This is a genomic window from Alicyclobacillus suci, from assembly GCF_017329615.1.
Lineage (GTDB): Bacteria > Bacillota > Bacilli > Alicyclobacillales > Alicyclobacillaceae > Alicyclobacillus > Alicyclobacillus suci.
Genome location: NZ_JAFMTW010000031.1, coordinates 1 through 40,503, shown reverse-complemented (window position 1 = coordinate 40,503; position 40,503 = coordinate 1). Strand labels below are relative to the sequence as shown.

The following is a 40,503-nucleotide window of genomic DNA, read 5'->3' as shown; positions in this document are numbered from 1 at the left end:
AATCATCTGATAGAGTTTGTAAGCCGCCTTGTTCTCCTGCACCCATGTCCGGTTGTATAGCAGAGGGATTTCGTACTCACGTTCCATGTCAGTCATCAGAAGCGCCAAAGCACGATCACGATCGACACCCTTTTTGCCCTGTATAATGCTTACGTACCGACTCAAATAGTCTCCAAGCATCATCTATCACCGCCCACAGGCACCTTTATCGTCATCCCCGGCTGTATATCCGCACCTATGCCGTTCTCACGCTCTATCCACGCTTCCACGGCCTCTGTGTTGTCTCGTGAATCAAAGCGGCTTGCTATGCTCCATAGGCTGTCTCCTGACTGGACTATGTAGCTTTGTGTCTTGGTGTCGGCAGGGACGTTGCCACGGATCAATCCGAACCAGGCTGCTATTATGAAGAATACAAAAGATCCAGCGAGTAGGGCCGCTGAAAGCAGCCCCTTTACAAATGGCGATTTAGAACGGTAGTTCCTCGCCATCGAGCAAGTTTTTCTGCTCGCTCTCAACCGGCTCTGAGGCATCGCCATCCGTTTCAACCTCCCTCGCTTCCACTTCTACTGACTGTTGATGGTCGACATTGAGGTAATCAGTAAGCTTGTCCATGTCGTCGAATGTCCACTTCGTCGGGTCTTGCTTGCCCACAACGGCCAATCCAATCTCCCGCAGTGCATCACCATCAATCCCATAATCGTGAGCTAGAGAGGACAGGGCATTAATGCGTTCCATCCATTGCTTTTTGAACTTACGTTTTGCGTCCGCAGCAACTTTCTCTTTCTGGGGTTCTACTTCTCGCGCATCAATATCAATAAATTCGGACTGCAATTCTTCGTGAGTTACTAGTCCGCTAATCCCGAACTGGCGCTTGAGGGCAAACGCTTCAGCAACCTTCTGGATCATCGCGGACGGGTACTTGTTCCACACTTGAGACCCTGCATTGTACTCATTGAAATCCACAAAGCAGATCACCGGACGACGCGTTTTGTGATAGCAAATGGCCCAAGCCCCGACGATTTTCCCGCGTTTGGTACCGAATTTGTGCTTCACTGTGTCGTTTATCGCGTCAATCTCGAAATCGTCACCCTCACGCACCACGAAGCTCTTAAGACCATCAAAGTTTTCATCACGTTGTGCAACCTTCAAATACCCGTCACGCGATGTCATGATGATTGCCGGCGCGTTCGGATCGTCCACATACTGACCGTTCCTATCTTTTTTCTGCCTCTTGTAACACCAAATTTCCTTTAGAAACGGATCCAGTTGATACCGAGCACAGAGAGTTAAGAACATCTCTAATTCAGCGTCTGTGACACCCTTTGCCACCGTCCGCTTAATGGTGTCAATCTGTTCTCGTGAGTATTGCTGCAGACTGCCCCCTTGCACTACCTGCAGATGCTTTTCAGCCGTAGACATTACTCAGCCACCTCCACAGAAAAAGTGGTGCCGCCGACCTTGACCGCGACGCCCGGCACCAACTCACCATTAGCATCGACTACCGCAAGTTGCCCGTTCACTTCGATGACGGATAGGGTCTTCTTGTACTCGCCCCACTCGACGGTCTCGATGACTTTCACATAAGCGTCATCCGTTGCCTTGACGTGCTCTAGTAGCGCCGTCTCATCGAACTTCGAAGGTTGGTGCTTAGTGGTACGCGATTTGAGCGTTCCGTATGGGAGTTTGATGCTCTTGTTACCTTTCGGGTCGGCCTCGTATTGTTGCATGTGCCACTCGGTCAGTAGCCCTTGGAAGAACTCGACGTGTTTGTTGACCTGTTCTAGCTCTTTGTCCCTCCAAGAGGTGATGCGCTCAATCTCCGCTTGGGCCAGTTCGTTGACCTCATTGGCCTGAGTTTGCAAAGCCCGGAGTTTCCGAAGGCACCAGTTCGCCGACATCTTGTCTGTCACACGAAAGCGTTCCTGGGCTTCTTGCTGGGTCAACTCATCTAATTCGACATCCCACAATGGATTAGTTGCCATGGTTTATCTCCTCCGATTCCTTGTAGTCCGCGCAATCTGCGTGGTAATAACGGCCATCCAACATGTCTTGTATATGTGGCTCATCGCTTGTGACTCCGTTACAGCACACGCGACAGATGCCCAACCGTTCTGGTTCTTGTGACAACTCGGCGCACCCCCTGTCTATCGAGGGCCGCTTGGCACTCTTCGAGTTCCGCGATAACCGACGGTACATCCAATGCGATGAACTCCTGCAGCCGCTGTAGCCGAAACGCGATATTCGTGTTAGGGTGCTGCAACTCGTCATATGCGTCCTGCAACCGATGCAGACAGTCTGTGATACGCCCGTGTACGTCGCTCATGCTGTCACCTGCCCATAGCCAGCCTGACGCTCATGCGCGGTCACAATCTCCTCCACACACCACTTGCAGATGATGTATGGACCATCATTCTCGGGCTTGTCCCACTCGTTGCACCGAGGACAGTGAACAAATCCGTCATCCCGGCAATCCGTGCACACCTTAATCTCGCCGCCCGTTGTATCGTCCCAGTGCACTGTATGGATACCGGGTTGGTCTCCACATAATTCGCAATTACGCATCTACCGCACCTCCATCACGTTGTGGTATGCTCGTTTTATCGTTGTTTTCTTTGTGGCTCTCGTTGGCGCGGGATCCTTTTTGATGTTTCTGTACTGCTTCCCATTCAGGCTTTGCTCGTTCTAAGGCTTCTTTTATCCGATCCACGGCTTTCACCACCGCATCTATATGGCTCTGTACCTACAACCCCGGTTTATTTTTGAAACTTGCATGCCGTATGCAAAATTCGCATACCATATGCACCCGTTCCGGTTAAGCTAACAGCAGATGGTTGTTGTCGCTTCGGTCGAGCAACTTTTGGATGCCATCAAGCATGGTCTGAAGTACTTTTCGGCCTCCGCAGGCATCTATGTAGCGCAACTCCATCGCATAATCGATGTACATATCCTCATGCTCAATCCGCGAAATCGTGCTTTGGTCAGCTCCGAAGCGTTCTGCGACTTCTAGCTGGCTCTTACCCGCAAAGATTCTGGCGAGTTTGAGCAACACACCCCGTTTCACAATGCATCACCCCCTCTCAAACGCCGCAACGGATAACTCCATCCGGGCTTGTCTACCTCTCTGACGGGCCGCGGCATCACATCATCCCCGAAAGGACGATTCGCATGATTACCTCGCCCAAAGCTGATGCAATATTAGAGCTGCTCGAAACAATCCTGACGGACCTCAGTAACGAGTTACTTGAGCGGTACGACTCGGTGGACATCAGACTCAGCATCAACGCCACGTTCGATTGATATTTCCGCTTTTTTCCTCCGCGCTGCCCGATAAGCAATCTGCCGAACGTACTCGTTAAAGTGGTCAATCACTTCCTGTGAAGGCTGATTCTTCAGGATCACCTCGATTTTGTTCGCCATCGCCATCGCCTCCACTGGCAACATATGTGTTAACGGGTTGACCGCTTTCCTAAGCCTGTTTCTGGCGTGGCTTTAATTCCTTAATCGTGTCATTAGCTGCCCGTTCGAGAAGGACTCTAACCATCTCAGACCAACTATCCCCAAAGAACTGCGCCTGTTTAATCGATGTGAGTTTGTCTTCGAGTTCAGCCGGTATCGTGACCATAAAACGACGCATTTCCGTTGCCATGAACTTCCTCCTTTCTGATACACTAATCATAGTGTATCACCTACTCACCAGTCAATACGTTTCACTGAATAATCAACAGTGGTACACTGGTACAAAGAACCTTTGAGGTGTTTAAAGTGCCTACCGAAAAACCACGGGTTATCATCACTCTGCCGGGCGACTTATTTGACCGCATCGAAGATTTCCGGTACGAAAATCGATATCCAAACCGCTCAGAAGCGGTACTCGCGCTTATCGAGGAAGGCCTAAAGGTTCTTCATCGAAAGGAGAGCGTTGATGGAAAGCAAAACAAAGGCGTTGATTGAAGCAATGGAACAAATTGCTGAAGCTTTGTCGCAAGAACTTTTGAAGCAATATGATGAAGTTGACGTCAAGATTTCCATCGATGCTCGTTGAGCGACTTTGATTGACTTGCGAGTGCGCCTTGCCCGCGTGCTCGCCTGTCATCAAAACAACGCCTGTGCCATACGCTTTGCTTCATCGATACACCACTGTCGGGTCTCCCTACTCTTATGAGCGCTATCGTCATCCCACATGTGGCATCGGTCGCAGAGTCCGAGACAGTTGCTGATGTCGTTGGTACAGGCCGACCCTTCGCTGCGGAAGTGGCAATGGTGGAAGTGCATCAATCGGCGACGCTTGCACCGCTCGCACAAGCCACCTGAGCGTTCCCAAACAGCCTGTTTGACCTCTTTCGGAAACTCCTTGTCACGCGCTCGTGCACTACGTCGTTTCTTCATCGGTTTCTTGACATTCTCTGATTTGCAAGGCTTTGGTACTGGATGAAACTCAGTTGCAAGGTTCATTGCGTGACCACTTCCGTTGATGCCAGTTCGTTTTTGAATAGGTTTATGAAGTAAATCTGGCCTCTTCCAGTAACCTTTGGTGTCTTACTAACGGTTACCCGATTGTCGGAATGGATAATGGGCGTTTCCTTTACTTCAAACAGCCCCAGATCCATCGAGCGTTGTGTCGGCATGTTCCGGTCCGTCCCGAAACGCTTGATGAGGTAACCCTTATTCCGGAGTTGTTCGAACAACCGCTTTTCACCGATTTCAATACCGTTCTGTCGGAGTAAGACAGCCAGCTCGCGAACCAAAATGCTTGTCTGACTCACGCTAACCGCCTCAGCGAATAGAACTTTAGGCTTGTCCGCCTCGATTTGTTGTCCTAGCGACGCGTTCTCGGACTGAAGCCGTTCGTTTTCTTCGACCTGAGCCACCAGTGCAATCAACGCTTCCTTGTAGTTCTGGGGCAATTGATGTACTGCGACTTGCGCGCGCTCCATCTCTTCAAATTTGGTCACATAAGCAGCGGTAAACAGAACTCCCTTTTCGCCGGTCATCTTGTTTGCGACCATGTCGCAGCCTTTGCGAGTCAAGTAATAGTGCCGGTATTCTCTTCCTGTTCCTGCTGTGTAGGTGCTTTCGATGAAGAATTCATCAGCCCTCAAATTTGAGGAATGACTCAAGATAGCGACATATCCATCGATATCTCTGACAAGATTGTCGTGACGACGTTCGGTCATCCGCGCGACTTCGCGACTATCAACCACAAATCGTCCATTTCGTTGCACCACATTAAATTGGTTCATTCTCTCCACCTCGTTCCTTGACAATTTGATAAGTGCTACTGTTCAAAGGATTCACTCTCCTGAATGTGGAAGTTGTTTGGTGCCACCCTCAACCCACGGAAGGAGGTGAAACACATTGTCACTAAAAGTTGTTGCTTACGATTTGCACCTAGGAACAAAAGAAGTTTACGAAGAACTAATCACGACCATTGAACTCGCAACAGACAATGCAATCGAAATTCAAAAATCAGTCTGGGTCGTTTCCTCCGACGACGATTGTGAAACCTTGCGCGATATTCTGAAATTGAAAATTGACGATAACGACAAACTTTTCGTCGCTCCGCTCCCTAAGGGATCAGCTTGGACTGGTATAAAAGGTTTGAAAAAGTTCATCGACGATAATCGTTAATCTTCCGAATCACAATATTGGTCGCGAATCATGTCTTTACTGCCATCAGGAGAGCGAAAAGGTACACATCGTGCCTTTTCTTTCTCTTCATAACGAGCTGCAAGGACGTACTCGTTCGAAAACTCGCCATGCTCATAAGCGTTCAAGAACATTTCAGCGACCTGCCTCAGTGATTCCTTAGTCACGTGCAATTTAATGCCGTTCGTGACATTTCCAAAGTGCAACGCATCAACATGAATCGTCGGCCCATGATCGTTTGAAACTCGGAAAATTACGCCACCGTTACCTATGTGCAAGTAAATTTGCTCGTCCATATCGCACCTCTTCTCCACTTACGCTGTCTCAAAATCTGGTGTAGAATTACGACGTAAAACGTCATAAACACTGAGACCTAGAATTTCTGATAGTTTCATAGCTCGCTCTGGTCTCAAGGTGTTCTCTCCGTGTTCATATCGCTGGTACGACCGGAGTGTAATCCCCAGCAAGTCAGCCACTTGCTGTTGGGTTAAATTCCTTGCGTTTCGCGCGTCTTGGACGTGCGTTCTGGCTTGTTTCACATCACCACCACCTTGATTTGACATGACGTTTAATGTCATATCTCAATTCGATACTATATGACGTTTGATGTCACGTCAAGCTGTTAAGGAGAAAAAGTTTTGGCTAATTTCTCAGAACGCTTGAGTGAACTTATTCAATCTAGCGGTGCTCAAAAAAAAGAAATTGCTGAATATCTCGACGTTACATATCGTCAGTTCCGCCGTTACGAAACTGGCGACGGTAAACCAGACTTCGATGGACTTATCAAACTCGCAGACTTCTTCGATGTCTCGCTAGACTACCTCGTAGGCCGGAGCGACAACCCTGAAAGGAGGTGAGCTACAATGTTTACCGATGTTAAATGGATTCCTAAGAATCCGATTCGTTCTGACGTGAGTCCGCGAGTTGACGCCACTTCTTACGGAAGTGATGTCTTGTTAACAGAAGACGGCACCCTTTCCTTCGATGATGGTGATTTAGCAACTGTTAGCGGTGTCGAATCCTTCAAGCAAAGTTTTCGGACTCTCATCCTGCCCGAAGGAAATGAGCGTTTTGATTACGCCGTCATTTCTCGGATTTTCAAACCGTTAGACGAAAATGATTTTTTGGCCGAATCCGAACGATTGGCTAACCAAATCGCGCAGCACAGCGTTTACGACGCAGTTACCGGAAAACAAATTGGGCTTGGGCATACTGTCGAGCAGGTTCACAGCATTGAACGAAAAAACGAAAACGGTAAAAACTTTTTGTACATCGAAGTCACTGCAACAGGTGTTGAGCAACCGTTATTGGTTAAACTCCCCTTCTTGCCCTACTAGCCCTTTGGCTACAGCCTGCAACAAGATATAAGTGGTGGATGTTGGAGACTTATCATAGGAATCTGGTAATGCCTCCAACATCCTTTCCAGCAGTTTATTGGCCGCTTGTTCCACCCTTCTCACCTCCTTGGTTATCTGCTGCAACTCGGAAACGGCTAATTGGCTCACCATTCGTCCCCTCCCTCAATTTACTGAGTCTCAGTTCTAACTGATTTAACCTGCCTACGCGGCATCAAACAATCCAAAACAACGGAATCCGTTAGTTTGTTGTCAAAAAAAACACCAGGGTCAACGTCCAAAACATCCGCTATAACTTGCAGTCTTTCGGTGTCCAAACGAACATCACCACTTGTTATGTGAATATAGCCCATTACAGACATCCCTAGCTTTTTCGCAAGAAATGTCTTTGTGACACCCTTTGCTTTGCGGATTCTCTCGACATTCTCTTTAACCGTTCCCATACCATCACCGCCTTTCATTTCTAACGTTTTCCGTTAGTAAGACTATATCAACGAAAAACGTTAGTGTCAATCATGAATTCTCAATTCCCGTTGGTTTATATCGAATTTCGTTAATTGAGGTTAGAATTCGGGACAGGGGAGCGTGCTTAATTGTGGAACAATCTCGCCAAGACATGGTTGTCGCCAATCGAATTCGCGCCACTAGAAAGAGGCGCAATTTAACTCAAAAGGAACTTGGAGATATGGTTAATGTGTCTCCTCAAGTTGTATCAAATTGGGAACGTGCTTATACTCGGCCAAGCGCAGAAGATTTTATAAATTTAGCTACAGCACTTAATGAAGACGTGTCATGGTTGATGGCTCAAGATTATGTAGAAAGAAAAGAATCGCGGCGCCCAAGAGGTATCGATGCTCTTATCCCGCAAAATTTAATTACTTTTCCCAAGAACATGATTCCTATTCCTGTTCTTGGTTCGATACGTGCAGGGGATCCAATTGAAATGGTTAGTGAATCAAGTACGGAATATGAACTGGTTGATCGTGATCTGATACATAACCGCGACTCTTTTATCCTTCGTGTTCAAGGCGACAGCATGATCGGTGATCATATCTATGATGGTGATCGGGTAGTTGTTATCGCTACTCCTGATTTTAGCCCTTCTGATATTTGCGTAGTCGCCATCAACGGTCATGAAGCGACGTTGAAACGAGTGAAATGTCAAGGTGAAGTTTGTATCTTGTCTCCCAGCAACCCAGAGATGGAGCCAATGGTCTATCCAGCTGATGAAATTCATGTCCTTGGCGTTGTGGTAGAAGTGAGGCGCAGATTAAAGCGGTAATTTCATTAAGCAGAACTGATGCGCCACATATTTTCTTGATGAAAAGTGCAGATATGGCGATTCACCATATCCAAGAATTACAGGAGTGAAAACGAATGCGGGCTGCAATCTATACACGTGTGAGTTCGGACATGCAGGTCGCCGACGGGTTCTCTCTGGACGCTCAGTTATCGCGTCTGCGTTCCTATTGTGACTCTCAAGGATGGTCTGTGGCAGCCATATACACGGACGAAGGCATATCGGCCAAGGATATGCAAAGGCCGTCTTTAAATCGCCTTATAGAGGATATTAAACACGGTAAAATTGACGTGGTTGTCGTATATCGGCTTGACCGCCTGACACGAAGCGTACGAGACCTAGATGAACTGCTCACGTTCTTCGAGCAACACAACGTAGGTTTTAAGTCAGCAACTGAGATGTACGACACAACATCCGCGACGGGCCGTCTCTTTCTACGGCTCGTGGCTTCACTCGCGCAATGGGAGCGCGAGAACCTTGCAGAGCGAACTCGAATGGGACAGGTTGAGATGACCAATCAGGGTAAATGGTCAGGCGGCCATGCTGCATTCGGATATGATTACAAAGAGGGTAAATTGATCGTCAACGAAGCACAAGCTCTAGTCGTTCGCGAAATTTTTAACCGCTACGTCCGAGGAGAAGGTACGAAGGCCATTCTAAGCTGGTTGAATGACCCAGACCATTCTCAACTTGCTCCGAATCGGCGTTGGACGCAATCTGCGTTGAAATACCTTTTGCGCAATCCTTTATACGCCGGCTATGTGCGATATGGATACAGAACCGTCGGCGGCCGCAGACAACCGGATCACATCGTTGCTAAGGGAGAACACGAAGCAATTATTAGTCAAGAATTATGGGAGCGTGCCGATCAGATGAGAATCCGTCGTACAAGAATGCCCGCAAACTCATCCATTGGCACCTATCCGCTCTCGGGCATTGCTCGTTGTGGCAAGTGCGGATCAGCGTTATCGGGGCGCACATCTCCAAAAAAGATGTCTAACGGAAAACAAACCATAGGACGACATTACATATGTAACGAACGTCAACACTCCAATCTCTGCGACATGCCGATGATCCGTCAGCAGGCGCTCGAAGACGCTGTACTCGCGGAGATCGAGAAGTTTTACACAACAATTAGCGATACAGCACCAATCACTGATAATTCAAAAGCGATAGAACGCCTGAAAACAGAAATCGCGCAAGTCAATAAGCGTCGAGACCGTTGGATGGATGCGTTTGAAGATGGCAACATCACTTCTGCTGAACTACGTATGCGGTTAGACGCGCTGAACGAGCAAGAAGAAGTACTACGACTGCAACTTTCTGAACTCGAAGACATGCAACCTGTTGACCATGCGTTTGTGCGAGACGTGTTGAAGTCGTTCCGTGCAGCATGGGACGCTGCTGAGCCGTATGAACGCAAAGAACTGATTCGTATCATCGTCAAACGGATAGACGTGCATATCAATGGCAAGGTAATCTCACGTCGGCCAGCGCCGTTTCGAGTCGACATTGAGTTTAACGTTTAGTCGTATGTGCGAATGGGGTGTCATGCGTTCGCTTGGATTTTCTGGCTTGCATTTTTATGGTAGCACGCAAAATCAGTGGAGGCCATTCTCGGCGTTCCTTCGCGAGAATGGCCTCTTTTTCTAGCTTGGGTATCCGCCTTGGACAATTTCTCCGCCTCTACATACACTAGCGAAGGCAATCTCATGCGGCCAATGTGAGGAGAGGGGAACATTCATGTTCACGCTGGCAGGAACAGAACTGTCGCGATTCCTATTCGGAATGGTACTTTTGCTAGTTGCTGCAAACCTGCTAGGGTATGTAGCAGAGCGGTTAGCCATTCCGCGTGTGATAGGCGAAGTCGCTGGAGGTCTCGTGCTTGGCCCCACTTGTCTGGGTGCGTTGTTTCCAAACGTCTTTCACTGGGTGTATTTAGGGTTTTCGTCAGAAAGCAGCCTATTTGGCCTCATCTACTACATTGGCGAATTGTTCTTACTCTACACTGCGGGCTTAAAAATTCAGACCCGCTTTGCCAAGAGTGATGTCAAAACAGGCCTTGCCATCATTATCGGATCAACCATTATTCCATTTGTCATCGGCTGGTTATCAACTTACGTATTTCACCCCGCCCAGTTTCTGGGTCCCGACAAAAGCGTCGTGGCGCTGAAAATTGTGGTTGCTATCTCCATTGCCGTGACTTCCATCCCGGTCATATCCAAAATTTTTTCTGATCTCGGCATTATGCACTCCAGATTTGCCAAAATTGTGGTCGCTATTGCTGGGGTACACGACCTGATTCTCTGGGTCGCGCTCGCGATTGCCTCAGGTATTGTCTCTGGGCCAGCACACAGTGGCAGTATCAATGGTTGGGTTGTGACGAAGAGCCTGGTCGTCACCTTCGCTTTTTTGGCCGTTTGTATTGGAGTGCTGCCCTGGATTCTGCGTAAAATCACCACGCGTCGCGCAAATTTTCTGTTTCGCTCGTCGTTTCTTGGGTACTTTATCGTCATCCTGCTCGCGCTGTCCGACATCGCTGGATACCTACAGGTCGACGTTATGTACGGCGCAATTCTGGCAGGCGTTGCGACAAAATTCACGCTGCCAGAACATCTGTTCGAGAAACTTCAAAGTGGTATTCAAGGCATCGCTTATGCCTGCTTCATCCCCTTGTACTTTGCGATTATTGGCATGCAACTCGATCTCGCCAAACACTTCAACATCGGATTCTTCTTCCTATACTTGCTCTTTGCCACGGTGGTACAAAGCATCGTCGTGTATGTCACCTGTCGAGTGATTCGCGCGGACAAACTGACCAGCGTCAACTTTGCTGCCGCCATGAACGCCCGTGGTGGACCGGGCATTGTGTTGTCGTCAACCGCGTATGCGCTCGGTATTATCAATCAAAGTTTTTTTGCGATTTTAGTAATGCTAGCGCTCGTCACGTCTTGGATGGCCGGTGCCTGGTTGCGGTTTGTCCTTCGCCGCGGGCTGCGGTTGATGCCGGGAGACGAAGGCTTACAAATCGAGCGCGTTCAGGAAGAAGTACAGTTTGAGGGAAGTGCGTATGAGTAGGTGTGCAAAGAACATAATAAGCGATAAAAGATGGTACTGGAGGACCCGTTAGAATGGTCTTTTTGATTTGGTTCATCGCCGGTTTTATCGCAGCGTTAATCGTCACATTCGTCGTTCGAGGAATGCGCGGACGCAGCCGTTAATTTGGACAACAAAATTTCTACATCCCCATGTGCGCCGACACGGTCATCGGTCAATCAGGTGCATATCAAAAGATCATGTCGTCCGTCGACGCCCATTTCACGTCTAGGGGCCATGCCACGACAGCCCATACTACACACGGTGTCTGGAGTCTTCCGATTCACACACTCCCCTGGTTGTCATATAATGGGGTAAGAGTTTCCCTAAACTAAAACTTTGTCACGGCAGACAGATTGTTGCCGTCACGAAATATAGTTCATCTGCGCATCATACGTGTAGTGTGTGGAGAGGAGTGAAACAGATGGGACTTTCCGCTAGCCCCGTTTCCTCAGAAGACAAGGCGGTGATGAGGGCTCGCAAAGCGCTAAAACAACACCATCGCGGATTGCGTGGGCTGCTGCCATTCATTGGCCCTGCGTTTATTGCGGCAGTTGCCTATGTCGATCCCGGCAACTACGCGACAAATATTCAAAGTGGTTCGGCGTTTGGTTATCGCCTCTTGTGGGTTGTCGTGCTCGCAAATTTGATGGCCATCTTTATTCAACGGCTGTCGGCGAAACTGGGTATTGCCACAGGGAAAAACTTGCCGGAGTTGTGTCGGGCGCACTTTCCCACCCCCATCAATATCGGGCTTTGGGTATTTGCGGAAATCGCAGCGATGGCCACGGATTTGGCTGAGTTTTTAGGTGCGTCTCTCGGTCTCAATCTTCTCTTTCACATTCCACTCATTGTTGCAACGGTCATCACCGGCGTGGGCACCTATCTGATCTTGATGCTTGATCGATTCGGGTTTCGACCGCTAGAGCGATTCATCACGGCCATGGTTGTACTTATGGGCGTATGTTACCTGGCCGAGACGATTGTGTCACGTCCCAGTTTCTCTCAAATTGCCATGCACAGCGTGTTACCATGGCTTGGCAATTCACAGGCCGTCACACTTGCGGTAGGGGTCATCGGTGCGACGGTCATGCCCCACGCCGTGTACCTGCACTCAGGACTGACGCAACAACGCATACGACCACGCAACGACGAGGAAAAAATTCAAATTAACCAGTTCAGCACAAAGGAAATTGTCATTGCGCTCGTGCTTGCAGGGCTCATCAACATGAGCATGATGTACATGGCTGCAGCAGCATTCCATTCCACAGGACACACGCACGTCGCGGACATTCAGTCGGCATACCAAACGCTGACGCCACTGCTCGGACCGGCCGCATCAGCCGTCTTCCTCGTGTCTCTGTTGACCTCTGGTTTTAGCAGTTCAGCAGTTGGCACGATGGCCGGCCAGGTCATCATGCAAGGATTTGTCGGCTTTACCATCCCACTGTGGGCGCGCCGTCTTGTCACAATGTTGCCAACGGTTATTGTGGTATGGATTGGCCTTGATCCGACGCGAACTTTAGTCATCAGTCAAGTCATTTTAAGTTTGGTTCTCCCACTGCCGATTTTCTCGCTGGTATACTTTACACGTCGTCGAGAAGTGATGGGCGTCCTGGTCAATCGCCCCATCACAACAGTCATTGCATCGGTCATTGCGGGACTCGTCTTTGTCCTCAATGTCATCCTGATTCTCGGCACGTTTGGCGTCAACATCCTGTGAAGTGCCCACATAAAAACCCAGCGCCGTCTCGCGAACCGCGCTGGGTTTACACGCTAAACACAGACTAGACGTCAGTCGTTCTCAATTCGGCACAACACCGTCTCAAGGCCAACATGTTCTCCCTCTTGCACCAAAATCTCTCGAAGCGTCCCAGTGTATTCTGAGGGGACTTCAATCGTTACCTTGTCGGTGGTGACTTCCAATAACGGTTCATCCTGTTCCACGTGGTCGCCAACCTGCTTGAGCCACGATGTGACAAGCGCCTTCTCCACACTGTCGCCGAGCTGTGGCAATTTTACGTCTATCATCAGGCATTCCCCTTTGTCCTATGTACTTCATCCTCTTCAATCTACATCGAAACGCAATCGAGGGCAACCAAATGCGTCCGTAGACCGAGACGAACACGTTAGGCGAGGCGCAGGGGCTCTTGATAAATCTCATCCGCCTTCGCATTGCTGATATATCCAGCGTCGACCATGTTTTCGAGCACGAGGCGCTGGCGCTGGCGCGCTAACGTGTAATTTTTCAATGGGTCATACGCCGAAGGGGCATTTGGGAGTCCCGCCAGCATCGTCAACTCTCCCTCATTACACTGCGCTGGTGACCTTCCGAAATACGTCTCGGCCGCATTATGTAAACCGTACGCGCCATGTCCAAAGTAAATGACGTTGGTGTACAAGGTGAACACTTCTCGTTTGGACATCGTATCGTAGACGCCTACTGCATAGAACATTTGTTTCAACTTGCGTCGCATCGTCTTCCGTTTGGAAAGGAGCGTATTGTCAACCAACTGTTGTGTTATTGTAGATCCGCCCTCAACATATCCGTCCTTTTGGATGTCGACAACAATGCTGCGAGCGATACCGACGAGATCGATTCCGGGATCATGATTAAACCGCCGGTCCTCCGTAGCGACGATGGCTTCTCGAAACGTCGATGGAATCTCCGCTGCAGTCAGTGGGTGCACGTGATTGGCTACTTCTATTGTACTTGCCGCGACTCGAACCTTTTTAGCAATCGGAAACACTTTGTGAAAATACAGGTTCATCGCACCCAAGCAAACCGCTACGAAAAATGCGAGACCGAATATGAATTTCATCAGCCGAAACATCGAACGCCACCTTCGCATTGACGAATGAATAGAACGTTTTACGAAGAGCCTTTGGTTTTTCGAAGTGCGTTATGCACGAGTGCCAGAATCCCACGTCTTGCGAGAAGCCCAACAAATTGACCCGCATCATCCTCGACGCATAAGAAAGGCGCGTCAATACTTATTTGCAACGCCCGAATAAAGGATTGATCTTGGCGAATCCGAGGGACATCGACATTCATCACGTCTTGCACCAAAAAATCTGACAAGGCATCAAACTCTATTCGCTCAAGACCCAAAATTCGGTCGAGAATCATCGTTTTGCTGATTATGCCAGCGACCACGCCAGAACTCGCGACCACTGGAATGGCTGAATACCCGGCTTTAATGAGAACGAGCAGCGCATGTTCCGCAGAGTGCGCTGGGTGGACACAAGCGACATCCTCCGCAGCGATGATCATGCGAGCCACCTCATCGTCCCGTAATGTCAAGGCTTCAATAGATTGCATAGAATCTCTGGATGACTCCTTTCGTCACACGCCCGTGCAGCCTGGCGTGGCAGTGCAACACGAAACTAGAGATTTAATCGTACTGCGTGTAACCCCCGACTCCATTCTCTATCCACGCTTTCTGCGCGGTACGCGCAACACGTGTATTTTACCACGAAACATCACGCCTTGATAAATCACGCAAACCGCGTCGCGCTTCCGTTTTATACATCGAAAAACGGGCAACTAAAACGGTAAAGTTCGCGCTGTACAGGGTAAGCTACGGTGCAAGGGGGGAAACCACATGTACCGTATGCTATGCGCCTTGTCGGCGGCGATATCTGTTTTCACCGCGTGCATACCCGCAGACGCGGCAAAAACCAAAGACCGATTTTATTTCGAACGGCTAGGTTACGCGCATTGGCAGGTACCGACACATCGAAAAATCGTCGCATTGACGTTCGATGATGGCCCAGACCTTAAATATACACCACAAATTCTCCAATTACTTACGAATTACGGAGATCACGCTACATTTTTCCTCATCGGTCAGAAGGCCGAGCAATATCCGAACGTCGTACGACAAACAGCACTGCTCGGAAACGAGTTGGGTAACCATACCTTTTCACATGCGAATATTGCCCATCTTAGTACGGGCGATCTCACCAAGGAATTAGATGAAAGCAAATCTGCGATTGAGCGAATCACAGGAGAGCGGTGCGTATACTTTCGCCCGCCGCGCGGATATTACGATGAGCCATCAGTACTCACAGCTTATCGACGCGGATATTCTGTCATTATGTGGTCGTGGGATGAAGACAGTCGCGATTGGGCGGGCCCAGGCGCCGCCACGATTGCTCATTCGGTTCTCAATCACCTGCACCCCGGAGATATTATTCTCTTGCATGACGGTACGGCCAACAGCAAGCAGACCGTCGCGGCGCTTCGTATCATACTTCCTGAGCTTCATCGACGAGGCTACCAATCTGTCACCGTGACTGACTTGCTGCGTTCTGCAGACGAGACAGACTTTTATGCGAAATAATGCATCACTGGGCTTTTTGATACATAAATGGCGCCACGGGCGACAAACTGCCCAAATTCATGCCAAGGAATTGTTCCGTACTACCAACGAACAAGATGCCCCCAGGATTTAATGCGCTGCAAAAGCGCTCGAGAATTTGCTGTTTGGTCTGGTCTGTAAAATAAATCAGCACATTTCGGCATACGATTAAGTCGAGTCCTTGCGGGTAATCGTCAACGAGCAAGTTGTGTTTAACAAACTGCACCTGTTTGCGAACCTGTTCGCGAATTCGGTATATATCAGCTTCCCGCAGAAAATAGCGATTCAGGAGGTTTTGATCAATACCTCGTATTTGGGGCTCAGCATAGATGCCTTCTTCAGCGCGTTGTAACACGCGCTCGTCAATATCTGTCGCTAGAATTGGGTGCTGATGAAGACCGAGCTCAAGCAGCAACATGGCGAGTGAATACGGCTCTTCCCCACTCGCACAGGCCGCACTCCAAACCCGGGGCGATTTCCCCATTGCGGATAAAAGAGTACGCAACTGCGTCCAGCGTTCCGGATTCCGAAAGAACTCTGAAACGTTAATCGTCATTTTATCAAGCAATTCATCCATCAGCGCACGGTTCGATTTGAGTGCCGCAATATATTCCGAAAAGGTCCGATATCCTCGCCGATCTCTCAAATTCGTCAATCTGCGTTCCATTTGTGGGCGTTTATATCGGGTTAAATCGATTCCCGTCAGCAACCGAAACTGTTCCATAAACCATGCAAACTCATCCATTGATATGCCTCCGTCTGAATATGTATCGCACCAAGGGGTGGTACTTTTGAAGATTGGCGCTCTAACCAACACGCCAAAAATTGGATTGGCACTGAGTGGAGGAACCTTAAAGGCCGCGGCGCACATCGGTGTTCTTGGCGCACTTGAAAAACTTGGAATCGAACCCGATGTTCTCGCTGGAACTAGTGCCGGGTCACTGGTCACCGCCCTCTATGCACACGGTTACCGTTACGAACAGTTTCAGCAACTGCTCGCTACATTCCCTGGGTTGCGCTTGTTCGACTATGGATTTCCATTGTGGTCTTCATTGTACACTTGGACGGTCAACCACTTGCACCGCCGTGGACCTGGTTCAGTACCCGTTGTTCCGACTGGGCTCCTACGCGGTCATCGACTAACCAAATATATCGAGCGATTGCTAGTGCATCGTCGACCGCAATTACCATTCTACATTGTCGCAACGGATTTGATTAGCGGGCGTCCAATCGTATTCGCGAGCGATTCCACCATTCGCAACGACGCTCACGTACCAATGAAAAACATCCCTTTAGCTGTGACTGGAAGTTGTGCACTCCCTGGTATTTTCTCGCCTGTCGTACTGGATGACTTTGTCTTGGTTGACGGAGCCATGCGTCACTATGTGCCGGTGTCCGTACTGCAAGACGCTGGTTGTGACAAAATTATCGCCGTGAATCTGTATCGTCTACCTGCAAATTACATACCTACAACATTAGTTGACGTGCTTGCGCGCTCGTTCGACATTCTCCTTCGTGAATCCATTGACAACGATATTTCTCCAGGGCCAAAAATTTATGTATTAGAACCCGATCTAAGCGAAATCAAATGGCGAAAATTTGCTGAAATGGCCGACTGCGTACGAATTGGCAATGCCATGGTCAATGAGCAGCGAGACGCGCTCTTAACCTTTTTACAAACGCCTGTATAAACAAAAATAGCCCCTAGTAGGGGCTATTTTTGTTTCGTGATGTTACGCCAACCAAGCGTCGACTGCTCGGTCGTAAGAAACAGACTCGCCCTTGAACCACAAATTGATCTCACGTGCAGCACTTTCAGCAGAATCTGATCCGTGAATGATATTCATGCCAATCGTCAACCCATAGTCGCCGCGAATGGTACCTGGTGCCGATTCGGCCGGATTCGTCTTCCCCATCAACGTGCGCGCCACGCTAATCGCGTTATCCCCTTCCAGCACCATTGCAAAAACTGGTGAAGAGGTAATGAACGACACGAGGTCTTTGAAAAACGGCCGTTCCTTGTGTTCCGCGTAGTGTTCTTCAGCCAGGGACTGTGGAACTTGCATCAACTTTGCGCCTACAATTTTCAGCCCTTTCTTTTCAAAACGGCTGACAATTTCGCCAACCAAACCGCGTTGTACCCCGTCTGGTTTCACCATGACAAACGTCTTTTCGACTGCCACAAAAGCCACTCCTTTAGCTGTGATTGCCAGCGCTATTGTACGAGACTTGATGGTCATTGCGCAAGCTAGAATGAGCGTTCCGCAACAAATTGCGTCAAAACGGCTAACTCTTTCTGCACCCGTTCGTCACTGACCCTCGTCAAAACCGTCAGAGCCTTGTCTAAATAACGTTGTGCAAGAGAACGGGCCACGTGCAACCCCTGCGTGTCCAAAACAAGGGAAACCGCCTCCAGCACATCGTCTTGATTCATTCCCTCGTGAATTAAACCGCGTAACCGCCGTCCCACGTTTGGCGTTTGCGCGGCGACTAGGGCTGGCAGTGTGAGATTCCCTTGCCGCAAATCGCCGCCGACAGGCTTACCCACCACCTCTTGACTGCCCACAAAGTCAAGAATGTCATCGACAATCTGAAAGGCCATACCCGTATAATGACCAAATAAGCGCAATGCGGATATATCATGTGCACTCGCTGCACTCATACGCGCGCCCAGCGCACAACTCAGCGCAATCAATAAAGCTGTTTTACGCTCAATTCTCCGCAAATAAGTCTTAATCGATTGATCCCAATTATAGAAATCGCGAATTTGCTCAATTTCACCTTGACATAGCCGCACCATTCCCAGCGACATCTCGCGATGCACGTCTGGGTTGTCCACCTCTGCCAAGAGTTGAATCGCACGAGCAAATAAAAAATCACCTGTGTACATTGCAGCAAGATTTCCGTACTCACTCCGAACAGTGGGTCGACCTCGCCGTAACGCAGCCTGATCGATAACGTCGTCGTGCACCAACGTCGCCATGTGAGTCAATTCGAGTGCAGCAGCGAGTTTGGCCACGCGGTCATCCGACTCCTCGTGCAATTGCTGTGTCGTGCCACAGATTAATGCAAACAGCGGTCGCAATCGTTTCCCGCCAGCGTCCAGTAACTGCTGTGACGCCTCTGCCAAAACGATTTGCTGCGATGCCGCGCGGTCGTGCAATATGTATTCAACTTGTTCTAACTGAGCGCGGTACCTCTGATAAACACTATGAAAGTCCAACCGGGTCACGCCTCTCATTCAAGGTTGTCCGAACCAGGGTCACATCGTCTCCTGTCCAGGCAGCGCCTTGTACCCAATGTGGAGCGCCGCAATACCCATAGTCAGTGGATAGCTCTTGACCTTCGTCATCCCCAAATCCACAAATATTTGTTCCAGTTGGTGACGATTCGGAAAGTCGATGAGCGACTCCGGCAGCCATGAATACGGTGCATCGTCTTTGACCACAAGCGACCCGATGCGCGGCAGTACTTTATAAAAATAAAAGTAGTACAAACGCCGGAACAGAGCCGAATCAGGTTTGGACAATTCGAGTGAAACGACCACGCCGCCTGGCTTCACCACTCGCAACATCTCTTGCAGACATTTTTCTACACTTGGCATATTGCGCAATGCAAATCCTACGGTGGCAATGTCAAATTGATTGTCCTCAAAAGGCAAGTCCATTGCGTTGCCATGAATAAAGTCGATTCGGTCTCGCTCTGGACAGGTAGCTAACCGCTCTTGTGCGACCTCAAGCATCGCCTCGGTAAAATCGAGGCCAGTTACATGGCCTTGCGGACCCAATCGCTTTGCCATTGAAAACGTCCACGCACCCGTTCCCGCTGCGACGTCGAGAATTTTCGAATCGCGCCGCAAGGGCAACTGCCGCATGGCAAAATGGCGCCACAAGCGATGTTGCTGAAAACTCAAGACGGAGTTCATCACATCGTATCGGCGCGCAATTTTAGAAAACACTTCATGAACATGTTCGGCCTTGTCACCCTGCATCCTCAGTGCTTCCCCTCCGCCCAACTCAAGTGCTCGACTGTCTGTTGAATGGGCTGAAAATACTCAACCAAAAAGTTGTACAAGGGGCCGACTAACGCGGTTGCCGGCATTGTGCCCACTCGCTGCATGGAATCGGACAGCCACTCTGATGCTTGACGAACCGTAAAGTTATGGTTTGGCCGGCGTGCAAGCAATTCATTTCGTACAATATGTGCCTGTACAAGTGATTCAATGTGTGTGGTCCAAGCCCCAGTTTCACCAAGATAATGGTTGGCGAGCGCCGTCAGCAATTGACCCTGCGCAATTCCCGTCAGTCTCATGTACTCTTGTGATGAAAGTCGATTCCCCTCAGTGGAAATCGTCATTTTCGCCTCGTTCACCCGAGCCACTGCATCACAAAGTGCGTACATCAACGCACTGTCACTCAGCTGAGCCAGTAGAAAATAGTACTTGCTACTGTCGTAATCCCCGGCCAGTACAACAAGTCCTTGCTTTTCTGCAGACGAGGTATCCACATCGTCGTGAATGGACAACCCCTGCTCGAGTACCAATACAGCGGTTAAAACCTGTTCCATCTCGGACTCGGACACATCTGCCGCTGACAGAATCGCGTACCCGACATCGAAATGAAACCGACTGACGGATTGACGTATTTGGCTTTTAAGCAAATACTCATGCTGCATATGTTTCAGTGCCAGACGCTCGACACGTCGAAATAAGCTATCCTTGCAATCCGTCAAGCCCGTGTCATCTCCTTATGTATCTATCCGCCGTTCATTGTGGACACCGCTTCAGTGAGTATACCACAAAAGCCCACTTACTTTTCATTGAGCTCTCCATCGGTACGGATGACTCCATGGGCCGTATATAATAAAGCTTTCCCACGAATCTTCATTGCAGACGTGTGTTCTGTAAACTGCGCGATCATGACCTCATTTTTGTCCAACTTTTCGGCATGATGAAACCGCGTTTCGGGCCCGCGTGTCATTCCAATTACCTGTACGCCATTTTCGAGTGCTCGGATGACAAAATAATCTCCTAAAACAGGTGAATCAGCCATTACGTCCACCCCTATCCAAAAAAGTTCCGAAAACAACGAAAACCAGCGTGATTCACGCTGGTTCACTGGTCGGAATGCCGGGATTCGAACCCGGGACCTCTACCTCCCCAAGGTAGCGCGCTACCAGGCTGCGCCACATCCCGCTATTTACGGCGCAAGATGTATTATAGACGACTTTATTCTGCCCCGCAATGGTTTGATTCAAATTCTGCATTTTACAAAAACAGCCCCCGGTACAGGTAGTCCCGGGGGCGTCCACTTACAAAATGATTGCGATAAGACCTCCGCTACCCTCGTTGATAATGCGCTGCAGCGTCTCTTTGAGTTTGAACTGAGCGTTTTCCGGCATCAATGACAGCTTTCCGGAAATACCCTCCCGGACAATCGCGGCCAACGATTTTCCGAAGATGTCGCTCTCCCAAATTTTTAGTGGGTCCTTCTCGAAATCCTGCATCAAGTAACGCACGAGTTCTTCCGACTGTTTTTCTGTGCCGACAATCGGTGCGAACTCACTCTCGACATCCACGCGAATCATATGGATGGACGGTGCCGTCGCCTTCAAACGAACTCCGAAGCGAGAGCCTTGCTTGATGAGTTCCGGCTCATCCAAGGTCATTTCCTCGAGTGCCGGCGGCGCAATTCCATACCCGGTCAACTTGACCATACGCAACGCTTCCGCCACCTTGTCGTATTCGCGCTTCGCATAGGTGAACTCTTTCATCATGCGCAAAAGTTGATCCCGACCCGTGATTTGAACGCCAACGACTTCGGTCAATACGCGGTCGTATAATTCGTCTGGCGCGTCGAGATCGATAACGGCGACGCCCTGCCCCATATCCATGTGTGACAAACCTGCGTTGGACACAAACTCATATTCCGAGAACTGCGCGACGACTCGGTCAATATCGCGAATCCGTCGGATATCTTGAATGGTATCGCGCACAGAGTCATGAAATTGTTGGCGCAGCCAGTGCTCTTCTTCTAGCACCATCACCCAGTTTGGTAGGTTTACGTTGACCTCTTTCACCGGGAATTCATATAGTGCTTCGCGCAACACATAATTGATTTCGTGTGTCGTCACCGTGGCACATGACAATGCAATAACAGGTACATCGTATTTGGTCATCAGTTCATCGCGTAGGTCTTGCGCCCGCGGATGCTCCGGATTGACCGAGTTAACGATGATGACAAACGGTTTGCCGAGTTCCTTCAGCTCTTCGACGACCCGTTCTTCAGCGTCCACATAGCCTTCTCTCGGAATTTCAGCGACACTGCCGTCTGTCGTCACGACGATACCGATGGTCGAGTGGTCAGCAATCACCTTTCTCGTGCCAATTTCAGCAGCTTCCTGGAACGCGACAGGTTCGTCGAACCACGGCGTCGTCACCATGCGCGGTCCCGCTTCATCTTCATATCCTCGTGCGCCTTCGACTGCATAACCAACGCAGTCGACAAGCCGAATGTTCACATCCAGCCCTTCGGCAACCCCTACCTCAACCGCTTGGTTCGGGATAAACTTTGGTTCAGTCGTCATAATGGTACGGCCTGCAGCACTTTGCGGCAACTCGTCGGTTGCGCGGACCCGTTCGGACTCATCTTTGATGTTCGGCAGCACGATGAGTTCCATAAACTTTTTAATAAAGGTCGACTTGCCAGTGCGCACGGGGCCGACCACGCCGAGGTAGATGTCGCCCCCCGTTCGCTCAGCAATGTCCTTAAAGACGTCGAATTTTTCCACGCTTCTCCCTCCTCAAGATGACCGGCGTAGACTGCTACGTACGCATGCCTTGCCCCGGCCCACTGACAATCCCCGTAGACTGTCCCGGTGTCGGTGGACAGTAGAAAATATATGCGTCGAGCCCCAGGGTATGCTTGCCTATCAACTCGTCCCTGACGTTGACTATATATACGGCTTGTGGGAACAAAGTAGAACGCGCGGAAAAAAAAGAGGAGTCGTGCACCGAGATATCGGTGGCGATTGGGCGAAGAAATGGCGATTGTGAATCTTCCAAAACACAAAAACCGGCTGAACCATCCTAGTCAGATGATCAACCGGCGAAAACTATCGATACTCACTCGTTGATATGTTGCTGATATTGCGATGCATCCATGAGTGCGTCCAGTTCGCTTTTGTCGCTCAGTTCGACGACAACCATCCAGCCATCTTCGTAAGGGCTGGAATTGACGCGTTCAGGCGCGTCTTCGAGTCCGCCATTCACTTCCACGACTTTGCCAGTGACAGGTGCAAACAAATCGGAAACCGTCTTCACCGACTCTACTGTGCCGAACGTTTCGTTCACGGTCAGTTGCGTGCCCACTTCCGGCAATTCCACATAGACAATATCTCCGAGCTCGTCCTGTGCAAAATCGGTAATTCCGATGTACGCGCGGCTACCTTCCACACGTACCCATTCGTGTTCCTTAGAATATCTGAGATTGTCGGGGACGTTACTCATGGTGACCCTCCCATAACGAGACTCAATCTAAATCAACATCAGTTTAGCAAACGGCCAAACATTTACCAAGCCATGATGCCAATATTTCAGGGGTATTGCCATTGATGTGCAATGATAGGCTGGCCTACATCTTCCATCTCGTGACTCTTGTCCCGCTGCATCAGCTTGCAAACAGCTTCTTCTGCGGAACACACCCCTTCCAGGACCTGTTTCAAAACAGCCGTAATCGGAAGTTCAACCCCGACACCTTGTGCCAAGTCAAATGCAGCAAAGGTAGTTCCAACCCCCTCCACTGCCATACCAATTCGCGCAAGCGTCTCCTCTAGCGACAATCCAGTGGCCAACAGGCGTCCGGCGCGAAAATTTCGACTGTGCGTGCTGGTGCAGGTGACAATTAAGTCGCCAATTCCGGCCAAGCCTGAGAAGGTCAATGGTGAAGCGCCAAGCGCAATGCCCAACCGCGTCATCTCCGCAAGTCCTCGCGTCATCAATGCAGCTTTCGTATTGTCACCAAGCCCTAACCCGTCTGCCATTCCAACGCCGAGCGCAATGATATTCTTCAGCGTCCCACCTAACTCGACACCGACGATGTCAGCCTGCGTATACACTCGAAACGTCGCATTCATCAACGCGTCCTGAACCAGTTCTGCGGTGGACTGACTTTTGCTCGCGACGACCACCGTGGTCGGCACTTGACGAATCACTTCCTCCGCGTGGGAAGGACCTGAAATCACAGCCAAACGCTTATCCGGATGCTCCAACCGAGACGCTATGTATTCGCTGATGCGCTGGTTGTCCGGCCGAATGAACCCCTTGACGGCGTGAGCGACAAGTGCGCTCGACGATATGTACGGCAGCGCCTCGTGGAGCAATTCTGGTACAGCACGCGATGGAACCGACAAAAGAACCAGCTCTGCCCCAGCTACAGCGACTGACAAATCATCACTGGCCAGCAAGGCCGACGACAAGGCAGCACCAGGCAGATACCGACTGTTTTCGCGGTGTGTATTCATACCCTCGACCACCTGTTTGTCGCGTCCCCAGATAGTCGTTTCATGGCCATTTTGAGCCAGGATATTGGCCAGCGCCGTCCCCCAGCTTCCAGCACCTAACACAGCTGCTTTCACAAGTGATCACTCGTTTTGTCGAAGAGTTTACGTTCGCTTCCCCGAAGGAGTCTTCCGATATTCTGACGATGGCTGTAAATGGACAGCAAGGCCAGCACGATGGAAGCCCAGAGCGCCGCCTCATGCGACGGAGCCCAAACCCCCAGAAGAATTGGAATGAGAATGGCGAAAATCAAAGAGCCTAACGAGACGTAGCGCGTCAGGGCAATGACCACCAGACAAAGAATACCCGCTATGATAGTCATCAGCGGAGCCATCCACAGCAACACGCCGATGGTGGTTGCGATGCCCTTGCCGCCGCGAAATCCAAAATAAATGGGCCAATTGTGACCGACGACGACCGCAATGGCACTGAGTGCAAGTGCCACCGGATTGGCGTGCGCGAGTGCAGAGACAATCGAGAGGGCAATCATCCCTTTGAGCGCATCAATCACGAGTACTGTAATACCCCACTTCGTGCCCAACACGCGCGACGTGTTCGTCGCTCCAGCGTTACCGCTCCCAAACTGCCGAATGTCTTTTCCAGACACCATTTTCACCACAATGGTCGATGTCGATATCGACCCAATGAGGTAAGCAATGATAATACTCAAAATACACCACAATACGATCACGGTTTCGTCCTCCAGCCCTCTCGCCTTAATCCTCAGACGTCTGTGAGCGAGTTCGCATGCGAATCCGTATCGGCGTCCCCACAAATCCAAACGCTTCTCGGAGTTGATTCTCCAGATACCGTTCATAGGAAAAGTGAGATAGCTCCTGGTCGTTGACGAAGATGATGAACGTTGGCGGTTTAACAGACGCCTGTGTACCGTAGTACAACTTCAACCGACGACCTTTGGTCGACGGCGGGGCAACGGAAATCTGAGCATCGGCCAAAACGCGGTTCAATGCGGAAGTTTGCACCCGCATTACATGATTCTCCGCGATTTCCTTGGCGATGTGCAGAATTCTCGTAACGCGCTGTCCGGTCAACGCCGACACAAACAAGACGGGAGCCCACCGCATAAACGGAAAATGACTGCGAATCTCCTGTTCAAAACGATGCGCTGTCTTGTCGTCTTTGTCAACTATATCCCACTTATTGACGAGAAAAGCTGTCGCACAGCCTGCGTCCAGCGCGTAACCAGCAACTTTTTTATCCTGTTCGGCAATACCCCGTTTCCCGTCGATCACGACAAAACAGACGTCAGCCCGCTCAATCGCCCGCATCGCGCGCAAGACACTATAGCGCTCGATGTTCTCATAGACCTTTCCCCGGCGCCGAACGCCTGCCGTATCGACGAGCACGTACTTTTGTCCCTCAAATTCCAGCGGGGTATCGATAGCGTCTCGGGTCGTGCCAGCCACGTCGCTGACCATGACTCGATTTTCGCCTAACAAACGATTCACCAAGCTTGATTTGCCGACATTCGGACGACCAATAAATGCGATGCGAATGGTGTCCTCATCCGTTTCTTCAGGCTCCGAGGGCAAAACGAGATCAACCACTGCATCCAGCAAATCGCCCGTCCCAGTACCGTGCTCCGCAGAAACTGGAATGGGGTCGCCAAACCCTAAACTATAAAACTCATAACTCTGCGCGTGATGCGAAAAATGATCTAATTTGTTGACGCCGAGAACGACCGGTTTTTTCGATCGGCGCAAAAACTCTGCGACATACTCATCCTGTACGGTCAACCCGGCCTTCCCATCGACGAGGAAGATAATTACATCAGCCTCATCAATCGCCAATTGGGCTTGGACGCGGATGAGATTTTCCATCTCATCTGACTCGTCCATCTCAATTCCACCGGTGTCTATCAGGTGGAATGTCACACCATTCCAGTCGCCTGTCGCATACAAGCGATCCCGCGTCACGCCAGGAACATCCTCCACAATCGACAGCCGTTCACCGATAATGCGATTGAATAAAGTTGACTTTCCTACATTTGCGCGACCAACAATCGCGACGACTGGTGCAGCCATGAACATTGTTCCCCTTTACCATAAATTGCGTCACGATTACTGAGCTTGCGCCATGCTGCGCAGTGTCGCTTCATAGCGACGGCGCGGCGGCAATGCTTGCGTATAGCCTAAGGTACCAAATATCAATCCAGTACCCGTAGCTGGGACAACTGTAATATCCGTTTTCAAAGCACGTTTAATATCGTCAATCCGATAATCATCCAAACAGATATCGTCGTCATCCTTCAACATAATATCCGGCACAAGCACCGTATCGAGGTGGGCGACTTTACCGGCCAATTGAGCCATAATATCTGTACCTGTCAGCAAGCCGGCTACAGAGACATTATTCCCGTAAAAGTTATTTACGACAGGAAACACCTCATAGTGCAAGCCATGTACCCCATCCAAGCGCGCCAATGATTCACGGATGGTCTTTTCCGCGGATACACTGGTCACGATACCTACTTTGCGACGAGCCGTCGGCAACGTCTTTGGCGCTCGCGGAAGAGCTTCATCCATTTCGTCCAAGAACGTACGAATGACGCCTACGCCGTTTTCCGTCTGCGAAAAATCATCATAGTATTCGCTCGGCGGCACAGGTTCATTGGCCAGCACATAAAACTCATCGGCAGCGTGAACGAATGACGTGTGCAGTTCAGGGCGCAGTTTTTCTTGCCATGCGCGAATCTGGTGAACGACCGTGCGCGCCTCCTCGGGTGTGCAACCACGCAGTTTATGCAACCCGCGACGATGGCGCGTCAAGCCAACCGGCACCACGGATAACGTCCGCACCGCTGGATAAAACGGTGCCAACTCCCGAATTGTCCTGTCCAACTCTTCACCGTCGTTCCATTCCGGACACAACACAATTTGCGTATTCATTTCAATCCCATGCTCGGCGAGGTAGGCAATTTGATTGAGAATTTCGCCTGACTTCTTATTTCCAAGCATCCGCACGCGCAGCGTCGGATTGGTGGTGTGCACTGAAATGTTGAGCGGTGACATTTTGAGTCGAACAATACGTTCCAACTCACCGTCTTTCAAATTCGTGAGCGTCACGAAGTTGCCGTGTAGAAAGGACAACCGGTAGTCGTCATCACGAACGTTGAGCGTCTTGCGCATCTGCCCTGGAATCTGATCCACAAAGCAAAACACACACTTGTTGTGACACAAGTGCACGCGGTCCACTGTTGGATGTTCCCATTCGACACCCAACCCCTCGTCATAATCTTTATCGACTTCAATTTGCCAGATCTCTCCGTTAGTGCGCTTGATTTCCATATCAATCGTCTCGTCGGCGAGCGCAAACTGGAGATCTACAATATCATTAATGGTCGTCCCATTGATACGAATCAGTTCATCACCAGGCTGCAGATCAAGTTCCTCTGCCAAAGAGCCGGGTTTCACTTCTTTAATTTTTGGCATGAGAATTTGCCTCCTGATCGTTTTACATACATCTCGACATTATGCGATATAGACGGGTTCTCGTCAAATTATACAAAGTTCCGTGTATTCCGCAGACGCCATCGACAAAAAATGTCATATATCAAGTGGTACACTTGAAACGCCAATTCTCCCTCCCAAAACCAGTTTAGTTGATACATCGCACTCACCGTGCCGTGACTTGCGAGACCCAACACAGTCCAGACAACATAACAGATACACCACGCTGACCACACTTGCCCCGAGTTTTCAGCCAGCAGCACGCAGATGAGAACCATCGCAATAACCGTAATCCAGTCAGTCGGGATACCATATAGACGTTGGAATGGATAAAGCATGTCAAAGCGTCGTTCAAAGACGGCAGTCATCGCGCCGATGACAATGATTCGCCAGTGCATGCACAATCGCCCATCCGGCCACATGTGCAGGCTAACAACGAACAACGTCAACACCACCAAAATTTGAACAGGGATGACCGATTCCAACAAGGTAGCCGACAGGATTGTAAAGAGTAAAAAGCATGTAATCAGAATTCGAAGGCGCACATGAAAGCCATATCGAGGCAGCACGAGGAGAATAGCACAACAAGTAAGGGATGTTTGAAAACTCATGGCACACCTCCATCTGGAAGTGTATGGATATCTGTCGAGAATATACAACCTCTCTCAGCGAGTCTGGCATAGCACATAAAAAAGGCGGCTATCCGATGCACCCTGCTGGACGAATCGGATAGCCCCCAAAATGCTACAAATGGTCGATTTATTTTTTAAACAAGTCCCCAAACAAATCGCCCAGTGTTGCACCGGTCCCTGAAGACGGAGCTTCTACCTGGCGCTCTGGTTGACGTCGAGGCTCGCGTCGACGATTTGATGAAGCCGCCTCCGCTGGCGCAGCACTTGGTTCCCGCATAGACAACGAAATCCTTCGACGATCCGGCTCGACACTTAGAATACGAACAGTGACCTCTTGACCCGGCTCCAATACATCGCCAGGATGCGCCACGTGTTCATTCGAAATTTGGGAAACGTGAACCAGCCCTTCGAGACCTGGTTGCAGTTCGACAAACGCACCAAAGTCCACGACACGTTTGACTGTTCCCTGAACGACGTCACCTGCGTGATATTGAGTCGCATACTGTTCCCAAGGTTCTGGCTGGGCTGCCTTCATGGAAAGCGAGATACGACCAGCATCCGGGTCTACACGAAGGACGCGAACCTGTACATGGTCGCCTTCCTTGACGACGTCAGAAGGATGATCTACGTGGCTATAGGACAACTCGGAGATGTGTACCAATCCATCTGCGCCACCGACATCGACGAAGGCACCGAAATCGGTCAAACGCTGGACGACACCTTCAACAACTTGACCCGGTTCGAGATGAGACATCAAATCGTGCGCCTTTTGTTCTTGTTCTTCTTCCAGTACCGCACGACGCGACAGGATGAGCTTGTTCTTCTCGGCATCCACTTCCACGACCTTCACGCGCAGCGTCTGCCCTTTAAACTCATTGAGGTCTTCGACAAAGCGGCGGTCAACCAGCGACGCAGGAATAAATGCCCGGACGCCGACGTCAGCGACAAGGCCGCCCTTTACGACGTCGCGCACAACCACTTCAAACGTCTCCTGGCTCTCAAGCAGTTCCTGCATCCGGTTCCACGCATCGGCCTGTTGTGCGCGGCGCTTCGAGAGTGTAACTTGCCCCGACTCCATGTCCACTTTGACCACGACAGCTGTTACATTGTCGCCAACAGCAAGCACCTGCGCCGGTTCGGTGCCAGGTAGTGCAGACAATTCCTGTGGCGAGATATGACCCTCAAAACCGTGGGAAAGCGCAACCGTCACCCCGCTATCATCAACGGCTGTTACTTCGCCGGTCACGATATCACCTTCGTGGACCGCGCCGTCGGTCAGCATTTCGCGTAAATCCTCAGACATAAAGATTTGCCTCCTGTTCCAATAGTGTCAAAAAGTATATGTGGCAACGCACAACGTGGTCATGCGTTAATTCGTGTTCGGTGAAAGCCTTCGCAAACGGAAGAGAGTCCAGGCAACTGCCACGATTAGAATGCCTAAAATCGGTAACCACAACACATCGTACTGCGGCCAAATTTCGTGCAAAAAACCAACACCGAATATCATAGTTATGACGCCAATGAGCAATAAAGTCAAATTTTTGATCTGGCGACTTGTCCTGAAATCGGTGTCTTTGCCCAACGTACTTTGCTTTAATACCATAGTGTAAAGCAAAAATACCTAAGGATACTGTAACATAAAGCACCAGTACTTGAACAATCGAGTTCAGGTCCATCATGATTATCCATCACGTCCGTCGAGAAGTTCCTGAATTCGAGCGCGCGTCAACCTGGTCAATTCTTCCGAAGACATCCCCTCTGCTGAAATGGGTTCGCCAAACCGAACGACAATCCGACGAAACAGTCGATACGGTCCGCAGATAGCTGTCGGCACCACGTACCCTCCAGATTTGCGCGCAATGGTGGCGACGCCGGGCGCAAAGGGGCCTAACTCCCCTGTTTTCGACCTGTGGCCTTCAGGGAACATCAACAGACAACCACCCGATTTAACAATGTCAATGGCCGTTCGCAGCGCCTTTTTGTCAACCTGTCCACGCCGGATGGGAAATGCTCCAAGGGCTTTAAACAGAGAGCCTAACAGCGGAATGCGAAACAATTCAATTTTGCCCATATATTGAATAAAACGTGGAAGACAGATACCAATCAGTGGTGGGTCAAGATTGCTTAGATGATTCGATGCGACAATGATGCCATCATACATCGGAACGCGTTCCAAACCTTCTACTTTCGGCCGATATGTAAGTTGAAAGAACAGGTATACGACATGGCGCGCCGCACGAAACATCGGCGTCTTCTTGCGTAGGTCGGGAACCTTAGCGGACATGGGCATTCTCCACCAAGCGCAAAATTTCCTCAACCACGCCATTGATAGTTTTCCCGGTGGAGTCGATTTTGACCGCGTCATCGGCAATAGATAGAGGTGCCACCTCGCGCTCACTATCCAACCTGTCCCGTTCAGCCATCGACTGAATCAATTCTCCAAGTGAAACATCAAATCCTTGCTCTTGGTACTCTTTCAATCGTCGCCGGGCTCGCTCTTCTACATTGGCGGTCAAAAACACTTTCACAGTCGCATGCGGCAAAACGACCGTACCAATGTCCCGCCCGTCCATCACCACAGAGTGTTTCACTGCAAAAGCACGTTGCCACTCCGTTAAGCGAGACCTCACTTCCGGCAAGGCGGCGACGAGCGAAACTAACTTGCTTACGCCCGGGTTGCGCAAGTGAGTGGTGACATCTTCGCCATCGATGTAGACCTGAAGATTCATATCATGCCCTTCCTCGAAGCGAAAATCGTGATTGCTTAGCAAATGGGAAACAGCCGCCCCATCCGAGCAATTCACCTGCTCCTTATTGCACAAATAGGCGACAGCACGGTACATGGCCCCAGTGTCTATGTACAAAAAATTTAGACGCTCGGCCACAAGTTTTGCGACAGTGCTTTTTCCCGCCCCTGCCGGCCCGTCGATAGCGACGCTGATTGGTGACATGCTTCCGTAACCCCTTGTTCCTTCTTCGACTTTGACTTTATCGCGCCACAGCGCAACCATAAAAAGGCAGGCCGTCAACGACACCCTACCTCACACAAACGTGTGCCCATAGTACTTGCCTGCGGCTCGTTTCTCCAGCAATCGTACCACAGCAAGAGATTTTACGGCAACGGACAAAGCACCGCCAGAACAAACGAAGTGCTAGATAAATTCCGCCTTCGGCAGCGATGCGTGCCGTGCTTGTCCGCCGAGCGTGACGACCTGTCCAGGAGCTGGCAACAGCAGTTGATTGTCACTCGTGTTCTCCACTGTAATATTCACGGCTACGCCCGATTTATCATCAAATTCAATGAGATCTCCATCATGAACCGTGACGCGCATCTCATTGGTCGTAAACGTCCCTAGCGATTGGCCATTGAGCAGGACTTCGACGTGGCTTGCCTCTGCTGCGGAACTCGCAGACAGCGTGACGACCGCAGAAGCCGATGCAAGCGCGTGCTCTATCGCCGCCGTCGGTTGCGCGACAAAGCGCCCTTCCCTGGCGTCGATGGCGGTTCGAACGCTCGGGACGAGCGCAACCACTTGGACTCCGACGAGTACGGCCACGACAGCAAACGTGATGGGCATGAGCCAATCGTCAAACCATTGCAACCAATGGTGTTTTTCTCGCCCTGACGGCATGGACATCCCCTCCCATGCCTTATGCTATGCATGGTGGATGCGAATATGCTGACTTCAACGCTGTTGTTGCTTTAATGCGCGTTGGCGCATAAACGTGTAGCGGACAATCTGCTCGCGCTCACGTTCACGAATGTTTTCAAATGCCATTGAAACGATGCACTCATGGGTCTGCTCATCCGCTGCCAACCGCACAATCCGGCATCGTGCGTGTAACACATATTCGATATACGGCAACACTAAACTGACTTCCACGACGTCGTTTGGACGATATGGCACCTGCCCACGCGCCTTCACCGCGAGCCCACCACCACTGATATCGACGCTCTGCATCTGATTGCTCGTCCCATCTTCCACACGCGTCAATTGGACGGTTGTATCAATTGATACCCGGAAGAACTCGCGGCGCTGGATACGCTCCAACCCCTTCGCGACGGCGGGTGAAATCAGTCGCAGCGCGGGTGTTGGAATGTACGCAATACCGAGTGACTGCGCCGTGTAACGGTAGATCTCACTTGGGGATGCCGCGTACTCGACAATTAGCTCATCGTCTACGTGAATCTCCAATTCTCGCCCCGACCGCGGGTTTACGGGTATGTCGATATACAGAAACTGCTCATCGATGTCTGCAACACGCGACTTGTAGGCGTCCGTGTCATGAGGTCCCAATTTGATACGAACTGTGGTACCCACTGTGGGCCTCACCGGCATGCCGCTTCCTCCCTCCATATCCTCTGCCATCCATTATACACAGAAGGCGAAAGGACAAGGGGAAGAATCATTACGTGAGATGATCAATTTTCACTTCCGCCCCGTCGATGGCACTGAGGACGATACAGTACGTCTCTTGCTTCATCGTTCCGTAAAACGCAGCGGCCGGAATATAGTTGCGATTCTCGTCCTGAACGATGACTTGCTTCGCCATCTTCACCTCAAAATCAGGGCTGAGGCGCTTGCGCAATTGCGCGACTGTCAACTTTGCATTCGGCACTTTGCCGACAGGATTCGCGTATACTTGCGCGGCGTTAAAACCGACCACGTGACCATTATCCAGTGCAATATGCACTGAAATTGGCTGTCCAATCACCGGAATCCCATTCACGAGTGGTGCGAAGGTGAACATGGCGGCGTGATCATACTGCATCGCATTGATTCGCTGAACAGGCCCATAACCTTGTGCTTTCAACCACTTTGTCGCATCTGTTGCCGCCGTCGCAAAATCGTATTTACTGCTCTTGACCGGTCTATCATCGTAATACGTCAACAAATGTCCACCAGACTGACTCACCTCTGCGGAAATGTGGCGATTTTGCACAGTGCCTTTGACATTAAAATAGGCCGTCGGCAATCCGCCCCGATATAACTTAGCCTGCCACCCTGTTCCGGACACACCCGCAACTTTCGCGACTGATTTGATAGCCTGGTTTGCCGTAATCTTGGGCTGTTTTTGAAGCGTCTGATTCGCGCCAGCCGTTGGTTTCGGAGCTTGCGGCAACGGATTGTCTGCAAATGAGGCAACTTGCCGATCAACCCGACGCAACCCATCGGCGGCAAAGCCTACCGTCTGGCCAGACTTAGCGCCTGTCGCCCAAGCGTCCGCCTGATTGCCCAGTTGGGATTGAATTTGACCGAGTTGGCTGACAAATGTACCAGATTGCGCGTACAGCGTATTGAGCGACTGCCGCACGTCCTTGTCCCCTGGCGTCTTATCGTGCTTCATCCAACTTTGTACTTGACTGTCGACACGATGCAAATACACCTGCAAGTTACTCGATGGTGTGATGTCGGATGGCAACCTGCCAAGGCTGGCTTCTGCTGCATAGCACAAACGCGAGATGTCGCTTAGGTGCGTATCGAACGACGCGTGGTCTTGCGTAAGCATAGATTTCGCCAATTCAGTCCGCATATCCCGAACATCATTGACCAGATGGTGAAACGACGATTCATATTGCGTTTGTGCGGCGCGGACGAACGCGTCCTTCTGCTGCTTTTGGTCATAACCCCAGTACCCGACCGTCGTTCCGACCGCCACGACAGCCAAAACGCCGGCCGCGACCCACGTAGCTCGGTGCAACATGGATAAAACCTCCTCACGTCAATCTGTAAATATATGGTTCCCAATGGTGATGATTTCTGGTCTCGACCACATAAAGGCATTGCTGGTCTTAGCCGGATTAAAGTAAAACAGCGCTCCATGTGTCGGATCCCAACCGTCAACCGCTTCCATCACTGCCTTTTTCGCCGTTGCGTCAGGCGTCAAATTCACTTGCCCGTCGTCGACGCAGGAAAACGCTCCCGGGCTATAGACGATGCCTGGTACTGTGTTCGGAAATTTATCACTGTGTAAACGATTGAGGATGACCGCAGCAATCGCGACTTCCCCTTCAAATGACTCGCCACGCGCTTCGCCATAGACTACATGAGCCATGAGGTTGAGGTCACTCTGATCTAAGCCATTGACACTCGCCGGGAAGCTGGCCGAAGCACCTGCAGGCGCCGCCGTGGAGGATGTCGTCGATCCACCGGTCGACCCACCACTAGAAGACGACGACTGGGTCGTCGATGCGGATGAATTCCCTCCACGACTCCCTTGGTAGTGCCAATTCGGCGTCGCTTTCACCAATTTCAACTTGGTCGCCATATCGACTTCACCTGTGACTTTCATGCCGAAATTGTATTGAAAGGTTCGCACAGCCCAATAGGTCTTCCAGCCAAAGTCACCGTCAATATCGCCCCAATAATATCCCAATAGGCGCAAACGACTTTGCAGTTCGTCGACATCGTAGCCCTGGCTCCCATACATCAGGTTGCGGGCCGTAAATGCGGCGACAGGCGTTGGATGAACGGTGGGAATCACCACCGACAACGCAATCACGGAGATGAACAACCGTAAAAAGACAAATCCTCGTCGCACCATGTTTTCACTCCCTTTACTCCCTTGACGGGCAAGGTTCTACTTCAAATTTGTCTTTATTGTCCAACGAGGCGAAAAAAAATATGCCTGTGGGAGTTTCCCACAGGCATATGGCTTCATTCTTACACAATCACGTACCGGAATGATTAAGCCAACGGCTCGACATCAAAATCGTCTTCATTATTGCAAATACACCGCTTAAATCCGGTCTCAACCCGGCCTTTACTCGTTCTTGCTCCACGCAAAATAAAGGTTTCACCGCACTGCCGACAGTGAATGTGTACCTTGATGCGCTGGGTGCTAGCACCGGCAACTTCCGAATCGCTGAACGGGATCAACGCTTCAGAACGCACAAGAGTCCCCCCTCATACATCGTCACAGGAATCCAGGAAACGTTCTCTCTAAATGGCTAGTATCGACCAACCATCAAACACTCAAACCCAACCGCGCCATCTTGCGGCTTCAGCCATCCGCTGAATGCCTACAATGTACGCGGCAAGTCGCATGTTGACTCTATACCGTAGTGATGTCTGGTACACCCGCTGAAAACTTGTCCGCATGCGCGAAGCCAAGCGTTCATCAATTTCGTCTTCTTCCCAGTAGTAACCTTGGTTATTTTGTACCCATTCAAAATAAGACACAATCACGCCGCCGGAATTGCCCACCACATCGGGCACCAATAAAATGCCCTTCTCCGTCAAAATCTCAGTCGCCGCTGCTGTCGTCGGCCCATTGGCGGCTTCCACCACAATCGACGCCTGAATCCGGTCAGCGTTCTCTTGCGTAATTTGATTTTCAACCGCCGCCGGAACGAGGATGTCACACGGCATCTCCAAAAGTTCGCGATTGCTGATGGTATGCCGATACAGGCGCGTGACGGTGCCAAACGAATCACGCCGTTCAAGAAGTTCGTCGATATCCAATCCCTCTTCACGGTACAAAGCGCCATACGCGTCAGATATACCAACGACTTTCGCGCCCGCGTCATACATAAACTTGGCAATGTAGCTACCTGCGTTGCCAAATCCCTGTACAATCACGCGCGTATCGTGCAAGTTTAACCCGCGAATTTTGAGCGCCTCTTCAATACAAATGGCTACGCCACGCGCAGTAGCACTTTCGCGCCCCTTACTTCCACCCAGCACGATAGGTTTACCTGTGATGAAACCCGGACTGTCAAACTCGCGCAGACGTGAATACTCATCAAACATCCACGCCATGTTCTGTGAATTACTAAACACATCTGGCGCAGGGATGTCTTTCGCCGATCCAACAATTTGACTGACCGCTCTGACGTACGCTCGGCTCACCCGTTCAATCTCATCAAATGACATGTCCCGAGGGTCGCATTCAATCCCCCCTTTGCCACCACCGTATGGTAAATCAGCAATACCACACTTAATGGACATCCAGATGGACAACGCCTCAATCTCTTCTTGTGTCACATCCGGATGCAGACGAATGCCACCCTTCGTTGGCCCGACCGCATCATTATGCTGAGCGCGGTAGCCGGTAAACACGCGAACCGATCCATCGTCCATGCGAACTGGGAATCGCACGGTCAATACGCGCAGCGGCAATCGCAGCAGATCATACATCTGCTGATCGTACCCGAGCGTCTGTAATGCCTCAAGAATGACGTCCTGCGTTCGGGACAGAACATCCGTATTTTCTGCTGTACCAGTTCCTTGCGTATTCGATGAGCTAGCCTGAGTCACAAATCAAACCACCTTAACAATGTCAATATAGAGAGTTCGAATTTCCACCGTACAGACGTAGTCAGTATACACTGCCTGCTGTACCGTTGAAAGAAGCGATACAAATCATTGGCATAAAAACAGGACAGGGGCGTGTCGACAACTCGACACCCTCTGCCCATAAAAGTTCTTAAACTGGAAAACGTTCAGCCAATACGCGAATCGCATTTTCGTGGAGAATTTCTTTTCCATATTCGTGCAGCAATGCATCTGTCGCGTTGCTCGGCTCCCCATATTCCGACAACACAGACGCAATGGTTTGATATGTTTCAACAACCAATGGGTCTGTAATCAACAAATGATATGCGTCACGATATCGAAACAGTGAACTTTCCAAGTCGTAGTCCACCAGGGTATGACAAACCGCGATTAAATCGTCGAACTCGCCAAACTCGTAGACAAGTTGCGAGTCGATGGACTGCGCGTAATTGGTATGCCGATGAATGAGGTTATCATCATCCTCGTCATCGTCATCATCCTGAGCAACGCCTGGTATGCTTGGAATTCTCGTGACAATGACAACAACCCCTTCGGTCGGCATGGTGAACGCCTCAACGGAAATGGGACCTGCAATCTCAAAACCAACTTCCATATAGGCGGTTTCCATCATGTCCCAAAATAAATCTTGAACTTTTTTGCCGTTGTGCCATATCTCGTCACGGTCAATTCCGCGTTCCTCTAAATCATCGTAACTGATGAAGATACGCACTTTATCCTTGGCAATTCGTTCAACTCGCATGCGGCGTCCCTCCTTTTGCGCAACGGGGTTAGAAAATAAACTTCTTGTAACTTATATTATAGCGTATTCGCGAGTCGTGTCATGGCTTCCGCATAAATCTCAATACATGTTAAATAATCGCTAATGGACCAGTTTTCATCTGCTTTGTGCGCAAAATCCTCACGATTTGGAAATAGCGCACCAAACGCAACCGCATTTGGAATTGCTCTCGCGTATGTCGCGCCGCCAATGCTGATTGGCGAAGCATCATCCCCAAAATAAGACCGATAAACATCCATTAATGTCTCCACCAACGGTGAGGACGGATTCACGTGAAGCGGCGGCATATGTTCGATGATGGAAACCTGCCATTTGTCCGACAAGAAAGACTGGACATCCTGCAATATTTGCTCAGCGGTCATACGAATTGGAAATCGGATGTTTATGTAAAAATGATACATACCATCAACCAGTTCTGCCCGTCCGAGGTTTGCTGTAAGCGGCCCGGTTTCGTCATCTGCACCATCGATGCCAAGCGCCCGACCAGCCGTATCCCACGAGCCAACCGTTCGCCACATCGACGAATTCGATACAGTCCCTGTGCCCAACAACTGCGCTAAATGAAGAACCGCATTCACCCCTGCATCTGGGCGCGACGCATGTGCCGAAACACCCGCAACAAAAATCTTAACCGTGGAATCGGTCGTCTCAACAGTGGCATTGATGGACGCTTCCTTGGCGGATTTCCTGATTTTCAATGCAAATTCACTGGCAGCGGTCGAGGAATGGCAATCTAATTCAGCCATCGCATGAGCAGGCACCATATTCACTCTATCTCCACCTGCAAAGTGAAGCACCTGCGCCGACATCGATTCAGCATCTGCTGGAACGTCAATCCGCAACGTCACTAGCCCCTTCTCCGCATAAATCAACGGAAAGGAAGCATCGGGCGTAAACCCGCCTATCGGCTTCGGCTCGTAACGGAAATAATGCTCCATACAGCGCCAGTCGCTTTCTTCATCCAACCCAAATATCACGCGAATTTTGCGTTTGGGTTGGACGCCAAGCGCCTTCATGGCGAACAGTGCCCACAATGTGCTCATAGCCGGACCCTTATCATCAATGGCGCCTCGAGCATATATTTTCCCTTGCTCAATCACCGCCCCATAAGGCGGATGGCTCCATCCTTCTCCAGCTGGGACGACATCCAAGTGACTGACCACCGCGATATAATCGTCGCCCTCTCCATACTCCACATGACCTGCGTAACCGTCAATGTTCTTCGTCACAAATCCACGATCATACGCAAGCTTCAAGACATAAGACAACGCCTCTGCAGGACCTGCCCCGAACGGACCATCGGGAACCGGATGTCCTTTAACGCTCTCGATTTTCAATATATCTTGAAGCGTCGAAATCATGGTCTCACGATGCTGTTCAATGAAGTCCTTAAACACAAAACCATTCCCTTGGTTTATCAATATGCAGAATCAGGTCGACTTCCGTTCCAAAATATTATGCAGTAACGTCACCGAGTAATTATCAACAGGTTCATCCTGCAGCAGCTTGGTCAAAAGTCGCATCGACACAGCCCCAAAATCGTACATCGGTTGAGCAATCACCGTCATCTCAGGGCGAATCATCGTGGCGAGGCGCGTATTATCAAACGCGATGACCTTAACATCCCTTGGCACGTGTCGGCCGATGTCCTGTACCGCATGAATCGTTGCCAGTCCCAATTCATCAGACGCCGCAACCACACCATCCAATGGGTGCTTTTCAAGGTATTCTCGGATAATGCCCAGCGCCACTTCATATCGCCCTTGACCAGTGCGAATGACATGGAGTTCCTGGTCTCGCATACGACTCTGCGCACCTTGCAACCGCCGATCCGCCACAACCGATGCCCCTTCCTCGGTCGTAACGAACGCAATTTCTTTGCATTCCTTTTCCAACAAGAAATTCACGGCGTCGCGGCCAGCTCGGTAATTATCGATGTTGACGGATGGAATGCGCCTCTCAGGATCTTCCGTCGCACAGAGCACAACAGGAATCTGCGCTTCTTCAAACGCGTCAATTTCCTTCTGACTTAACACATTCGTCATATAAATAATCCCGTCAACCTGCTTTTCCCACATCGTCCCCACAAGACTGACCTCGCGGTCGACTTGAGCATCCGAGTTGACTAGAATAATATGGTAATCATACATGGTCGCAATGTCTTCAATACCACGAACCATTTCCGCCACAAACGCGGCAGATACATCCGGCACAATGACGCCAATCGTCCGCGTCCGTTTACTCGCCAATCCCCTCGCAACCGCGTTCGGCCGGTACCCCAATCGCGCAATCGCATCTTGTACTCGTTTTTTGGTCTCATCTTTCACTACAGCCGTTCCGTTGATCACGCGCGATACCGTAGCCATCGAGACCTTCGCCTCACGTGCGACATCATATATTGTTACAGGCATCCCGCCCACCTCCGTCTCCATTCCAAGTCCTTACAAGATTTTGTTTGCCCACTACAAAGCCTAACCGGCTTCTTCAGTATGTATGGGTATTGCGATTGATTATAAGCCAAGAATCTGGGGCTTGCTCATATTATAATCAAAAAAGGACGGCAAAGCCGCCCATTTTCAATCAATTGGATGCGGGTGAAGGGACTCGAACCCCCACGGTCGCCCGCCAGAACCTAAATCTGGTGCGTCTGCCAATTCCGCCACACCCGCGTGACCCCACAAACATGCCTTACCATCAAACTTCCCGAGCTGCCGCTAAAATATATCATGACAACTCACAAATCGCAAGAATTGGCCGCCCTTCCCTCCTTGGCGCACCCATTCATTCCCATACAAAATGCTTATCCGGCCTGTACACAAACTCCCATTTACCTCATATCTCTTCCTGAGTTCAACGATTGTGTAATTTCTATGACAAAGAGTTGCCAGTGGCAGGGCATGGCCGGGGGCATACCGCACCTTTCTGCCTTATTTGTGGCATCCAACAGATTCGCGACATATGAAACACAAATTCTACCCCAACACAAAAAGAGCCCCAAGGTCCCG

53 protein-coding genes and 2 tRNA genes are annotated in these 40,503 nt (G+C 50.4%); 10 read left to right on the top strand and 45 right to left on the bottom strand.

The features are described 5' to 3' along the window. From J3482_RS14145 to J3482_RS14100, 10 genes are all read right to left on the bottom strand, one after another. On the bottom strand, positions 1–183 hold a 183-nt coding region (locus J3482_RS14145), incomplete at its 3' end, for a hypothetical protein (RefSeq protein WP_206922589.1). Continuing rightward, on the bottom strand, positions 180–488 hold the full coding sequence (locus tag J3482_RS14140; RefSeq protein WP_206922588.1) for a LysM peptidoglycan-binding domain-containing protein: 309 nt from the start codon (positions 486–488) through the stop codon (positions 180–182). The genes J3482_RS14145 and J3482_RS14140, both read right to left, overlap by 4 nt. Continuing rightward, entirely contained in the window at positions 466–1,419 is a 954-nt protein-coding gene (gene bet, locus J3482_RS14135) for a phage recombination protein Bet (protein ID WP_206922587.1), read from the bottom strand. Before bet ends, J3482_RS14140 begins: the two co-directional genes overlap by 23 nt. Next, positions 1,419–1,982, bottom strand: coding sequence for a host-nuclease inhibitor Gam family protein (locus tag J3482_RS14130; protein ID WP_206922586.1), 564 nt, complete (start codon positions 1,980–1,982; stop codon positions 1,419–1,421). Before J3482_RS14130 ends, bet begins: the two co-directional genes overlap by 1 nt. Positions 1,983–2,080: 98 nt before the next feature. Further along, the gene (locus J3482_RS14125) at positions 2,081–2,323 is read right to left on the bottom strand and encodes a hypothetical protein (protein WP_206922585.1); all 243 of its coding nucleotides are present in this window, start codon (positions 2,321–2,323) and stop codon (positions 2,081–2,083) included. Further along, positions 2,320–2,562: a hypothetical protein gene (locus tag J3482_RS14120; RefSeq protein ID WP_206922584.1), complete on the bottom strand. Its 243-nt coding sequence runs from the start codon at positions 2,560–2,562 to the stop codon at positions 2,320–2,322. The genes J3482_RS14125 and J3482_RS14120 overlap by 4 nt, the downstream gene beginning before the upstream one ends. Then, entirely contained in the window at positions 2,555–2,707 is a 153-nt protein-coding gene (locus J3482_RS14115) for a hypothetical protein (RefSeq protein ID WP_206922583.1), read from the bottom strand. Before J3482_RS14115 ends, J3482_RS14120 begins: the two co-directional genes overlap by 8 nt. Before the next feature lie 105 nt (positions 2,708–2,812). Next, on the bottom strand, positions 2,813–3,061 hold the full coding sequence (locus tag J3482_RS14110; protein ID WP_206921860.1) for a helix-turn-helix domain-containing protein: 249 nt from the start codon (positions 3,059–3,061) through the stop codon (positions 2,813–2,815). A gap of 176 nt (positions 3,062–3,237) precedes the next feature. Further along, positions 3,238–3,417 carry a hypothetical protein gene (locus J3482_RS14105; protein WP_206922582.1) on the bottom strand — a complete coding sequence of 60 codons (180 nt, stop codon included), beginning with the start codon at positions 3,415–3,417 and terminating at the stop codon, positions 3,238–3,240. A 49-nt stretch (positions 3,418–3,466) separates the two neighbouring features. Next, a complete protein-coding gene (locus tag J3482_RS14100) occupies positions 3,467–3,646 on the bottom strand; it encodes a CopG family transcriptional regulator (RefSeq protein ID WP_146823410.1) in 180 nt (59 codons plus the stop codon). A 512-nt stretch (positions 3,647–4,158) separates the two neighbouring features. On the opposite strand from J3482_RS14100, the gene J3482_RS14095 reads away from it, so the two are divergent. Next, positions 4,159–4,311 (top strand): hypothetical protein, encoded by a 153-nt coding sequence (locus J3482_RS14095; protein ID WP_206922581.1) that lies wholly within the window; start codon positions 4,159–4,161, stop codon positions 4,309–4,311. Between the two features lie 137 nt (positions 4,312–4,448). Here the strand turns inward: J3482_RS14095 and J3482_RS14090 are convergent, their stop codons facing one another. After that, entirely contained in the window at positions 4,449–5,240 is a 792-nt protein-coding gene (locus J3482_RS14090) for a phage antirepressor KilAC domain-containing protein (protein WP_236018252.1), read from the bottom strand. Positions 5,241–5,355: 115 nt separating this feature from the next. Between J3482_RS14090 and J3482_RS14085 the strand changes: the two genes are divergently transcribed. Then, positions 5,356–5,628, top strand: a complete 273-nt coding sequence (locus J3482_RS14085) for a CRISPR-associated protein Cas2 (protein ID WP_206922580.1) — start codon at positions 5,356–5,358, stop codon at positions 5,626–5,628. Here the strand turns inward: J3482_RS14085 and J3482_RS14080 are convergent. Further along, a complete protein-coding gene (locus J3482_RS14080) occupies positions 5,625–5,942 on the bottom strand; it encodes a hypothetical protein (RefSeq protein ID WP_206922579.1) in 318 nt (105 codons plus the stop codon). The two genes, J3482_RS14085 and J3482_RS14080, sit on opposite strands and share 4 nt — an antisense overlap. A gap of 18 nt (positions 5,943–5,960) precedes the next feature. Beyond that, positions 5,961–6,185, bottom strand: coding sequence for a helix-turn-helix transcriptional regulator (locus J3482_RS14075; RefSeq protein ID WP_328702708.1), 225 nt, complete (start codon positions 6,183–6,185; stop codon positions 5,961–5,963). A gap of 99 nt (positions 6,186–6,284) precedes the next feature. Between J3482_RS14075 and J3482_RS14070 the strand changes: the two genes are divergently transcribed. After that, complete coding sequence (locus J3482_RS14070; protein WP_206922577.1) at positions 6,285–6,503, top strand: helix-turn-helix domain-containing protein; 219 nt, start codon at positions 6,285–6,287, stop codon at positions 6,501–6,503. 6 nt (positions 6,504–6,509) lie between these two features. Further along, the gene (locus J3482_RS14065) at positions 6,510–6,983 is read left to right on the top strand and encodes a hypothetical protein (RefSeq protein WP_206922576.1); all 474 of its coding nucleotides are present in this window, start codon (positions 6,510–6,512) and stop codon (positions 6,981–6,983) included. Here J3482_RS14065 and J3482_RS14060 read toward each other — a convergent pair. Together J3482_RS14060 and J3482_RS14055 are read right to left on the bottom strand one after the other, a co-directional pair. Further along, positions 6,951–7,151, bottom strand: a complete 201-nt coding sequence (locus J3482_RS14060; RefSeq protein WP_206922575.1) for a hypothetical protein — start codon at positions 7,149–7,151, stop codon at positions 6,951–6,953. The genes J3482_RS14065 and J3482_RS14060 overlap by 33 nt on opposite strands. Before the next feature lie 20 nt (positions 7,152–7,171). Next, positions 7,172–7,444, bottom strand: coding sequence for a helix-turn-helix domain-containing protein (locus J3482_RS14055; RefSeq protein ID WP_206922574.1), 273 nt, complete (start codon positions 7,442–7,444; stop codon positions 7,172–7,174). A 152-nt stretch (positions 7,445–7,596) separates the two neighbouring features. Here J3482_RS14055 and J3482_RS14050 point away from each other — a divergent pair, with 152 nt between their 5' ends. The 4 genes from J3482_RS14050 (at position 7,597) to J3482_RS14035 (ending at position 13,120) form a co-directional block, all read left to right on the top strand. After that, positions 7,597–8,283, top strand: coding sequence for a LexA family protein (locus tag J3482_RS14050; protein WP_223204162.1), 687 nt, complete (start codon positions 7,597–7,599; stop codon positions 8,281–8,283). Between the two features lie 95 nt (positions 8,284–8,378). After that, positions 8,379–9,830 (top strand): recombinase family protein, encoded by a 1,452-nt coding sequence (locus J3482_RS14045; RefSeq protein ID WP_146823422.1) that lies wholly within the window; start codon positions 8,379–8,381, stop codon positions 9,828–9,830. Between the two features lie 214 nt (positions 9,831–10,044). Continuing rightward, positions 10,045–11,379, top strand: coding sequence for a cation:proton antiporter (locus tag J3482_RS14040; RefSeq protein ID WP_146823424.1), 1,335 nt, complete (start codon positions 10,045–10,047; stop codon positions 11,377–11,379). Between the two features lie 442 nt (positions 11,380–11,821). Continuing rightward, the gene (locus J3482_RS14035) at positions 11,822–13,120 is read left to right on the top strand and encodes an Nramp family divalent metal transporter (RefSeq protein WP_146823426.1); all 1,299 of its coding nucleotides are present in this window, start codon (positions 11,822–11,824) and stop codon (positions 13,118–13,120) included. A gap of 71 nt (positions 13,121–13,191) precedes the next feature. Here the strand turns inward: J3482_RS14035 and J3482_RS14030 are convergent, their stop codons facing one another. The 3 genes from J3482_RS14030 to cbpB form a co-directional block, all read right to left on the bottom strand. Beyond that, positions 13,192–13,428 (bottom strand): biotin/lipoyl-containing protein, encoded by a 237-nt coding sequence (locus J3482_RS14030; protein ID WP_146823428.1) that lies wholly within the window; start codon positions 13,426–13,428, stop codon positions 13,192–13,194. 98 nt (positions 13,429–13,526) lie between these two features. After that, the gene (locus tag J3482_RS14025) at positions 13,527–14,231 is read right to left on the bottom strand and encodes a biosynthetic peptidoglycan transglycosylase (RefSeq protein ID WP_223204163.1); all 705 of its coding nucleotides are present in this window, start codon (positions 14,229–14,231) and stop codon (positions 13,527–13,529) included. 38 nt (positions 14,232–14,269) lie between these two features. After that, positions 14,270–14,719, bottom strand: a complete 450-nt coding sequence (gene cbpB, locus J3482_RS14020; protein ID WP_188332275.1) for a cyclic-di-AMP-binding protein CbpB — start codon at positions 14,717–14,719, stop codon at positions 14,270–14,272. Between the two features lie 283 nt (positions 14,720–15,002). On the opposite strand from cbpB, the gene J3482_RS14015 reads away from it, so the two are divergent. Continuing rightward, a complete protein-coding gene (locus J3482_RS14015) occupies positions 15,003–15,743 on the top strand; it encodes a polysaccharide deacetylase family protein (protein ID WP_146823430.1) in 741 nt (246 codons plus the stop codon). A gap of 4 nt (positions 15,744–15,747) precedes the next feature. On the opposite strand, the gene J3482_RS14010 is transcribed toward J3482_RS14015, so the two are convergent. Further along, on the bottom strand, positions 15,748–16,506 hold the full coding sequence (locus tag J3482_RS14010) for a CheR family methyltransferase (RefSeq protein ID WP_146823432.1): 759 nt from the start codon (positions 16,504–16,506) through the stop codon (positions 15,748–15,750). Positions 16,507–16,552: 46 nt separating this feature from the next. Between J3482_RS14010 and J3482_RS14005 the strand changes: the two genes are divergently transcribed. Further along, on the top strand, positions 16,553–17,452 hold the full coding sequence (locus J3482_RS14005) for a patatin-like phospholipase family protein (RefSeq protein ID WP_236018251.1): 900 nt from the start codon (positions 16,553–16,555) through the stop codon (positions 17,450–17,452). A 42-nt stretch (positions 17,453–17,494) separates the two neighbouring features. Here the strand turns inward: J3482_RS14005 and ndk are convergent, their stop codons facing one another. The 26 genes from ndk to J3482_RS13875 form a co-directional block, all read right to left on the bottom strand. Continuing rightward, positions 17,495–17,944, bottom strand: coding sequence for a nucleoside-diphosphate kinase (gene ndk, locus J3482_RS14000; protein WP_021298066.1), 450 nt, complete (start codon positions 17,942–17,944; stop codon positions 17,495–17,497). 65 nt (positions 17,945–18,009) lie between these two features. Continuing rightward, positions 18,010–18,993 (bottom strand): polyprenyl synthetase family protein, encoded by a 984-nt coding sequence (locus J3482_RS13995; protein WP_328702273.1) that lies wholly within the window; start codon positions 18,991–18,993, stop codon positions 18,010–18,012. Positions 18,994–19,023: 30 nt separating this feature from the next. Continuing rightward, positions 19,024–19,752, bottom strand: a complete 729-nt coding sequence (locus tag J3482_RS13990) for a demethylmenaquinone methyltransferase (protein WP_146823438.1) — start codon at positions 19,750–19,752, stop codon at positions 19,024–19,026. Between the two features lie 2 nt (positions 19,753–19,754). Further along, positions 19,755–20,492: a heptaprenyl diphosphate synthase component 1 gene (locus J3482_RS13985; protein ID WP_021298063.1), complete on the bottom strand. Its 738-nt coding sequence runs from the start codon at positions 20,490–20,492 to the stop codon at positions 19,755–19,757. A 77-nt stretch (positions 20,493–20,569) separates the two neighbouring features. Further along, positions 20,570–20,812, bottom strand: a complete 243-nt coding sequence (gene mtrB, locus J3482_RS13980; protein ID WP_021298062.1) for a trp RNA-binding attenuation protein MtrB — start codon at positions 20,810–20,812, stop codon at positions 20,570–20,572. A gap of 66 nt (positions 20,813–20,878) precedes the next feature. Beyond that, positions 20,879–20,955, bottom strand: a tRNA-Pro gene (locus tag J3482_RS13975). Between the two features lie 116 nt (positions 20,956–21,071). Next, positions 21,072–22,550, bottom strand: coding sequence for a stage IV sporulation protein A (spoIVA, locus tag J3482_RS13970; protein ID WP_021298061.1), 1,479 nt, complete (start codon positions 22,548–22,550; stop codon positions 21,072–21,074). A gap of 334 nt (positions 22,551–22,884) precedes the next feature. Continuing rightward, entirely contained in the window at positions 22,885–23,268 is a 384-nt protein-coding gene (gene gcvH, locus J3482_RS13965; RefSeq protein ID WP_021298060.1) for a glycine cleavage system protein GcvH, read from the bottom strand. An 86-nt stretch (positions 23,269–23,354) separates the two neighbouring features. Beyond that, positions 23,355–24,395, bottom strand: a complete 1,041-nt coding sequence (locus tag J3482_RS13960) for an NAD(P)H-dependent glycerol-3-phosphate dehydrogenase (RefSeq protein ID WP_146823440.1) — start codon at positions 24,393–24,395, stop codon at positions 23,355–23,357. Beyond that, complete coding sequence (gene plsY / locus J3482_RS13955; RefSeq protein ID WP_223204168.1) at positions 24,392–25,006, bottom strand: glycerol-3-phosphate 1-O-acyltransferase PlsY; 615 nt, start codon at positions 25,004–25,006, stop codon at positions 24,392–24,394. Before plsY ends, J3482_RS13960 begins: the two co-directional genes overlap by 4 nt. A 28-nt stretch (positions 25,007–25,034) precedes the next feature. Beyond that, entirely contained in the window at positions 25,035–26,363 is a 1,329-nt protein-coding gene (gene der, locus J3482_RS13950) for a ribosome biogenesis GTPase Der (RefSeq protein WP_146823444.1), read from the bottom strand. Between the two features lie 36 nt (positions 26,364–26,399). Further along, positions 26,400–27,770, bottom strand: coding sequence for a DUF512 domain-containing protein (locus tag J3482_RS13945; protein WP_188332276.1), 1,371 nt, complete (start codon positions 27,768–27,770; stop codon positions 26,400–26,402). Between the two features lie 68 nt (positions 27,771–27,838). After that, on the bottom strand, positions 27,839–28,399 hold the full coding sequence (locus J3482_RS13940) for a hypothetical protein (protein WP_146823446.1): 561 nt from the start codon (positions 28,397–28,399) through the stop codon (positions 27,839–27,841). 148 nt (positions 28,400–28,547) lie between these two features. After that, positions 28,548–29,723 carry a 30S ribosomal protein S1 gene (rpsA, locus tag J3482_RS13935; protein WP_146823448.1) on the bottom strand — a complete coding sequence of 392 codons (1,176 nt, stop codon included), beginning with the start codon at positions 29,721–29,723 and terminating at the stop codon, positions 28,548–28,550. 378 nt (positions 29,724–30,101) lie between these two features. Beyond that, positions 30,102–30,704: a lysophospholipid acyltransferase family protein gene (locus J3482_RS13930; protein WP_146823450.1), complete on the bottom strand. Its 603-nt coding sequence runs from the start codon at positions 30,702–30,704 to the stop codon at positions 30,102–30,104. Further along, positions 30,694–31,371 (bottom strand): (d)CMP kinase, encoded by a 678-nt coding sequence (gene cmk, locus J3482_RS13925; protein WP_146823452.1) that lies wholly within the window; start codon positions 31,369–31,371, stop codon positions 30,694–30,696. Before cmk ends, J3482_RS13930 begins: the two co-directional genes overlap by 11 nt. A gap of 201 nt (positions 31,372–31,572) precedes the next feature. Continuing rightward, positions 31,573–32,052 carry a hypothetical protein gene (locus J3482_RS13920; RefSeq protein ID WP_206922571.1) on the bottom strand — a complete coding sequence of 160 codons (480 nt, stop codon included), beginning with the start codon at positions 32,050–32,052 and terminating at the stop codon, positions 31,573–31,575. 54 nt (positions 32,053–32,106) lie between these two features. Further along, positions 32,107–32,760, bottom strand: coding sequence for a flagellar brake protein (locus J3482_RS13915; protein WP_236018250.1), 654 nt, complete (start codon positions 32,758–32,760; stop codon positions 32,107–32,109). A gap of 70 nt (positions 32,761–32,830) precedes the next feature. Continuing rightward, on the bottom strand, positions 32,831–34,126 hold the full coding sequence (locus J3482_RS13910) for a PepSY1/2 domain-containing protein (RefSeq protein WP_146823458.1): 1,296 nt from the start codon (positions 34,124–34,126) through the stop codon (positions 32,831–32,833). An 18-nt stretch (positions 34,127–34,144) separates the two neighbouring features. Continuing rightward, complete coding sequence (sleB, locus tag J3482_RS13905) at positions 34,145–34,966, bottom strand: spore cortex-lytic enzyme (protein ID WP_146823459.1); 822 nt, start codon at positions 34,964–34,966, stop codon at positions 34,145–34,147. Positions 34,967–35,109: 143 nt separating this feature from the next. After that, entirely contained in the window at positions 35,110–35,316 is a 207-nt protein-coding gene (locus tag J3482_RS13900) for a hypothetical protein (RefSeq protein WP_321198839.1), read from the bottom strand. 81 nt (positions 35,317–35,397) lie between these two features. Further along, positions 35,398–36,681 (bottom strand): Glu/Leu/Phe/Val family dehydrogenase, encoded by a 1,284-nt coding sequence (locus tag J3482_RS13895; RefSeq protein WP_328702267.1) that lies wholly within the window; start codon positions 36,679–36,681, stop codon positions 35,398–35,400. A gap of 169 nt (positions 36,682–36,850) precedes the next feature. After that, positions 36,851–37,459: an adaptor protein MecA gene (locus J3482_RS13890; protein WP_021298044.1), complete on the bottom strand. Its 609-nt coding sequence runs from the start codon at positions 37,457–37,459 to the stop codon at positions 36,851–36,853. A 56-nt stretch (positions 37,460–37,515) separates the two neighbouring features. Then, on the bottom strand, positions 37,516–38,895 hold the full coding sequence (pepV, locus tag J3482_RS13885; protein ID WP_146823461.1) for a dipeptidase PepV: 1,380 nt from the start codon (positions 38,893–38,895) through the stop codon (positions 37,516–37,518). Positions 38,896–38,928: 33 nt separating this feature from the next. Next, complete coding sequence (locus J3482_RS13880) at positions 38,929–39,909, bottom strand: substrate-binding domain-containing protein (RefSeq protein ID WP_146823462.1); 981 nt, start codon at positions 39,907–39,909, stop codon at positions 38,929–38,931. 178 nt (positions 39,910–40,087) lie between these two features. Then, positions 40,088–40,167: transfer RNA gene (locus J3482_RS13875), tRNA-Leu, on the bottom strand. Between the last annotated feature and the right edge of the window lie 336 nt (positions 40,168–40,503).

Bases quoted from the DNA above. Each gene is read 5' to 3' on its own strand.
- gcvH (WP_021298060.1), bottom strand. From the start codon at position 23,268: ATGAGTAACGTCCCCGACAATCTCAGATATTCTAAGGAACACGAATGG.
- J3482_RS14090 (WP_236018252.1), bottom strand. From the start codon at position 5,240: ATGAACCAATTTAATGTGGTGCAACGAAATGGACGATTTGTGGTTGAT.
- J3482_RS14100 (WP_146823410.1), bottom strand. From the start codon at position 3,646: ATGGCAACGGAAATGCGTCGTTTTATGGTCACGATACCGGCTGAACTC.
- J3482_RS14140 (WP_206922588.1), bottom strand. From the start codon at position 488: ATGGCGAGGAACTACCGTTCTAAATCGCCATTTGTAAAGGGGCTGCTT.
- J3482_RS14040 (WP_146823424.1), top strand. From the start codon at position 10,045: ATGTTCACGCTGGCAGGAACAGAACTGTCGCGATTCCTATTCGGAATG.
- der (WP_146823444.1), bottom strand. From the start codon at position 26,363: ATGGCTGCACCAGTCGTCGCGATTGTTGGTCGCGCAAATGTAGGAAAG.
- J3482_RS13940 (WP_146823446.1), bottom strand. From the start codon at position 28,399: ATGAGTTTTCAAACATCCCTTACTTGTTGTGCTATTCTCCTCGTGCTG.
- J3482_RS14125 (WP_206922585.1), bottom strand. From the start codon at position 2,323: ATGAGCGACGTACACGGGCGTATCACAGACTGTCTGCATCGGTTGCAG.
- J3482_RS13930 (WP_146823450.1), bottom strand. From the start codon at position 30,704: ATGTCCGCTAAGGTTCCCGACCTACGCAAGAAGACGCCGATGTTTCGT.
- J3482_RS13990 (WP_146823438.1), bottom strand. From the start codon at position 19,752: ATGCAGGGTGACAAGGCCGAACATGTTCATGAAGTGTTTTCTAAAATT.
- J3482_RS14025 (WP_223204163.1), bottom strand. From the start codon at position 14,231: ATGTTTCGGCTGATGAAATTCATATTCGGTCTCGCATTTTTCGTAGCG.
- J3482_RS13880 (WP_146823462.1), bottom strand. From the start codon at position 39,909: ATGCCTGTAACAATATATGATGTCGCACGTGAGGCGAAGGTCTCGATG.
- J3482_RS14130 (WP_206922586.1), bottom strand. From the start codon at position 1,982: ATGGCAACTAATCCATTGTGGGATGTCGAATTAGATGAGTTGACCCAG.
- J3482_RS14055 (WP_206922574.1), bottom strand. From the start codon at position 7,444: ATGGGAACGGTTAAAGAGAATGTCGAGAGAATCCGCAAAGCAAAGGGT.
- J3482_RS13945 (WP_188332276.1), bottom strand. From the start codon at position 27,770: ATGCCAAAAATTAAAGAAGTGAAACCCGGCTCTTTGGCAGAGGAACTT.
- J3482_RS13915 (WP_236018250.1), bottom strand. From the start codon at position 32,760: ATGCCGGTGAGGCCCACAGTGGGTACCACAGTTCGTATCAAATTGGGA.
- J3482_RS14045 (WP_146823422.1), top strand. From the start codon at position 8,379: ATGCGGGCTGCAATCTATACACGTGTGAGTTCGGACATGCAGGTCGCC.
- J3482_RS13890 (WP_021298044.1), bottom strand. From the start codon at position 37,459: ATGCGAGTTGAACGAATTGCCAAGGATAAAGTGCGTATCTTCATCAGT.
- sleB (WP_146823459.1), bottom strand. From the start codon at position 34,966: ATGGTGCGACGAGGATTTGTCTTTTTACGGTTGTTCATCTCCGTGATT.
- J3482_RS14120 (WP_206922584.1), bottom strand. From the start codon at position 2,562: ATGCGTAATTGCGAATTATGTGGAGACCAACCCGGTATCCATACAGTG.
- J3482_RS14010 (WP_146823432.1), bottom strand. From the start codon at position 16,506: ATGGATGAGTTTGCATGGTTTATGGAACAGTTTCGGTTGCTGACGGGA.
- J3482_RS13920 (WP_206922571.1), bottom strand. From the start codon at position 32,052: ATGCCGTCAGGGCGAGAAAAACACCATTGGTTGCAATGGTTTGACGAT.
- J3482_RS14015 (WP_146823430.1), top strand. From the start codon at position 15,003: ATGTACCGTATGCTATGCGCCTTGTCGGCGGCGATATCTGTTTTCACC.
- J3482_RS14080 (WP_206922579.1), bottom strand. From the start codon at position 5,942: ATGGACGAGCAAATTTACTTGCACATAGGTAACGGTGGCGTAATTTTC.
- J3482_RS14035 (WP_146823426.1), top strand. From the start codon at position 11,822: ATGGGACTTTCCGCTAGCCCCGTTTCCTCAGAAGACAAGGCGGTGATG.
- rpsA (WP_146823448.1), bottom strand. From the start codon at position 29,723: ATGTCTGAGGATTTACGCGAAATGCTGACCGACGGCGCGGTCCACGAA.
- cbpB (WP_188332275.1), bottom strand. From the start codon at position 14,719: ATGCAATCTATTGAAGCCTTGACATTACGGGACGATGAGGTGGCTCGC.
- J3482_RS14065 (WP_206922576.1), top strand. From the start codon at position 6,510: ATGTTTACCGATGTTAAATGGATTCCTAAGAATCCGATTCGTTCTGAC.
- mtrB (WP_021298062.1), bottom strand. From the start codon at position 20,812: ATGGCTGATTCACCTGTTTTAGGAGATTATTTTGTCATCCGAGCACTC.
- J3482_RS13910 (WP_146823458.1), bottom strand. From the start codon at position 34,126: ATGTTGCACCGAGCTACGTGGGTCGCGGCCGGCGTTTTGGCTGTCGTG.
- J3482_RS14095 (WP_206922581.1), top strand. From the start codon at position 4,159: ATGAGCGCTATCGTCATCCCACATGTGGCATCGGTCGCAGAGTCCGAG.
- bet (WP_206922587.1), bottom strand. From the start codon at position 1,419: ATGTCTACGGCTGAAAAGCATCTGCAGGTAGTGCAAGGGGGCAGTCTG.
- J3482_RS14105 (WP_206922582.1), bottom strand. From the start codon at position 3,417: ATGGCGAACAAAATCGAGGTGATCCTGAAGAATCAGCCTTCACAGGAA.
- cmk (WP_146823452.1), bottom strand. From the start codon at position 31,371: ATGTCACCAATCAGCGTCGCTATCGACGGGCCGGCAGGGGCGGGAAAA.
- J3482_RS14030 (WP_146823428.1), bottom strand. From the start codon at position 13,428: ATGATAGACGTAAAATTGCCACAGCTCGGCGACAGTGTGGAGAAGGCG.